Here is a 57,671-nt window from a genome sequence, read left to right as displayed (position 1 = left end):
CCAAGTTGGACCGTTCTTGGATTATTAAATATGAAAAACCCTTCATTCCCCTGAACATATAGTAATACAGGAAATAATAGCAGAACTAAATTATATGTGGCTCTACTCATCAATACATTTGAAAAGCCTAACAAAGCAACCAATAAATACATCCATAACTCTATCGGTAAAGTCCAGAGTGAACCATTTACAGACATTGGATATGGATTAGACATAAACACTGATGGCAAATCAAACTGTATCCCATCTAGCAATATAATATTATGTTTCAAATATGCCCATGTTGATGGGGATGAAAAATAATCTGATAGTGAAGTTGTTGTTGATATTGGTCCAACAACAAAAACACATAAGATAACTGCAATTATCAAAGCCGGAAAAATCCTAAGTAATCTTGACTCAACAAATACTTGTAGATTATTTCTCTGACAATAGCTGGCGGTAACTAAGAAACCACTGGTCACAAAAAATAGATCAACAGCGAGACTAGGTAAGCTCTCACCCCAATAGGTAATCAATATGGAACTAATTGGATCTTCTAAACCGTTTATACCTATTGATAACGCATACGAGTGTCCATAAAGGACACTGAATGCAGCTAATAACCTTAAAAGAGTAAAGTTATTATTTTTTGTAAAACAATCATTAATAGTCATACAATTTCCATCAAAACCGTTTAAAATAAATTCACAATAAAATAAACTATGGCTTAGCTATATCATGCCTGATAAATAACCAAAAAATTTGTCATTAAGATAATCAGTATTAAGAACTTTCTCATTTTCAAAAATGAATTATACTTAAGAACAGGGAATAGTGGCACTAAGAATGTAAATATCAGCAATGTCGGTATAAAATACCGCCCCTGCACCCCCAACACTGAACTGTATCCTGGAGGGGTATACGTCATATAGAGTGGCAGTATGGTTATGATAATAGACACAATTAATATAATTAAAATAAACACCTTCGATAGAGGCTTTAAAATTAAAGCTTCAATAAAAAGCAGCCCCCCCCATGATATTAACATCACAATAAAAATTGTGACCAAAATATAACTTTGAGATTGAACTAGATGTATTGGCGTAAATATTTGATACAGGATATTAGTATTTGTTATTGTGCCGAAAATAATTTTCATGAATGCAATGGGGTTATGCAGTATAAAATCTACTTGAGCTAGCGGCTGAGCACCATTTCCAAGATAAACCATGCTCCTGTCTGTAAAGATCAGACTAAGTATAGACACACCTGCAGCAGTCAAACCAGGAATGGTTGATTTTAAAAACTCTTTATAATTATTTTTATTTATCCTGAGACCAAATTTATTTATAAAAACAACCATATATGAGAAGCATAATAAACAATAAATGATCTTGGTTGAGCCAATCAAGGCAGATACCAACAACAATAAATAAAATATATTATTATTCGTTTTATCTGAATTAATTGCTTGGGTCAACAGCGCAAAAAAAGCAAAACTCAGTGCTATCGTCACGCCATCAGCGGAGATTGCAGATAGTATGAGCATAAGCATAGGGCTAAACAAAATGCCATACATCGAGTATTTTGCAAGAGATACATAGCAGATGGATACGTATATTAATAGAATGCAAAAAAAACCATTAAAAAATCTAGCAAAAATAACATTTTCTTCGATTGTCAGTCCATATGTATCTCCAACCACAATTGCAGTTGCTAAAAATAAATATGCTGTTGGAGGATATGTGCCCGCAGAGTTTATAGAATTAACATGGCATGCCTCCCCTCCTTTTTCAGCAAGGTCCTGATAGTAAGCAATAGGAGCATATTTTTTTGCGATTGTTATATAATCTGTACAGTTTATCGGCGTACCAATATTGTCTTTCGTATTAAAAAGATGGCCATGTGCAACTTCATATGCTCGTAAGTAATGAGCCCCCTCATCTGGGTTTCCAAACACTCGAACTTTGGTCGAATATAATAATATAAGCGTGATACCGATAATGAATAGCAATTCATTTATATAGGAACGACGCGATATAATCGTATTTTTATCTCTTAGCATAGTGCACCATACTTTTAGCTACAGGTTTTTTTGGCCGTGTCATTATATCATATGCTAAAAATGACAATAATAATTGAATACCAATTATTATTGGAAGAGCTGCCAGCATTACTGTGCCACTGCTAGCTGTTTGTGCACTATGTATAGAATCACTCCAGTTAATAATGCCAAACACTAGGCCATACATAAAAAGAATCAAACCGATAGGTAACTCTATAGACGCCACAGAAAAGTCACGCAAATAATATTTGTAAAGTATTCTCTTACATGTGTTTTTTAAATGAGAATAAGCAAACTTCAATACTATATCTGAAATTTTTAAATTTGAAACCTCATCGCCATATATTGCTTTCATCGGAATATCAGTAACGACAGCATTTATTGTTCCTAATCTAAACAAAATGTCTGATTCAAAGAAGTATCTTTTGGCAATTTTATCTAAGGGCAGTAGATCCAATAGGTGTAAATTTATGGCCGTGTAGCCATTGGTAGGATCAAATAGATCCCAATAACCAGAGGAAATCTTTTGCATAAATGATAACGATATATTCCCTATGGTCCTGATTAACGGCATTGCCTTAACATCTTCAGGATTAAAAAACCTATTACCTTTGGTATAATCTGCTGTCCCATCAAGAATTGGAGCGACGAAGGCTGGGATAAGGACTGGATCCATTTGCCCATCACCATCCACCTTCACCGCGCAATAATTACCATCATTTTTTGCAGCTATGTATCCAGTCAACACAGCGCCACCAACTCCAAGATTCTCATCATGAAATATGACGTTGACGCGCGGATCAATATTGTTATCAAGGACAAAATTACCAGTATTTTGCGGGCACTTATCATCAACAACATAAATGGAATTAACTTCTTCACCAATCGAAGAAATCACACCTAATATATGTTCTTTAACTTTATAGCATGGAATTACCACAGCAATTTTATTGTTCATTTCATCTCCGGAAAACAACTTTTTGGGATAAAAAATAACTAATTACAAAAAGAAACCCTTCAGTCAGTAACTTAATCAAAATCAAAAAAAGAACACTCATTTCAATATAAGAACAAAATACTTCAGACAAATATGTTATTAAGTTTGAACTAATAAATGTCATCATCAACCAAAATGGAACAAATTTGACATAAGTAAATGCAAGTGTTGATTTATTATTGTCTTTGAATGTTATTGAATGATTCAGATAACATCCTGCGATGGCAGCAATTGCTCTGGAGATGATATTAGCATAGCCTATAAAAAAACCTAACTTGGCAAGAAAGAACATGATGACAGTATCAATTATAAGTTGCACCATTCCTACATTGAAAAAAAGTACTAGTTTGCTATTGTATAACTGAATAAAAAATACTTTAAGTGCACATAATTGCATGTCAACTCTCTTACAAGATATCATGTAGCGGTTTATGTGATAGATATCGTTTTATTTTTCGCTGAATATGAAAAGGTACCATATTTGCCAACCGGCGTCCAACCCAGCTATTTCGCAGCGCCCAAATTTTAATTAAAACCTCTTCTTTTATAGTTTTAACAGATGTGTATTGCGGCTTTAATATCGCCTCTAAAACAAAATCTAAATCGTTAATTTCTGTTTTTGGCATCATGCTAACATTAATTGATTCAACATATTCTGAAGTATAGAAATCATAGGAATTAGAAAATTCACTATTTACAGACATATTTTTAATTATGTTTTCAGATATAATAGATATCGAATCCATCTGTTTAGTCGATAACGCGATAAAATATGCAACAAACTCATTTACTTTATAATTCCATGGCACTAAAAAACTAAATTTTCTACCAACAATTCTTTCAGGAAACGCTCCAATATTTGGGCATATCACTGGCATATTATGTCTCAATGCAATAGATAGTGTATAGCTATAAGTCTCAGGCCAAAGCGCAGGGAACCAGACAATATCCGGGCTGATATGCTCAATCAATATATCTAGGTTATCTTGGTTATATGCACCATGGCAGATCACTGCATCCAAAGGTCGATACGCGTAGCCAAGCAGATGGAACTCTATCTCAGGACATTCCTTAGCCACTCTTTCCAGTAGATTTGCTCCCTTTTCTCTGCTGAGTGCACCAAGGACCAATACGCGCAAAGCTCTGTTGTCAGGAATACCTAAAGTAACAGGGGTTGCCATGATATGTTCTCTGATACTTAATGCATCAGGGTGATAACTGATGATAGTTTTATCTTTTATATAGTCGAATGTTGCGGTAAATCTATTGGCACAGTCACTTGAAGGAAAGATAACTCGCTTAGCACCACTTAGTAATGGTTTAACCCCCTCTCTCCATATTTCTGCTGTTACTGGGATAGGGTAGTGTTCGGCACAAAGACTATCTCTAGTTGATAAATTTTCGCCTACAAATATACCTCTGCCGTCAGTTAGAGTTGGATTGCCATTAATCATATAGTAATCATGAATGGTAATATCGTACTCTACACCAAGTTTTTTCGGTATAGACCAAATGAATGGGTGAATGCCCATTGTATGATGGAAATGAAAATGATTGATGCCTAGTGCAGACAACACACTCACTAACTCATCACTTTGAGTGGCCACATTAAATATTAATTTATCTGTTTTTTCTTTACCGAGTAAATCGAGAGTGATGGCTATGCTCTCACCATCTTTTTCAGGTTCTAGTTTTATAAACCAAGCTCTTTTTTTGAAAAAATCACATAGCTCGTCAATATGCTGGCTTACACCACCACCAAGTCTATGCGTAACAAGTACTATTTTGGGGACACAGAGGTTAGATATTGCCTCTATCTTTGCCAAAACCCTAGCTTTTTTAGCAGGATCATTCGCTATAAATTTGTGGACATCAGTAATATAGTTAGGGTGCAACGCAGTGAGTAATTCAAGTGCTTTTTCTTTTCGCGGATCACCTTCAGCTTGAAAACTAACACCACCTTTATGATATGCAAAAACATTTAACTGATGATAATTAATCCAACCATTTTTTATTGCCCTTTGACACCAGTCATTTTCCTCTCCATAGCCTTTTCCAAATGTATCTTCGTCAAAATAACCAATAGCTTCAAGACAGTCACGACGAATATACATGCAAAACCCAACACCTGTAGGCACTTCAACTAACTCGTTTTCAAGAGGTAGCGTAGAGAAAAGGTGATCTAATGCATTCACATCCAGACCACAATATAGCTCATTATCCTGACAAAAATGAGGAAAGCTACAGATTGTAGCATTATTAGAAAATGGAGTTAAACTAGCAACCCGTTCATGGCTATATGCAGCTTTTCGCATCCTATTAAGCCAGTCCAAATTAGAAACTTCTACATCGCTATTAAGTAGCAGTACATCCCTGTCTTTATTCAGGCTCATGCCAAAGTTTACTGTACCGACAAAGCCTTTATTAGATTCATTTTCATATAACTCGAAGCCCAATTGCCCAGCCTCTTGTCTGAGCCAATTCGTCAACTCTGGCTCTGGTGAGCTATCGTTAATAACTATAAGCTGAGCCCACTGTGGCATGTTTGAAAGCAATGAGTATATACACTCTTTAGTTTCATCCAGACCACGATATACCGGTATAATAACATCAAGATTTCTTATTAACATAAACTCACTCATAATTTTAAAATAAAACGGTCAATATAAAACCTTAAAATTCCATTACTACATATCTTGTTTATAATCTCATTACACTCTTCGACTTCTTTTTCACGTAAACGTAACTCATCAAGAGTGTCTGAATGTTGCTTTGTAAGATTATTTAATTGCTCTGTTATCTGCTCAACGACCTGAAGAACGTGCCCATGTGCCTCACGTTCTTCAACCAGCCGTCTATTTACGTCACTAAGTTCTTGTGAAAGCATGCTTACATGATCAGTGAGGGCTTGCAGTCTTTTGTTATGCTCTGTTCGGAATTGGTTACTTGCCCATACCTGAGCAAGCAGCTTAGTTTGAAGATCTTCGGAGTCGCTCTCTGTTGGTAAAGTCATATCATCATCTCGCATATAACAATCCAAATGATATTCAATGATCGCTTTCTCATCAGGCTCACCCAAACGAAAACGCAGATAATTGGGGGCTAATTGACATGAGTGGGGAACTAAATAAGCAAAAAGATAAAATGCTAAGCGTCTGATTAAAGATGCAGAATGAGCTGACTCTGTTGCTAAATGACATAATGAACTGTCACCAAAGATAGTCACCGGAACCCCAAGGAATAGAGCCTCGAGTGCAACACTAGAATTTATGGTCATTAACTTTTTACAGCGAGAAACAAACTCTAGACTGGTTGCCGATTTATCTATCGGCATACTACCTTCACGTAAAGTGAACAAACTACCAGGATGAGGACGAATCAACAAATTTGATGTAGCCACTTGGCTACGAGCCGCCAGTATAATGGACTGGTTATCCATTCCATTACCAAATGCAACTAAATTAGAATCATCCTCAACCTGAAGTACTATTCCAATCTCTGACGTTTTTCCTGGCAAACTATGAATAAAACTAGGATCTTTCAAAAAAAACATAAGAAGATCAGCTAACTTTAGTCCATTTAGAGACCAACCTCTAAATTCACGTTCACGATACTCAGCTTCAGAATTACCATTAACTCCCTGAAAATCAACGTATGCCGTGTCTCTGTATATATGGCCACGCAGAGGCCCTAACTCTTGATGAATTACAGGAATGCCAAGTCGTTGACACACAGCGGAAAGTGATGGGACATTTAAAAATGTAATCACCGCCTCTATTTTATTTGGCGCTGAGCATAATATCGTATGAAGTTCTTCTTCATAGGCATCATCACGTTCACATAAAAAATGACGAAAAACAGCTAAAGGGTTATGGTTATGAATACGTAACCAGTCGTCAAAGTATCCTTCATCTAGCCAAGCATAATGATGCTGTGAAGGCTGTGTATTTTTTGGTAATAAATAATCGAGCCTAGTTGCAGCATCATCGGTGCACTCCCAACGATCTTCCCATTGCTCAATAGGGCGTACATAGTCACGCCCTGTAATGAACATACAAGATTCCGTTGCCCATTCACCCAGTAAGCGATAATAACACCACAAATAAGGTGCAGGGACAGCTCTAAAAGGGTAAGGAGGTAAAAAGGCAGCAAGCATTTATAATCCCGATGGGTTCAGGCTAGAACAGTAATTGGAGCGTGCACAACGCCGCCCAACTCTCTGGGAGACCAAAACTTGATCGCACGCATTGGTCGGCGCTGATCAAGTTCTTCACGCATTCCTCCCTTGAAGGAAGCCAAGCCACAGTGCAATAAATAATCGCCACTATTGATTGGTAAAGCCACTTGATAAGTCACTATTTGGCGTCCGGGTTTCAAAGTGAGAGGATGACCGGCGGCGATATTGTTATCACCCCATATATCACTACCTTGAACACGACTCAATGACAGTCCGAGTACTGCCTCTTCAATAATCTCACTCGCCAAGAGCTCAAAGCGCAGCATCAAGGTCTCCCCTGATTTAACAAGAGGTTCTTCATGAAAAGATGTACCGTCACCTTTCAAAATTGTCACGCTAGCTATAATAGCGCGGGCAGAGCCAAATCGTTTCTCACCTAACGCTATATTGGCTTCATTTTTTTGCCTCTCAAGTAGAAGAGATTGCGATGGACATTCTCCATCATTCTCACTCTCTAGCAATGCAGATACCTCCGCTTGCTCTTCCGACAATATCATCCCTTTCTCATACGCCATCACTGCAGCTAACACATCAGTGGTATCACCAATAAGGCGCCCCCTTTCCATAACCAGACACCGATCGGCATACTCCAGGATACTACCTGTTGAGTGGGTCACCATCAAAATGGTTACCCCCTTCGCTTTCAGGGCCTCCATACGCTTGAAACACTTGTATTGAAAACCTATATCGCCAACTGCCAGCGCCTCATCGACGATCAAAATTTCAGGGTCGATACACGCCTGTACCGCAAATGCAAGACGAACGTACATGCCACTGGAATAGGTCTTGACAGGTTGCTCCATAAAATCGCCAATGTCGGCAAAACGAGCAATCTCATCAAATTTTGCGTCAATGTTCTCTTTGCTCAATCCCAAGACACTTGCATTGAGATAAACATTATCACGACCACTAAACTCAGGATTAAATCCAGCGCCTAGCTCAAGCAATGCTGCAATACGGCCATTGACCTTTACGTCACCATGAGAAGGATTGAGGGTGCCACAAATCAGCTGGAGCAGCGTGGATTTACCAGCCCCGTTATGGCCGATAATCCCAACGGTCTCACCCTTTTTTATCGTAAAATCAATTTCTCGAAGCGCCCAAAACTCGCGAAAATATTGTCTGGCTGCACAACTAAACAAGCGAGATAAGCGAGGAATGACAAACTGCTTGAGTCGATCGACCGGTTGCTCATAAACCTGATAACACTTGCTCAAACCACGCACTTCAATCGCGACTTTGTCAGAGCACATCGGCAAACCCCTTACGCGTTTTCTGAAACAAGGCAAATCCTGCATACATGATTGCCATTCCGATAATCAATGTTGTGCTGTATAACTCCCAAGAAGGCAATTTTCCCCAATAAAGAACATCACGCACCTGCGCAATTACAGGAGTAAGAGGATTGACGTTAAGCCAATAACGGTACTCTTCCGGCAACGCTTCGACAGGATAAAATATCGGTGAGAGGAACATTAATATTGTACTGATAACACCGACCAGTTGTGACAGGTCGCGTAAGTAGACCCCCATCGCAGCAAGCGCCCACGAAACGCCCATGACTAACAAGGCGAGTGGTAAAATTACAACAGGGAAGAGCAATGCTGTAACAGGCGGAATGCCAAAGGCAATAACATAAAAAGCGATCCACACCATAAAACTGATCACTAAATTTATCATGGCACTACCCAACGCAACCCAAGGCAGAATATCAAGTGGGAATACAACTTTTTTGACATAGTTGACATTCTCAAGAATCAAACGCGGCGCTCGATTAAAACACTCTGAAAATAGATTGAATACCATTAAACCAGCAAATAATACCAAAGCAAATTCACTGCGAGAATCACCACCTCCACTCCAGCGAGCCTTAAACACCACACTAAAAATGAAAGTATAAACAGCCAACATAAAAAGTGGAGTAAACAGAGCCCATAAATTTCCAAACAGTGAACCACGGTATCTAGCAGCGACTTCTCGACGAACTAGAGTAATAATTAAATGTCGATTGGTATAAAAAGACAACATACGAATTGGGGATATAGTGCTATCTCGATTCATAAACACCCTTGGGAAAATAACAACACACTATAAAACACTCTGTTAAAATACCTTGCGAGTATATAGAACATTATAATTAGTCTGTCAGCCATATAACAAAAAAGTCAAAGAAAATATTCTACATCTGAGAAAAAAGCAGCCAGCTCATCTTTTTTTGATAAGACCGTCTTTTTTGATGGCCAATGAATACTTAATTTTTCGTCACTCCACAATATGCTACGGTCACTTTGTGGATGATAATAATTAGTTGTTTTATATAAAAACTCAGCGGTCTCACTCAAGGTCACAAAGCCATGAGCAAACCCTTCCGGGATCCATAACTGTCGCTTATTTTCACCTGACAAGTGAACCCCAACCCATTGCCCGAAGGTCGGTGAGCTTTTGCGGATATCTACCGCAACATCAAACACTTCACCTGCCACACAGCGCACCAGCTTGCCCTGGGCATGGGGAGGCAATTGATAGTGCAAGCCACGCAGTACCCCTTTCGACGATTTGGAGTGATTATCCTGCACAAACGTCACCGGATATCCTACCGCCTCTTCAAACAACTTGTGGTTGAAACTCTCAAAGAAAAAGCCACGCTCATCATCAAAGACTTTTGGCTCAAAAATAAGGACGTCAGGAATTGCTGTCTTGATTACATTCATCTGTCTATCCACATTAAATTCAATCTTTATGGGGGAGCATATTACCGCCCCCCATATCACATCAGGCTTTGGCAACCATTCTTAGTAAATATTGGCCATAGGCATTCTTCGCCAATGGTGCTGCAAGTTCACGGAACTGGTCAGCATTGATAAACTTCTGGCGATAGGCAATCTCTTCCGGACATGCCACTTTCAAACCCTGGCGCGTCTCGATGGTCTGGATAAAGTTGCTCGCTTCTATCAGGCTTTCATGGGTACCGGTATCCAGCCAAGCATAGCCACGCCCCATCATCGCCACCGACAGATTGCCTTGCTCCAAGTAGATACGGTTCACATCGGTGATCTCCAGCTCACCACGGGGCGACGGCTTCAGGCTCTTGGCGATCTCTACCACGCTGTTGTCGTAGAAATAGAGGCCGGTCACCGCATAGTTGCTCTTGGGCTCCAGTGGCTTCTCCTCCAGAGAGATAGCGGTACCCTCTTTATCAAATTCAACCACCCCATAACGCTCGGGGTCATGCACATGATAGGCAAAGACGGTAGCGCCACTCTCTTTGGCCGCTGCCGCCGCCAACTGTTTCTGCAGGTCGTGGCCGTAGAAGATGTTGTCCCCTAGCACCAGCGCACAGGGGTCTGAGCCGATAAACTCTTCACCCAGAATAAAAGCCTGGGCCAAACCGTCCGGGCTTGGTTGGACCTTGTATTGCAAGTTCAGACCCCACTGGCTGCCATCACCCAGCAATTGCTCAAAACGAGGGGTATCTTGCGGCGTGCTGATGATCAAAATATCGCGAATACCGGCCAACATCAGGGTGCTGAGCGGGTAGTAGATCATCGGCTTGTCATAGATGGGCAGCAGCTGCTTGCTCACCGCCATGGTCACCGGATAGAGGCGGGTGCCTGAGCCACCGGCCAGAATAATGCCTTTACGTTTGGTCATGATGCTTGTTTCTTATTTTTAAATTGCAAAAGAAAAGGGTGGCTTGCGACCACACCTTTCTGTTTTATCCCTGCCAGTCAGAGAGGCGTTCGACACATCCCTGGCCAGTGATTTACTTACCGAGGATCTCGGTCAACATCCGCTCTACACCGACGGTCCACTCCGGCAGCACCAGATCAAAGGTGCGCTGGAATTTGCCGGTATCAAGGCGGGAGTTATGGGGGCGTTTGGCCGGAGTCGGGAAGGCGCTGGTCGGCACTGCATTGAGCTGTGTCACCGCCAGTTCAACACCAGCCTCTCTGGCTTTGGCAAACACCAGCTGGGCGTAGTCAAACCAGGTGGTGGTACCGGAGGCAATCAGATGGTACAGCCCGGCGACCTCGGGTTTGCGCTGCGCCACGCGGAGAGCATGGGCAGTGCAATCGGCCAGCAACTCGGCCCCGGTCGGTGCACCGAACTGGTCATTGATGACTGACATCTCGCTACGCTCTTTGCCAAAGCGCAGCATTGTCTTGGCAAAGTTGGCGCCACGGGCAGCGTAGACCCAGCTGGTGCGGAAGATCAGGTGACGGGAGCAAAACGCGGCGCCTTGTTCCCCTGCCAGCTTGGTCTCGCCGTAGACGTTGAGCGGCGCGGTCGCATCGGTTTCCACCCAGGGGCGCTCACCACTGCCATCGAACACATAGTCGGTAGAGTAATGCACCAACCAGGCACCCAATGCTTCCGCTTCTTTGGCAATTGCTGCCACGCTGGTTGCGTTAAGCAGCTCGGCAAACTCCCGCTCGCTTTCGGCTTTGTCGACTGCAGTATGGGCCGCTGCGTTAACAATCACATCCGGCTTGACCAGACGTACCGTGTCGGCCACCCCTGCCGGGTTGCTGAAATCGCCACAATAATCGGTGGAGTCAAAATCAACGGCAGTGATGCGGCCCAGCGGCGCCAGTGCGCGTTGCAGCTCCCAACCGACCTGACCGTTTTTGCCAAACAGCAGAATATGCATCAGGTACGCTCCCCGTAATTCTGCTCAATCCAAGACTGGTAGGCACCGCTCTTGACGTTGCTGACCCACTGCTGGTTATCCAGATACCACTGTACAGTTTTGCGAATGCCAGACTCGAACGTTTCTTGCGGTTGCCAAGCAAGCTCGGCACTCATCTTGGTCGCATCGATGGCATAGCGGCGATCGTGGCCGGGGCGATCCGCCACATAGGTGATTTGCTCACGATAAGAGCCCACCTTTGGCACCATCTCGTCCAGCAGATCGCAGATGGTGTGTACCACCTCCAGATTCTGCTTCTCGTTATGACCGCCGATGTTGTAGGTCTCCCCCACCAAGCCCGTGGTCACGACCTTGTAGAGCGCGCGCGCGTGATCTTCCACGTAGAGCCAGTCACGGATCTGGTCACCCTTGCCATAGACCGGCAGCGGTTTGCCATCCAGCGCATTGAGGATGACCAGCGGGATCAGCTTCTCGGGGAAGTGATATGGCCCGTAGTTGTTGGAGCAGTTGGTGACGATGGTCGGCAAGCCGTAAGTACGGCGCCAGGCACGCACCAGATGGTCGCTGGAAGCCTTGGAGGCAGAATAGGGACTGCTGGGGGCGTAGGGGGTTGTTTCGGTAAAGAGCGGCAGCGTCTCACCGGTGGCAACTTCATCCGGATGGGGCAGATCACCATATACCTCGTCGGTGGAGATATGGTGGAAGCGGAAGGCCGCCTTGCGCACATCATCCAGACCATTCCAGTAGGCGCGGGCCGCTTCCAGCAACATATAGGTGCCGACGATATTGGTCTCGATAAAGTCAGCCGGCCCTGTGATGGAGCGATCAACATGGCTCTCGGCGGCCAGATGCATCACGGCATCCGGCTGGTGCAGGGCAAACACCCGATCCAGCTCGGCGCGGTTGCAGATATCCACCTGCTCAAACGCATAACGATCACTTGTCGATACATCGGCCAAGGATTCCAGATTGCCGGCATAGGTGAGTTTATCAAGATTGATAACGGTATCCTGAGTATCACGGATGATATGGCGCACCACGGCAGAGCCGATAAAGCCTGCGCCACCGGTCACTAAAATTTTCATAGAAAGGATGCTCTTATAACAAAGTGGGGTTCATTTGAGATCAAGATTGTTGCTCGGGGGAAATACGGCGCAGGAACTCAAAGAAGTGCATGGATATTTGCAATCTAATACATATCACCGGATGGGCAGGCGCTCATTACTTGAGCTTAAATCGACAAAGGACATGGCTACCGCACTGAGTTGCAGCCCCCAGTTCGCTGATTTTAACCACATTGCTCAAGCTGTTGGTCATCATGTCCTCCAGCATTTAATTGTATTTTTGGCGGTATGCATTTCACAGATCTCTCGTGAGATTGCACACCAGACAGACCCGATTTGATGCCGTATTCTATCTCGTATTCCCCCCATATGAACAGCAAAAACTACCTCATTGGGGGTCAATTTGAAGCTGAATACGAGGCTGATCACAGCCTGCTCGTACGTTCTGCTACTTATTTCAACAATCGCTAAAACGAACCTCTCGGCAAGCTCAGAAAAACAGGGCAACCCATAGGGTTGCCCTGTTTAGTGGTCAGCTAGAACCAACTAAGCTGGCTGTTTATTGCTTGCAGCTCAGATCTACCTCGCCTGCCTGCCATCAGTCATGTTTTGACTCATCGGTATGGGTCAGGCGCTCTTCTTTGCTGCTCTGTTTGGTGAAGTAGCGCATCACCAACACGAAGAAGAGCGGTACAAAGAAGATGGCCAGCACGGTGGCACTGATCATCCCCCCCATCACGCCGGTACCAATGGCGTTGCGGCTGCTGGCGCCAGCGCCGGAGCTGACCACCAGCGGCAGCACCCCGAGGATAAAGGCGAGCGAGGTCATCAGGATCGGGCGCAGCCGCAGACGCGCCGCCTCCACCACGGCTTCACCCAACCCCATCCCCTTGTCATAGAGCTCTTTGGCAAATTCCACGATCAAAATCGCGTTCTTCGCCGACAGGCCTATGGTCGTGAGCAGGCCTACCTGGAAGTAGACGTCGTTCTCCAGACCGCGCAGGGTAGCAGCCAGAATAGCCCCCAGTACCCCGAGCGGCACCACCAGCATCACCGAGAACGGAATGCTCCAGCTCTCGTAGAGGGCCGCCAGACAGAGGAACACCACCAGCAAAGAGATGGCGTAGAGCGCGGGTGCCTGTGAACCAGCCTGACGCTCCTGGAAGGAGAGCCCGGTCCACTCGATGCCCACCCCTTCCGGCAGCTGTTTCACCATCTGTTCGATGGCGGCCATGGCATCACCGGTACTCTTGCCGGGCGCCGCTTCCCCGACGATCTCCATCGCCGGTACGCCGTTGTAACGCTCCAGACGTGGCGAGCCGAAGCTCCACTCGCTGCTGGCAAAGGCGGAGAAGGGCACCATCTGGCCAGCGGCGTTGCGCACATACCAGAGCTTGAGATCTTCCGGGTTCATCCGGAAGGGAGCATCCGCCTGCAGGTAGACCTTCTTGATCCGGCCCCGGTCGACGAAATCATTGACGTAGGACGAACCCCAGGCTGCGGCCAGGGTGTTGTTGATGTCCGCGATGGAGAGCCCCTGCGCCAGCGCCTTCTCGTAGTCGATCTTGATATCGAGCTGCGGCGTATCTTCCATCCCGTTCGGGCGCACCCGCACCAGATTGGGATCCTGCGCCGCCATGCCGAGCAGTTGGTTGCGCGCCGCCATCAGCTTGTCGTGACCGATGCCGCCGCGATCCTGCAGGAAGAAGTCAAAGCCGGTCGCCGTACCCAGCTCCGGGATCGGAGGCAGGTTGAAGGCGAACACTTGCGCCTCCTTGATACTGAACAGATAGCCCATGGCGCGGCCGATGATGGCATTGGCGCTGCGATCCGGGCTCTTGCGCTCGCTCCAGTCCTTGAGCTTGATAAAGGCCATGCCCGCATTCTGGCCACTACCGGCGAAGCTGAAGCCGGATACGGTCAGTACGGAGTCAACGTTATCCTTCTCGTTTTTCAGGAAGTAGTCGCGCATGTCCGCCAGCACTACCTCGGTGCGCTGCTTGGTCGCCCCCACCGGCAGTTGCACCATGGACATGATGACCCCCTGATCCTCTTCCGGCAGGAAGGAGGTGGGCATCCGCATAAACAGCACCGCCAGTACCGCCAGCATGGCGCCGTAGATCAGGCTGTAACGCACGCCCTGCTTGATCACCTTGCGCACGCCGCGCTGATAGCGGTTGGTACCGGCATCAAAGGCGCGGTTGAACCAGCCAAAGAAACCACGCTTGGCACCGAACTCGCCATGTTTCATCGGCTTGAGCAGGGTGGCACAGAGCGCCGGCGTCAGGATCAACGCCACCAGCACCGACAACACCATGGCCGAGACGATGGTCAGCGAGAACTGGCGATAGATGGCACCGGTCGAGCCGCCGAAGAAGGCCATCGGCACGAACACGGCGGAGAGCACCAGGGCGATCCCCACCAGCGCGCCGGTGATCTGGGTCATCGACTTGCGGGTCGCTTCCAGCGGGGAGAGATCCTCCTCGCTCATCAGGCGCTCCACGTTCTCCACCACCACGATGGCGTCATCTACCAACAGGCCGATGGCCAGCACCATACCAAACATGGTGAGGGTGTTGATGGAGAAGCCAAACGCCGCCATCACCCCGAAGGTACCGAGCAGCACCACCGGCACCGCAATGGTCGGGATCAGGGTGGCGCGGAAGTTCTGCAGGAACAGATACATGACGCAGAACACCAGGAAGATCGCCTCGATAAGGGTCTGCACCACCTCCTCGATGGAGATCTTCACAAACGGCGTGGTGTCGTAGGGGTAGACGATCTCCATATTGGCCGGGAAGTAATCCGACAGCTCATTGAGCTTGGCACGCACCTTCTCGGCGGTATCCAGCGCATTGGCGCCGGTCGCCAGTTTGATGGCAACCGCGGCGGTAGACTGGCCGTTGTAGAGCGCATCGGCGTCATAGCTTTCGCCCGCCAGCTCGACCCGGGCCACATCTTTCAGGCGTACCTTGGAGCCATCCTGATTCACCCGCAGCAGGATATCGTTGAACTGCTCCACGGTAGAGAGACGGGTCTGCCCCATGATGGTGGCGGTGAACTGCTGATCTTCCACCGACGGGGTGCCACCCAGCTTGCCAAACGCCACCTGGGCGTTCTGCGCCTTGATGGCTGCCTGCACATCACCCGGGGTCATCTGCACCCGGTTGAGCTTGTTGGGATCGAGCCACACCCGCATGGAGTACTGGCTGCCGAACAAGGTGATATCCCCTACCCCGTCCAGACGGCTCAGGGGCTCCTTGATGTTGGAGACCACATAATCCGCCAGATCGTCGTTGTTCATGCTGCCATCACTGGAGATGAAGGCCGCGACCATCAGGAAGCTGCTGGAGGTCTTCTGTACCCGGATCCCCTGCTGTTGCACCTCTTGCGGCAGCAGCGACATCGCTTGCTGCAGCTTGTTCTGCACCTGCACCTGGGCGATATCGGGATCGGTCCCCGGCTGGAAGGTGAGGGTCACCGACACCCGCCCCGCGGAGTCAGACTGGGAGGACATGTAGAGCAGGTGATCCAGCCCGGTCATGTTCTGTTCGATGATCTGGGTTACCGAGTCTTCCACCGTTTTGGCGGATGCGCCCGGATAGCTGGCGGAAATCCCGACAGCGGGCGGCGCAATGCTCGGATACTGGGCGACCGGCAATTTGATGATGGCCAGGCTGCCCGCCAGCATGATCACCAGCGCGATCACCCAGGCAAAAATGGGTCTGTCTATAAAAAATCGAGCCATGAAGCGACTACTCCATCCTACTTGTTGGCCGGGGTGTTGGACGCGGCTTGAGCAGACGGTGCATCAGCACCCTGCTCGGCGGGATTGACCACGGCGCCCGGTCGTACTTTCTGCAAGCCAGCCACGATCACCCGCTCGCCGGAGGTGAGGCCGGACTCCACCACCCAGTTGCTGCCGACGACCCGGCTCAGCTGCACGTTGCGCAGCTCCACCTTGTTGTCAGCCGTCACCACCATCACGGTCGCGCCACCATTGGGGGTGCGAGTCACGGCAGTTTGCGGCACCAGCAGCCCTTGCGCCCGCTCACCCTCTTGCAGGGTGGCGCGCATGAACATGCCGGGCAGCAGCAACTGATGAGGGTTGGGCACAATCACCCGCAGGGTCACCATGCCGGAGGTCTCGTCCACGGTCACATCGGAGAACTGCAACGAGCCCTCTTCGCCATAAGTGGAGCCATCTTCCAGCTGGAAGGTCACCTTGGCCCCCTTCTGCTCGTCCTGGGTCAGCTTGCCCTCGGCGACCAGTCGCTTGAGGCGCAGCAGATCGGCGGTGGACTGACGCACATCCACATACATGGGATCGAGCTGCTGGATGGCGGTCAGGCTGTCTGCCTGCTGGGCGGTCACCAGCGCCCCCTCGGTCACCGCGGATTTACCGATGCGGCCGCTGATGGGGGCGGTGATGCGGGTGTAACCGAGATTGATCTCGGCAGTGCGCAGGGCCGCCTTGCTCGCCATGATCTCCGCCTTGGCCTGCTTCCAGCTGGCGTCGGCGTCGTCATAGTCCTGACGGCTGATGGATTTGACCTTGAGCAGCTCCTGATAGCGCTGCGCCTTGAGGCGGGCACTCTGCTCGTTGGCCTCGGCCTTGGCCACATTGGCTTTGGCGCTGGCAACCGCCGCCTGATAGACAGCTGGGTCGATCTGATAGAGCAGATCGCCCGCCTTCACATCGCTCCCCTCGGTAAAGAGGCGCTTGAGGATGATGCCGCTCACCTGCGGACGCACTTCGGCCACTCGCAGCGGGGCGCTGCGGCCGGTCAATTCAGTGGTCAACATCAGCGGGCTGCTCTGCAGGGTCACCACGTTGACCGCCGCGGGGGGCATGCCGCCCTGTCCCTGGGGCGCACCGCCCTTGTCACCACAACCTGCCAGCAAGCCTGTTGCCAGCAAGGCAAGACCAACTGAACGAGCAAGAATATGTTTATGCATGAAACACCTGAGCCTTTGCCAGTCAATGAACAATCAGGGCCACATGGGCCCTGTTGGTAAATATTCGCAAGATGAGGCAATATACATACATTCATAAATGTATGTAAGTGACTTTTTGCTTGCATGAGGCACAAATTTCGATGGCCAGACGAACCAAAGAAGAGGCGCAGCAAACCCGCTGCCACATCATGAGCACGGCGCTGGATCTGTTCTGCTCTCAGGGCCTGGCCAAGACCAGCCTGACCGACATCGCCAGGGCGGCAGACCTGACCCGCGGGGCCATCTATTGGCACTTCAAGAACAAGGATGAACTCTTCATTTCGCTCTGGAAAGAGCTCTGCAGCCCCCTTGCCCACCAGCTCGATGCCTGCCTCAATCCAGATGAGCCGGATCCGCTGGGGCAACTGCGCCTCTTCTTCGAAGGGGTGCTCCACAGCTTCATTCACAATCCGGCCCAGCGGCAGATGTTTACCATACTGTTCAATCTCGAATCGCTGGAGGGGGAAGCCATCTCACTGCGCGAGCATATCCGCAGCCAGTCCGCCAACTTCTTTCGGGACCTTGAGACCACCCTGGCCAATGCGGTACGGCGGGGCCAATTGCCAGCCAACCTCAACCTGCAGCGCGCCGCCACCCTGCTCCACTGCACCCTGGATGGCTACATCATCAACTGGCTCCACTTTCCGGGGCGGATAGACCTGCAGGGCGAATCCGCCTTTATGATAGAGAGCATGTTCACCATGCTGGCCCAGCCCCACGGGCCTGCCTGTGGCCGCTAGCCGGCTCCGGCAACTCCCCCCCATCCAAATCGGGGCCTGACCGCGCGCTTTGGCAGTCAGGCACCGATTTGTTACCCTGTGCGCCCCCTGCTTGAGGTAACCCCTGTGCCACACTCTGACGCCATCCCCGCTTCCCGGCCCTTGAACGACCAGCACGCCCACGTTCGAGCGGCCTTTGTGGCGCGCCTTAAACCCGGCGCTCACCTGCTCAATGGTCAATGCGGTATGGGGGAGGATCTGTGCTGGCTGCGTGCAGAAGGGTATGTGGTCACCGCCTGTGAAGCTGTGCTGGCTGACGCCAAAGTCGCCTCACAGCAATCCGGACAAGCAGTGCGGGTCTGCCCACTGGCGAAGATGCACTCGGTGCTCCCTTACGATGGCATCTGGCTGAGCCGCCCGCTTGATAGCGACGCGGCCCCCCTTGTCCCCCAGTTGCAACAGCTGGCGACCCTGCTCAAAGCGGGCGCTCCGATCTGCTTCCCCCTGCAACCAAGCGGCAAGATAAGTCACCATCAGCTACAGCAACTGGTCACCACATCCGGGATAGCACTGCAACTGGCGCCGATGGAAGCCGTATCAGCCAGTACGTCAGATTCCTCAAGTCAACACGCCACCCAGTACGTCATGTTGCTGCGTAGCGATCATCAGGCCACCTAACGGGCTAATTCATCACGGATTTTCCCGTTCAACGCCAAGCCGACAGCTAGTCGGCGATCTTGGCTTTCGACAATATTTAACTCGGTGTTAACGCAGAAAAGGCAGACATAACACGGCTTACGTGTTAAAAAGTGTGATTAATATCAAATTTTAATAACAAAACAGACAATACAACCAACTCCGGATTTCCTTATGAAACTTGTCCTGAAACTCATTGCTGGCATCCTTGCCGGTCTCTTGCTCGGTCTCTACGCCCCTGAGTGGGTGGCGCGCGTGCTGTTTACGGCCAAGACAGTGATAGGTCAGCTGATCACCTTCACCATTCCGCTCATCATTCTGTTCTTTATCATGAGCGGCATCGCCAGCCTGCCGAAAAACTCCGGCAAGCTGCTGGGCAAAACCGTGGCCCTCTCTTACTGCTCCACCATTCTGGCGGGGCTGTTCGCCTTTACCGTGGCGAGCCACCTGATCCCGCAGTTCACCACCGCCGCCGAGCCCACCACGGCCACGGCTATCAAGCTCGCCTCCTACGTCAATCTGGAGATCCCTCCGCTGTTTGGCGTGATGTCGGCTCTGGCCGCCGCCTTCGTGTTCGGCATTGGCATCAGCGCCACCCAGGCCACCGATCTGCGCCGGGTCGCCGATCAGGGTCGTGACATCATCGACCGCCTTCTGGCCAAGGTGATCATCCCGCTGCTGCCGTTCTATATCGCGGGCGTCTTTGTCGAGATGACGGTAGAAGGCACCGTATTCGCTACCCTGAAGACCTTCGGCGTGGTGCTGGTGATGGCGATCCTGATGCACTGGATCTGGCTCTCCGTACTGTTCGTGGGTACCGGTCTGGCCCTTGGCCGCTCACCGGCCCAGCTCATCAAGAACATGCTGCCGGCCTACTTTACCGCGCTGGGGACCATGTCGAGCGCCGCCACCATTCCGGTCGCTCTGCAATCGAGCAAGAACAACGGCGTGAGCGACGGTATCGCCAACTTCACCGTGCCCCTGTGTGCCACCATTCACCTCTGTGGCTCCACCATTACCCTGGTCACCTGTGCCACCGCGGTGATGTTCCTCTCCGAGCATCTGGCCATTCCGGGCATCGAGACCATGCTCCCCTTCATCATGATGCTGGGGGTGATCATGATTGCAGCTCCAGGCGCGCCGGGTGGTGGCGTGATGTCGGCGCTGGGTCTGCTCACCTCCATGCTCGGCTTTGGTGAAGCCTCCATCGCCCTGATGATCGCCCTCTATCTGGCGCAGGACAGCTTCGGCACCGCCTGCAACGTCACCGGTGACGGCGTGATTGCCCTGTGGGCGGATCGCTTCGCCAACGGTAGCGAGAGCGCAGCTCCAGTGGCCGAGGCCGAACAGGCGTAAGCTCGCCGGGATAGCCCGACCATCCTCTGCAAAACCGCAGGCCCGAACCATGTTCGGGCCTGCGTCGTTTCTGTCCCCTTCACTGCTTTTGTTAGTATTCCTCCTCCCCCTCTTTACCCCTCTCTACCGTGAACAGCACTGGCTCTACCCTCTGCATCAGACAAAATTATTGGCATATGCCACATATGAGCGTATAAATGGCTTATGCCAATTAGGAGCCACCATGCCAAGACCCAAGATTGCCCGCCAGATCTGTGGCCGCCCCGCCAACAGCTGCTTCAAACCCAACGGCCGTCCCATGCATCAGCTGGAACAGGTCACGCTGGCCCCTGACGAGTTCGAGGCACTGCGCCTCGTCGACCTTCAAGGAATGCAGCAGCAAGAGGCCGCCCTGGTGATGGGGGTCTCCCGCCAGACCCTGGCCAATATCCTGAAAAAAGGGCGCTACAAGGTGGTGGAGTGTCTGAGTCTGGGCAAGGCATTGATGATGCAACCCGCCGAGCCCGACCACCCAACCAGTGGAGAAGAGCCGACATGAATGCTGTCACAACCATGACCACCAACCCCAGCAACAGCGCCCTGATGCTGAGTCAGGGGTTGCTGGCTGGCCACTTTACCCGTGCCGAGCAGCTGCAAATTCTTAACCCCGAAGGGAACGTTATCGCCACTCTGACCAATCCGGCCGCAGCCGAAGGCTGCCACGGCAAACAAGCGCTGCTCGACGCCCTCGCCCATCATCAGGTGGGTCAGGTGGTGGTGCGCAATATCGGCGAGCGGATGCTGAGTCGCCTGCTGGCGATCAATATCCGGGTGCTGCAGTGCCGCTCTGCCCGCTTACCGCTGCCCGCGCTGCTGGCCCCCGCCAATCTGCAACCTCTTACCGAGGCAAGTCAGGGCCGTCCGTCTCGCCGTCATCAGAGCAAATCTGCGATCCGTGCCATCCAGCCCGTCGGCGCAGGCCAGAGTCATAGCCATTGTCATGGTGGTTGCAACAGCAGCTCAGGTCACTGTTGCGCCAGTGGTGGCCATCAGGCAGAGAGCTCACGACAAGGCCATACTTGTTGCCACGGCAGTGAAGGAGCCAACCAGCAGGGCGGTTGCTGCCATCATCACTGATGCCATCACCGTGCATGTCATCACCATCAAGGAGAAGAGATCATGTCCATCTGGTTGTTGAGCCTGCTCGCCTCGTTCGTGTTGATCCTGGCCATGGGCACCATCATCTGGTGGCGCCAATACCAGCTTGCCCAGAAGCGGGAAGATAAAGAGGTGCGTCCCTGTGGCTGCTCCAGCGCCTGCGCGGATCACCTCTACCAGATCAGCGAGCCGACGCCCAAAAAGTAACCTGACCGCAAACGCCATAGCCGCAGATAGAAGGTCGGCAAAATAAGGGCGCGTGGAATCGAGAGACGCATAAAAGAGAGGGGGCACCTGCTGGTGCCCCCTCTCTATTTACTCCTCGCCATGCTTGAACCGCCTCTTTCCCCCCTTACGCTCATCACACGCGCTCAACCCGGCTCGGCGCCGCTGGCCGCCACGTTCGCAGAGCAGGCTGGATCCTGATACTGCTGATAGATGGCATAAAACTCGGCCTTGTTGTGCAGGGCCGCGGCGACACAGACAGGATCAAACTGGCTGCCGGCATGCTCCTCCAGATAGGCAAACGCCGTCTCAAACGGCCAGGCCTTCTTGTAGGGGCGCTCGCTGGTCAGGGCATCAAACACATCGGCCACCGTCACGATGCGCGCCGCCAAAGGGATCGCCTCCCCCGCCAGCCCCAGCGGATAGCCGGTGCCGTCGAAGCGCTCGTGATGGCTGGCGATGATGTTGGTCAGCATATCGGTGTGATGAATGCCATCGAGACCAAACTCGTTGATCATCAGGCTGATCATCTCCCGCCCCTTGCCGGGGTGGATCTTCATGATCTCGAACTCTTCCGGCGTCAGCTTGCCCGGCTTGAGCAAAATGGCATCCGGCACCGCGATCTTGCCGATGTCGTGCAGCTCGGAGAAGAGGTAGATAAACTCCACCTCCTCATCGCTCAGCCCGCAAGTCGGGGCCATCGTCTTGGCGATCAGCCGGGAGTAGGCCGACATCCGGTGCAGATGGTTGGCGGTCTCCTCATCCCGATAGCGGCTGAACTCCCGCGCCGTGGTCAACGCGCCGCCAAGGGTCTGGATGGAGAAAAACTCAACCGCAATGATGGCCGAGAGCGCCTGGGCATAGGCCGACAGCTCGCTGCGGATCGGCTCCTCGAAATATCCCGGCTCCATGGCATCGCAAAACAGAAAACCAAACAGCTTGCTGTTGAACAGCAGCGGCTCGGTATAGCTGGAGGCATAACCTGCCTCCAGCACCTTGCGGCTGTGCTCCGACGCCGAGCCACGCAGGGTATCCAGATTGCCGAGCACCCGGGGCTGCTTGTGCTCCGCCAGATAACTCAGGGAGGGAACATCGCTCAGCTTCACCTCATACTGCACCAGTGGCGAGGGCCCCTCTGTGCTGTGGGCAAATGTCTTGAGCTGATCGGTATGGGGATCGTAAATCGCGATGGCCACCCGACTCAGCTTGTCAAAACGCTGCCTGAGCGTGGCATGTACGCTCTGCATTTTTTCGCCAAATGAACTTTCCATCGCCTTCTCCAACGGGACCCCGTGATGGAAGTATAGTGACTCCCTTTGACGCTCTCCCCGCCACAGCGTCAAAATTGACAGAAAAATCAACAAAGCAGCTTCCCCACAACAAGCCTGCATGGCAGAGGCAATAGCCCTACCAAGGGCGCGCCATCATCGACTGCTGGTGCGGCCCAATCTTGCCTGGTCGGAGATATTGTTCGGTTCTGCCATGCTGGCTGTATAGTTTTTGGTTAACCATTCCGGTAAAATCCGCGCCCTTAAAGAAGAGCCACCTAAGAGTGATTGAGCGATGTCCAACACAAAACAGGCCCCCAAAGTAGGATTCGTCTCCTTGGGTTGCCCCAAAAACCTGGTCGATTCCGAGCGCATCCTGACCCAGCTGCGTACCGAAGGGTACGATGTGGTGCCCAGCTATGACGATGCCGAGCTGGTCGTCGTCAACACCTGCGGCTTTATCGACAGCGCGGTGCAAGAGTCGCTGGAAGCGATCGGCGAAGCGCTGGCCGAGAACGGCAAGGTGATCGTCACCGGTTGCCTCGGCGCCAAAGAGAATCAGATCCGCGAGATCCACCCCAAGGTGCTCGAGATCACCGGCCCCCACGCCTATGAAGAGGTGCTGGGTCACGTCCACAAATATGTGGAGAAGCCGCAGCACAACCCCTTCACCAGTCTGGTTCCGGCCCACGGCGTCAAGCTGACCCCGCGCCACTACGCCTATCTGAAGATTTCCGAGGGCTGCAACCACCGCTGCACCTTCTGCATCATCCCCTCCATGCGCGGGGATCTGGTGAGCCGCCCCATCGGCGACGTGCTGGCAGAAGCCAAACGCCTGAAAGAGGCGGGCGTGAAGGAGCTGCTGGTGATCTCCCAGGACACCTCCGCCTACGGCGTCGATGTGAAGCACCGCACCGGTTTCTACGACGGCATGCCGGTCAAGACCAGCATGGTTGCCCTGTGCGAAGAGCTGGCCAAGCTCGACATCTGGGTGCGACTGCACTACGTCTACCCCTACCCGCACGTGGATGACGTCATCCCGCTGATGCGCGATGGCAAGGTACTGCCCTACCTCGATATTCCGCTGCAGCACGCCAGCCCGCGCATTCTCAAACTGATGAAGCGCCCGGGTACCGTCGAGCGCACCCTGGAGCGGATCCAGAAGTGGCGCGAGATCTGCCCGCAGATCACCCTGCGCTCCACCTTTATCGTCGGCTTCCCGGGCGAGACCGAGGAAGATTTCCAGATGCTGCTGGACTTTATCGACAAGGCGGAGCTGGATCGCGTCGGCTGCTTCAAATACAGCCCGGTCGAAGGGGCGCTGGCCAACGAGCTGCCGGATCCGGTACCGGAAGAGATTCAGGAAGAGCGATTCCAGCGCTTTATGGAGCTGCAACAGCAGGTCTCCATCCGCAAGCTGGCCCGCAAAGTGGGTCAGGAGATGACCGTTATTATCGACGAAGTGGACGAAGAGGGTGCCACTGGCCGCTCCTTCGCCGATGCACCGGAGATCGACGGTCTGGTCTACCTCAACGGCGAAACCGGCCTCAAGCCGGGGGACATGGTCAAGGTGCGGATCGACGAATCCGACGAATATGACCTGTGGGCCAGCCTGATCAGCTAATTGAGGCTCTAACAGCCAAATGAAAAAAGCGCCTGCGGGCGCTTTTTTATTGGCTCAATATCGCAGGCAAAACCGCTGACCTAGCTCAAATCATGGAGCGCCTTGCCAAGGGGCGGTGTGAGGCGCAAGTCAGAGAAGTGCACCGCCAGCCCCTGCCGCTCCGGCGTGCAGCACATCACCCCGATAAAGCCGCGTTCGCTTGGCGGGAACGGGGCGAGGCGCAGCAGCGGCCACACCTTGCCATCGGTGGAGTATTGCAAACGCAGGCAATCTGCCAGCCGGGTCAGCCGCAGCCAGAAGCGGCGCGGATTACCGCTGAAAATACCGGTGGCCCAGTCAGAGCGCGGATTGGTCAGCACGCTGCCGATCATTGGCTGGGCATCGTTGTACTCGATCCCCGCTTTCAGCCAATGCGCCTCGTCTTGCAGCAGCATCAGCCCCGCCTGATCGTAGAGGGTGGTGAACTCCCCCTCGACGCAGACCTGAAAGGTAAACTCTCCCGCCACCTCGCAGCCATAAACATGCCCGCTATGGCGCTCGAAGCCATACCAGGTGCTGCGCCAAAAATCGGTCTGCTGGTCTGTCACCACCTGCAAGCCGTCGCTGGTCTTGTGCCACTCGGCCGGTTCATTGAGCCAACGCCATTGCGTCCCTTCCATCATCTCGTTCAACTCCTGTTGTCTCGCCAACTTTGCCTCCAGCGGCCCGCTTACTTGCCCTGCTTGAAGAGGATGGCGGTAAAGTGGCTCTCTTTGGTGCGCGGGAAGTAGCGATCCTTGTAGCACTGCTTCTCACAGCTCTCGCAATGTACCCCGTTGCTCAGGGTGTAGCTGCCAGGGTCGGCCCCCTGCAGGTTCTTCTGCAAACGGCTGGCCGCCTGCTCCCCGAGATGGGCGCGGGTCAGGCCGATGGAGATCCCCTGCGGGTCGGCGCAATAACCGCCCTTCTTGTCGCACACCACCTTGGCAGCGGGCGAGAACACGGCCGGAGCCGCGTGAACGCCTCCAATTATCAGCAGCGCCACCAGCGCAGCCGAGCGTTTGAACATGGTGTTACCTTGATAAACCTTGCAAATCAGGGCGTTAATTTATCACTCCGCTTCCGTGATGGCCAATTGCCAGCCGCCCCATAGCCGGTTGTAGTGCAAAGCCCACATGGAGGATTGGTGCCAACCGGGCCGCCACCACAGCGGGGCTGGCTTATCGGGGGGCGAACATGTGTAATAGCCGCCTGTACACGTCAGTCAAAGAGTCCGCCATGCAACTCAAACCCCTTCTCAAGGGGCGCTTTCAGCCCCACTGGCAGGCCAGCCATGATCTCATTGAACAGGTGGTCATCTCCTGCATCACGGAGCGGCGCCTGATCCCCGAGGGGGAACCCCTGATGCGTCAGGGGGAGCTATTGCGGGATCTGGTGCTGGTGCCCAGTGGCCGCATCGCCATGGGCCACACCGCCATGAATGGCCGCCGCTTTCAGCTCGGCACCCTTGAGTGCGACAACCAGCTCTTTGGCGAGATGGAGTTCTTCACCGGCTACCGCTGCCAGCTCGACATCATCGCCGAGGAGCCGCTGGAAGTGGCCCGCATCGATGGCGAGCAGCTGGAGCAGGCGCTGGTCGCCCACCCCAAGGTGGCGCTTTTCTTTGCCACCGCCATTGCCATCGACTATCAGGACACGGTGGATATCTTCACCTGCCGTATGCTCTACCCCATCAGCTACAACATCGCCCTCGACCTCTATCACAGCCACTGCCACGACAACCCGGTGAGCGGCTTTCGCAAGGGGTATCAGGAGGCGGAACGCTTCGGCACCACGGACAGGGTCTACCGGCGGGCGGTGAAAGATCTGATGGACAAGGGACTGGTGGAGCGCGGCGAGGAGGGGTTGCAGATCCGCGATCTGGCGGGGCTCAAGGCCTTTCTGGAGCAGCCATAAATCGCGGGTATCAGTCGCCGGCTGAACAGCAACAAAAAAGAGGGGCGGTCGATACCGCCCCTCTTGCTGTTTACTCTCCCGCTCAGGCCAGACAAGGCTGGGGCCGGGCCATGCGCAGCGATGCTACCAACATGGCGAGGATCACGCCATAGATAAGCGGGATGGCGTACATCACCGCCTGCAAGCCGATCACCTGCTCGAATATGGCGCTGATGGCCGGGCTGAACATGGCCCCCGCGCTGCCGCTGATGAGGATATAGGAGACGTTCTTGCTCGACGCCTGACGCACAAACGACACCCCGTAGGCGATAAAGGCGTTGTAGAGCGCCGCGCAAACAAAGCCGTAACCGTAAGTGAGGTAAGGCAGCTGGCTCAGGTTGTCAGTGGTGACGATAAGCGCCGTCATCCCCATCGCCAGCGTGATGATCACCAAGAGGAAGGTGCGGATCGCAACGCGGGTCACGATAGCGGTCGAGACCAGCGCGCCGAGCAGGGCCGCCGTCCAGTACTGGGTGATGATATTGCCCGCCTCCTCGAAGGGGATGCCGAACTTGTTCTTCACGAACATGGGCGCCCAGGTGAGGAAGGTGTAGAGCGCCAGCATGCCCAGAAAGAGCCCAAGCCCGCCGCTGATGATGCCGAGGTTCCACTCCGAGAGCTCGTTACCAGCGCTCTCGCCGCCCGCCTCGCAGCTGCGGAAGTTGGTCAGCACCGCCACCAGCATGGTCGCCAGCGCCACCACACCCACCGCCAGATAGCTCCAGCTCCACGCCATGGCGTGAGTCAGGGTGTAGGTAGTGATAAGCGGGAAGACCACCCCGGCCACGTTGAAGGTGGCATCCTGCACCACCAGCATGGTGCTCTGCATCCGCGCCTGCCAGACGCTCACCACCAGCGTCCCCGCAATGCAGAGCCCCACCCCGCCGCACAGGCCGATCACCGTCATGGCCGTCATCACCACATAGAGCGAGCCGGTCAGATGGAGCGAAGCCGCCGCCAGCGCGATCAGGCCATAGCAGAGCAGCGTCATCCGCTTGAGGCCCACCTTCTCGATGAGGAAGAAGGCGGCAATGGTGCCCGCCAGCGCCCCGCCGTTGAGCAGGGAGAAGATGGAGGCCACCTGATTGACGTCGGCGCCGAACTTGGCGGCGATGGGGTCAATCAGCATGCCGAACTGGGTCGCAAAACCGGCCATCACGAAGTTGGCTAGGAAGCTGATGGCAGTGAGGGAGAGCTTATTGTTCATATTGGATCTCTCATAAGGTCAGGGTGCGTGCAGGGTTGGGCGGGCTGCGGCGCTTACAGCGCGGTGTGCAGCGCCAGCTCGATCATCTGGTTGAAGGAGAGTTGCCGCTCCTCGGCAGTAGTCTCTTCACCGGTCAGACAGTGGTCGGAGACGGTCAGGATGGCGAGCGCCTCGATCCCCTGCTGATGGGCCAGCCCGTAGAGACCGGCCACCTCCATGTCGATGCCGAGCACGCCGAACTTCTCCAGCGCCGGAATGAGGTTTTCGTCCGGATCGTAATAGAGGTCGCCGGTGAAGATATTGCCCACCTTGACCGGAATCGCCTTCTCCTGCGCCTTGGTAAAGGCCTTGTGCAGCAGAGCGAAGTCGGCCGACGTGGCCATCTGGTAACCGGCGCTGCGCTTGGCGTTGGTCGGGGAGTCGGTGCCCGCCGCCTGCGCCAGAATCACGTCACGCATCTGCACGTGGCGCTGGGTCGCACCCAGACTGCCGATACGGATGATGCGCTTGACCCCGAAGTCGTTCACCAGCTCGTGTGCATAAAGCACCATGGAGGGGATCCCCATGCCGTGGCCCATCACCGAGATGCGCTGGCCGTTGTAGTAGCCGGTGTAGCCCAGCATGTTGCGTACATTGGTCACCTCGCGCGCATCGGTCAGAAAGGTCTCGGCGATATAGCGGGCCCGCAGCGGATCTCCCGGCATGATGACGGTCTCGGCGAAATCGCCCGGGTTGGCATTGATATGAGCGGTCATTATTGTTGTGCTCCAGTTTGACTCGTGTGGATGAGGGCATCCTAGCCCCCGCCCCCTCGCCCCTTGCAGGACAAAAGTCCTGTTGCCCCGATCGAGATCCCAGTTCCGGCAACTTCTCCGGGGCCACCCCGCTTGCCCGCCTTCGCAGCCGTTTGTCCGCCCCGCACAATCCAACCCCTGCCCTTGCTGCAAGCTCGCATCACCCGCTTAGCGATAACGCCCCTGCGCCCCAAAAAGCGCGGGGGGCCTGATGGCCCCCCCACAAACACACCGGATGAGAAAATGCCTTACTTGGCGGCACTATCCTTCACGCACTTCTGGACAAAGCTGTTCTTGGCCGCGCCAGCCAGCTTCTTGTCGGCCGCCGCTTTCTCGCACTTGGCCGCCGGATCCATCGCCGCGCCCGTCTTCACGCACTTCTGGATAAAGCTGTTCTTTGCCGCTCCGGCCAGCTTCTTGTCGGCTGCCGCCTTCTCGCACTCGCCGGTCGCGGCGCCAGCGGCATCTTTCACGCACTTGCCGACAAAGCTGGTCTTGGCGGCGCCGTTAAGCTTTTTGGCCGCGGCCTGCGCCTCGCACTGCAACTGGGCTGCGTCGTTGGCAAAGACCGGATTGGCCAGCAGCAGCACGCTGCCGCAGAGCAGGCCGAACAGGATGGTACGCTTCATGGGAGATATCCTCTCTATCTGGTGATGTGTTTGCATGGTCATATTTGCATGACGATGTGTTGCAAATGGCTGTGATTGCAACAGCTGATTGTTGCCGCAGATCCCCCGCCTCGCCAGCTTGGGACACGGAGCAGAGGGCAACCATCGCCCGCACTATAGCGCCGATTGGCAGAGCGGGATGCCCCCCGCCAGCCCCTCCTCAGCGGCAAGCCAGCCCTATTCCTTCCTGCCACGCCCGCCAACCCCAATAGCATCAAGGGCCATGGGAATCCTTTCCCTGCCTCTGCGATTTCTTGAGCCAGCGCAAAATTTCTTACATTACTGATAGTTGCGTCATTTTTTGACTGGCACGACCAGATTCGATTGGCTTATCATAGCCATCCGGTGCCTATTGCTGCGATGGGCCTCAGCCCTCGTTGATCAATGGAGCATTTTGGAAGCTGTAATCCACGGGCGGTAGCGTGGATTTCCGTGGAATTACGCCTTGATTAAAAAGGTATGTGTTCCAGATATTGGTGTTCATATTTTAATTTCAGCACCAACATACAAGATAATCTTATAGAAAAAATTGTCGACAAGCGCTGATATTATTTATTGGCTGGTAGACTATCATCTTTATTCTTAGTTAAAGCTAAAAATAAACATAACATATATAATCCATTAAAAAAGGGTACTCTATGAATGTTGAGCCAATGATAAAGGTTCGTCTTAATAGATTCATTGAACAATACAATCTGTTTTCACTTAAGGATAGTGAGTCATTCGAAAAATATGTAAACTTTTCAATTTTATCAAACCATCAACCTGATGCTTTTGGCGCCGACTCTGATTTTCTTAATAAAGTATGCGTAGGTGGTGGTAATGACTTAGGCATAGATGGAATTGGTATTAAGTTGAATGGATTTCTGGTTAGCAATATTGATGAAGCTAAAGATATAGTTAATAAATTTCAAAAACTCGTCATAGAATTTATATTTATCCAATCAAAATTTAGTAATAATTTCGATTCGGGGGAGTTTATAAAATTCACCTCTGGCATTAGAGATTTTCTTTCAGAAACACAACGTCAACCGTGTAACAAAAGCATTAAAAATTTTATTGATATAAAAAATTATGTCATGAGTGATGATGTTATCATTCATTGGGAAAGAAACCCAACGGTTAGAGCATACTATGTCACCTTAGGGAAATGGCAAGAAACCCCTCACTTCAACGCACATTCAGAACAGTTCAAATCAGATCTTAGTGCAGGCTCTGCCTATTCTGAATGTAATATTCATTTCATTGATGCGTATGCTTTTAAAAAAATATGTGACAATAATGAAAACACCTTCAATACCACGATTGAAGTGATTGATACAATGCCATTAACCGAAGTTGATGGTGTTAACAACTCATGCGTCGTTTTGTGCTATGCATCAGAGTTTATGAAATTACTTTCTACAGATGAAGGAGTAATCAGAAAGTCGCTCTTTGATGATAATGTACGAGATTATCAAGGAAATAATAGTGTTAATGAGGAGATACTAAGAACAATTGATGAGGAACCTGAGAAATTTGCATTATTAAACAATGGCATCACGATCGTTTGTGATGAGTATATCCAGAGCAATCGAAGAATTACACTAAAAAATCCACAAATCGTAAATGGTTGCCAAACCAGTCATGTACTTTTCTTTGCTCAACGAGATGGAAAAGACATAAATAAGTCACCTCTTCACATAAAAGTTATTTCAACAAGTAATTTCGAGATCACCAATCAAATTGTTCGTGGAACAAACAGACAAAACATTGTTTATGATGAAGCTTTTGAAGCAACGAAGATTTTCCATAAAGAATTAGAGGAGTTCTTTATCGCTATTGGTGTGGATTATGGGAAAATATATTATGAGCGACGTTCGAAACAGTTTAGTCATAATCCAAAAATAAAACAAACTGAAAAGATAAATATAAAGATACTAACTCAATATTGCCTAGCAATATTACTAAACAAACCGCACATGGCTCATAGACATGAAGCAAAGTTAATTGAGGAGTACTCAAGCAAAATATTTTTAAAGCATCACTCGAAACTCCCATATTATATGGCATCACTTCTTTTCTCTAATGCTGAGAAGTTATTTAGACAGGAGAAATATAAAGAAAAAGAGCTTCATACATATAAGCCACATATCTTAATGGTGTTCAGGGAACTTTGCAACGGAGCAATACCTAGCCTGCATAAAGAGAAGCAAGTCGATATGTACTGCAAGAAAATTCTTGACATCGTATCATCGGCAGAACAATTTGAAATAATGTTAGATAAATCTATTGGTGTTTTTGAACTGGCAACAAAGCACTGGATAAATGATCTTAAAAAGAGTTCTGATGGTAGAAAAGATATCGAAGAGTTTACTAAAATATTAATCTTGTTTTGCTCTGAAGAAAAAAATCAACGTAATTGTGATGACATCCAAAATATAGTTGAAGACCCCGACTTGTCATACGGTGAAGTAGTGAAAAGAATCAGGGATCGTAACGGTTTTAATTGCGGCTTTATATCTACACATGATGGTCGCGTTTTCTTTCATGCCAATGACAATCCACATTTAGATTTCTCAAATATTGTTGGAAAAAGTGTGTCATATAAAAAAGAAGCGAATGAAAAGAGTGGTAGAATTTATGGGATGAACGTGACACTAATATAGTGTTTTATTTGCTTGTACAGTTCTAGTTATCACATGACACCGGTCTCAAGCCGGTGTCCTTTCAATGTGTACCAGAGAGATAATCCCTTCGCGATAAATTTCAACTTCTTTTTGAAGACACACAGGAAACCTCTGTCTATCTACCATAATTGGCTTCTGATATTATATAGTCTATAACGTATATAAAACGCCCCCGGTAGGCTATTTATTCCATAACGAATGTTGAATAATAAAAGTTCAAAAATAGGGGGGATGGCACATAGCAATAACTGGTGACAGTTCAACTTCCACTGTATCACGCAAACAACATTCAATAGTCCCTATTGAAATCTGCCCCCAACCTTTCTGAGCCAGCAATTGCTCGGATGATTCATGATCGAATCCCATGCCAATTCAATCAGTACTCACGCATAATTCTCCTTCCTGCAAAAACTTTGGCTAGTGAGAAAATTACACTAGGTAGTCGTCCAACACCCGAACAAACAGCCGCTCATGCTTGAGTCAACGTTCCCAATGCAGAAATAAAAATCCCCCATTACCGGGGGATTTTTATTTCTATCGATTATCTCAACTTAGCGGCTTAACCCACCAAAAATGCCCTTAACCGGGCAAACTCCGCTGGCAAATTAACAGAGAGAAGCGGCAGCTCGGCATGCTTGGCGAGCGGGCCGGGCAGCGGCACATCGAGATGCAAGATATCGTCCACCGACTCCTTGAACTTGGCGGGATGGGCGGTGCAGAGGAACACACCCACTTCATCCTCGGCCAGCTGTTCCCCCAGCAGATCCCAGGCAATGGCGCCGTGGGGTTCGCAGAGGTAATCCAGCTGGTACAGCCGTTTAAGGGCATCGCGAGTCTGGGCGTCGTCACGCATGCCTGACCCCAGGGTCTCCAGCGCCCAGCCTTTGCGACGGCACAGCTCTTCCACCCGCGGCCAGTTGTTGGGGCGGCTGACATCCATGGCGTTCGACAGGGTGGTCACTGTCTGGTGCGGCTCCCACTGACCGGTTTTCAGGTAGCGCGGCACGGTGTCGTTGGCGTTGGTGGCGGCGATAAAGCGCTTCACCGGCAACCCCAGCGCCTTGGCAATCAGCCCCGCAGTGAGGTTGCCGAAGTTGCCGGACGGCACGCTGATCACCGCCTTGGTACGATCGGCTTTCGGCAGCTGGGCTACCGCTTCGAAGTAGTAGCAAACCTGCGCCAGCAGACGGCTGATATTGATGGAGTTGGCGGAGTTGAGCCCAATGGCTTTTTTCAGCGCCTCGTCGTCAAAGGCCTGTTTTACCAGTGCCTGACAGGCATCGAAGTCGCCGTCGATGGCGATGGTGCGGATATTGCCGCCGAGGGTGCAGAAGAGCTTCTCCTGCAAGGGGCTGATCTTGCCCTTGGGATAGAGGATCACCACCTCGATCCCCTCCAGCCCGTAGAAGGCGTGGGCCACGGCGGCGCCGGTGTCGCCGGAGGTGGCGGTGAGGATAGTGATCTTGTCGTTGGTTCTGAACGCTGCGAGGCACTGGGCCATAAAGCGGCCGCCGAAATCCTTGAATGCCAGGGTCGGGCCGTGGAACAGCTCAAGGGCATAGGTTCCGTCTTTGAGTTTCACCAGCGGTGCCGGGAAGGTGAAGGCGGCGTTGACAAGCTCGCTGACCTTGGCGGCAGGCACTTCGTCCCCCAGCAGGTGGCTCAGGATGCGGGCAGAGCGTTCGGCCAGCGGCAGATCCAGCAGGGCATCCACATCGGCGAGCGGTTCGAGTTGTTCGGGGAAGAAGAGCCCCTGTTCGCGACCCAAGCCCTGACGCACCGCCTGCGCGAAGCTCACCTGTTCGCTGTTGTCCTTGATGTTGTAGAGATTCATAGCTCGCTTCCTGTTACCCGTGCCCCGGCCATGTCCAGTTTGCAGACCCGGGCAAATCCATCTTCGTTCTGCACGAAATGTGCTTCCATCCAATCCTTCATGCGCTCGGCCTGCGCCAGATCCTTCATTACCACAAACACGGTGGGGCCGGAGCCGGAGATACCGGTGGCCAGCGCCCCGTTTTGGGCCGCCTGCACCCGCACCTCGGTAAAGCCTTCGATCAGCGCCGCGCGGTAGGGTTCGGCAATCACGTCTTTCAATACGCTGGCAGCCAATCCCTCCTGCCCTGTGTAGCTGGCGTGGACAAAGGCAGCCAGGCGGCGGCCATAGGTGAGGCAATCCTGACGGCGATATTGGGCCGGCAGAATGGCGCGGGCAGCAGCGGTAGAGACCACTGTGCCCGGATAGCAGACCACCCAGTACCACTGATCGAACACCGGAATGCCCTGACTGATAACGCCGTGCTCTTCCAGCACCAGCTGCATGCCGCCGAGATAACAGGGCGCCACGTTGTCGTAGTGAACGGAGCCGGAGATGCGCCCCTCCATCTCCCCCATCAGCAGCAGCATGTCGTGCTCGTCGAGCGGCTCACCGTGAAAAGCGTTGAGCCCCTCCAGCGCCGCCACCACGCTGCAGGCGCTGGAACCCAGACCCGAGCCCACCGGCAGGTTCTTCTCCAGCACCATTTCGAGCGGCTTGAGTTTAAGGCCCCGCTTCTCCAGCGCCTCGCCATAGGCGACCCAGCAGTCGAACAGGATATTCTTTTTCGGATCGTCCGGCAGCTTGTGGGCGTAGCGGCCCACGGATGAGAGGGCGAACGGCACGTCAGCGGCTTTTACCTGCACCCGATCGCCGAGCAGGGAACCATCAACGGGGGCGAGCGCCGCCCCCAGTACATCGAATCCCACGCTCAGGTTGGCGCTGGAAGCGGGTGCGTAGGCAACGACACTGCCGCCTTCCGTCATATAAGAGGGGTACATGTCTGAACTCATGCTTATAGCTCCTGCTTCCAGTTCTGGGTGCGCAGCACGTCGGCAAAGACGCCCGCCGCAGTCACTTCGGTACCGGCGCCATAGCCACGCAGCACCAGCGGGATCGGCTGGTAGTAGGTAGAGAAGAAGGCGAGCGCGTTCTCCCCGTCTTTGACCTTGAACAGCGGCTCGTCGGCACCGACCGCCTTGATGGCAACCTTGCACTTGCCACCCTCGATGGAGCCTACATAGCGCAGCACCTTGCCTTCACGCTGGGCTGCGGCGAACTGGTCGCGGAACCAGCCGTCGGCTTCGGGCAGGCGGGCCATAAAAGACTCCACATCTTCGCTGGCATCACCCTCTTTTACAAAAGATGGCGGCAGCGCCTGCTCCACCTCCACATCGGAGAGCTCCAGCGCCATGCCAGCCTCACGAGCCAGAATGAGCAGCTTGCGCGCCACATCCATGCCGTTGAGGTCATCGCGGGGATCCGGCTCGGTAAAGCCGTTGCTGCGGGCGATTTTGGTCGCCTCGGAGAAGGCCATCCCCTCGTCCAGTTTGCCGAAGATAAAGGAGAGGGAACCGGACAGGATGCCATCGAAGGCACGCAGCTTGTCACCGGCCTTGATGAGGTTCTGCAGGTTCTCGATAACCGGCAGACCGGCGCCGACGTTGGTCTCGTACAGGAACTTGCGGCGAGTCTGACGGGCGGTGCGGCGCAGCGCCTTGTAGTAATCGAGCGAGCCGGTGTTGGCCTTCTTGTTCGGGGTGACCACATGGAAACCGGCGGCGAGGAAGTCGGCATACTGGACAGCCACCGCCTCGGAGGAGGTGCAGTCGACGATCACCGGGTTGATGATGTGGCTATCTTCCACCAGCTTTTTCACCCCTTCCAGCGAGAAACTGTCGCGGGCTTCCGCCAGCTGTTCGCGCCAGTTGGCGAGGTTCAGGCCATCCTTGTTAACCGCCATCTGGCGGCTGTTGGCGATGCCGACCACGCGAAGGCCAGTGCCCTGCTCGGCCAGTACCGGTTGCTGGCGGGCAATCTGATCCACCAGCGCAGCACCGACGCCGCCGACACCGACCACAAAGAGATCGATAAACTGCTGGCTGCCAAAGAAGTTCTGGTGGCACGCCTTGATGGCTTCCGCCACCTTGCGATCCCGCACCACCGCCGAGATGGAGCGCTCGCTCGACCCCTGCGCAATGGCGACGATATTGATGGAGGCTTGCGCCAGCGAGGTGAAGAAGCGGGCCGCCATCCCTTTGCTGGTGCGCATGCCGTCACCGATCAGGGAGATGATCGCCAGATCGCTGATGATATCCAACGGCTCCAGCAGCTGGTTCTTGAACTCCAGCTCGAACTCGCGCTCCAGCACCTTGCGGGTCTTGTCGCTGTCGTAGCTGTGGATACAGAAGCTGACACTGTACTCGGAAGATGACTGGGTGATCAGCACGATGCTGACCCCGGCACGGGAGACGGCGGAGAAGATGCGACCGGCCATGCCGACCATCCCCTTCATGCCGGGGCCGGAGACGTTGAACATGCACATGCCGGAGAGATCCGAGATGGCCTTCACTTTCAGGTCATCATCGCCGCTCTCGGGGCCAATCAGGGTGCCCGGCCCCTGCGGGTTGAAGCTGTTCTTGATAAGGCAGGGAATGTGGAACTGGGCCACCGGCGCGATGGTTTTCGGGTGCAGCACCTTGGCGCCGAAGTAGGAGAGTTCCATCGCCTCCTTGTAGGAGAGGGTTTTCAGCAGGTAGGCATCCGGCACCAGACGCGGGTCGCAGCTGTAGCAGCCCTCGACATCGGTCCAGATCTCGCAGCACTCGGCATCGACACAGGCTGCCAGCACGGCGGCGGAGTAGTCGGAGCCGTTGCGACCCAGCAGCACGGTCTCGCCCTTGTCGCTGCCGCCGGTAAAGCCCGGCATCAGGTAGAGGCAATCGCTACGCAGCCCCTTGGCGGCAAAGCGCAGGCGGGAGGCTTCGATGTCGACGTGAGCTTCCAGATAACCGCCGTCGGTGACCAGTAGCTCTTCCGGTACGATCAGCTCCAGATCCAGACCGCGCACCCGCAGCAACTCGTGCATAAAGGCGATGGAGAGGTTTTCGCCACGGCTCAGAATGCGCGCCTGCACGTTGTCCGGGCAGAGGCCCAGCAGACGGATGCCCTGCATCAGACGCTCCACCTGATCCAGCTCGGCGGTGAGACGGGCCAGCAGCGCCTTGTCATCGAGCGCCGGATAGGCCGCCTTCAACCCGGCCAGCAGGCGGGAGAAGATGCCGTTGACTTCAAACAGGGTGGAACTGGCATCCATGCCGCGACTGGTCTGCTCCACCAGCGCCACCAGATGATTGGTCACCTTGGCAGGTGCAGAGAGCACCAGGGCTACCTGAGATTGGCCGTGGGTGTTGACCGCGATATCGGCCACCCGTAAAAAACGTTCTGCATCGGCCAGTGAAGACCCGCCAAATTTCAACACTCTCATCGCTTTCTCTCCCTGTAAATCTATGAAATTCAATCTAAAAACCAATCCAACAAAAAGGCCCGTACTGGGTGGGTACGGGCCTTTTTTGATTTCTGTGCTTGTTCGTCAGCGCATCAACCGGCCCCAGTGCCACCTGTGGTGGTACCGGTAATAATGGTGGTGGTGATGACGTTGGTGAATAACTGCATGACGAACACTCGTTGACGAAGCTGGCTTTTAGCAATACCGCGGCGGGCGATGGGCTGTCAACTTAAACCTCTTCGCTACTCGCGCCCAAAGCGGCGCGCAAGGTCTTTGCAGAGCAGGTGGAGCATGTTCAAATCCCGCTGCGGCAGCATGGGTACCCGGTCCATCACCCACTGATGTAGTTTTTCATCCTGCGAAACTCCGAGTTCACCAAGTAATTCTGCTGTTTTGCTTTTCAGCACCCGAACCTGCCCAGCGTTATCAAAATTTTCTGCTACTGCAGCGGCACCGTCGGCGTTCAGCTCATCCATCAGCTGACTCATCTCGTAGGCGTAGAGCATGATCGCCTGCCCCAGATTGAGGGAGGGGTAGCTTACCTTGAGGGGCAGATAGCTGATGAGATCGACCTCGGCCAGCTGCTCGTTGGAGAGCCCCGACTCTTCGCAGCCAAAGACGATGGCCACCTTGTTGAGTGACGGCTTGCTGCGGATCTGCTCGCGGATCTCCCCCGGCGTGAGGTAATGCTGGTAGCGACCGCGTTCACGGGCGGTGGTGGCGATCACCAGATCCATGTCGGCCAGCGCCTCGGGCAGGGTATCGAACGCTTCGGCCTGAGTCAGGATCTCCTGGGCGCCGTGGGCCACCCAGCTCGCCTCCTCCTCTTCGTGTACCCGGCTAGCCACCAGTCGCATGGCATCGAATCCCATGGTTTTCATGGCGCGGGCAGCCGCCCCCACGTTCGCAGGTCGGGCAGGTGCCACCAGGACAAAATAGAGCTTCATCGGGTTTCCTCACAGGCCGGACGGCCTCTCAAACAGACAGCAAACAGTCGCTAAACCATCACCAAAACAGGGGCGCAATCTACCGTTTATCCCCGAAAATTGCCACTTGAACAGACGTTTGAATGTTGCGATAGTGGCCTGACGTGTGAACAAATTACACCCAATCCTTCGCGCTATCGGCCCGACAGATCACAAGGAAGAGAGAGATGCAGCAGCCATTGGAACAGGCCGTCGCCGAGACTATCTTGCAACGCTTCGAGTCGTTTTACAGCCGGTTTCTCGAGATAACCCAGGGCAGCAAGAGCCGCTTCGAGAACAGTGACTGGCTGGGGGTGCAGCTCGCTGGACGGGAGCGTATTCGCCTCTATGACCACCATGTGGGGGCCACCGCCAGCTCCATCCGCCAGATGATGGGGGAGCACCACGCCACTCAGGAGCTGCTCAAACGGGTCAAAAGCGCTTTCAGCGATCTGCTGCCCCGTTGTGACAACTTCGAGGTGGCGGAGTCCTTCTTCAACTCCGTCTATCGCCGGATCTTTCGCCATCGCAATATCCGCGACGAAAACCTCTATATCCACCCCTTTGTCAGCCGTGGCGAAAAACCCGATCTCAGCACATTGCTGCGCATCTATCGCACCGATCTGGCCCACTTGCCGCAGACGTTGAGCCAGCTTTTGGGGGATTACAGCTTCACCCTCCCCTACGAGGACAAGCAGCGGGATATTGTCGACATCCACCGCCATCTTGCGGAGAACGGCCCGCAAATCCTCCATGATGAGCCCTTTGCCATCGAGCTGCTCAAAGAGGTGTTCTACCGCAACAAGGGGGCCTATCTGGTGGGACTGATCCGGGCCCGGGATCAGGTCTTCCCCTTCATCCTGCCCCTGCTCAGCACCGGCCACAGCATCTATGTGGATACCGTTATCTTCGAGCCGGATCTCGCCTCCATCGTGTTTGGTTTCGCCCGCGCCTACTTTATGGTCTATGCCCGCGAACCGGCGCTGTTTGTCGCCTTCCTGCGCCAAATCATGCCCCACAAGCCCGATTACGAGATCTACAACGCCATCGGCTGCCAGAAGCACGGCAAGACCGAGCTCTATCGCCACTACCGCCACCATCTGGCCCAGAGTCGGGATCAGTTCATCATCGCGCCAGGCATCAAGGGGATGGTGATGAGCGTGTTTACCCTCCCCTCCTACGATGTGGTGTTCAAGGTGATAAAAGACGAGTTCACTCCCCCGAAGGATGTGAGCCACGAGCAGGTGAAGGCAAAGTACCGGCTGGTTAAACAGCACGACCGGGTTGGCCGCATGGCCGATACCCAGGAGTTCACCAACTTCGAGTTTCCGCTGGACCGCATCTCGCCCGAACTCCTTGCCGAACTCAAGACGGTTGCACCCTCGGCCCTCACCATCACGGACGACAAGCTGGTGATCAAGCACCTCTATACCGAGCGCAAGATGATCCCCCTCAACCTCTATCTGGACAAGGCGGACGAGCAGCAGACCCGCCTAGCGCTGGAGGAGTACGGCAACGCCATCAAGCAGCTGGCGGCGGCCAACATCTTCCCGGGGGACATGCTGTTCAAGAACTTCGGCGTCACCCGCCACGGCCGGGTGGTTTTCTACGACTACGACGAGATCTGCTACATGACGGAGTGCAACTTCCGCCAGATCCCGCCGCCGCGCTACCCCGAGGATGAGTGGAGCGCCGAACCCTGGTACTCGGTGGCCCCCAACGACATCTTCCCCGAGGAGTTCGCCACCTTCCTGCTGCAAAAGCCGCAGGTGCGGGAGATCATGCTGCAGCTGCACAAGGAGATGTTCGACGCCAACTACTGGAAGATGCTGCAGAGCAACATCAAGGTGGGGGTGTTCGAGGATGTTTATCCCTACCGGCGCAAGAAGCGCTTCAAGTACCAGCGCGGCGGCTGATCCCGCAGAGTCCGCCCACATCGCAGCAACGAAAACGGGGTGGCCAAAGCCACCCCGTTTTGCTATCCGCTTTGAGGCCTTAACTGCCGCGACGGCGGATCACCCCCTCCTGCATGGTGCTCGCCACCAGCACCCCGTCGCGGGTAAAGAACTGACCCCGCACCAGACCGCGACCGCTGCTGGCGCTCGGGCTGTCTACCACGTAGAGCAGCCAGTCGTCGAAGCGGAAATCCCGGTGGAACCACATGGAGTGATCGATGGTCGCCACCTGCATATCCGGCTCCCAATACGACACCCCGTGGGGCTGCAGCGAGGTGAGCAGGAAGTTGAAGTCGGAGGCGTAGGCCAGCAGGTATTTGTGCACCCGCAGATCATCCGGCATCTGACCGTTGGCCTTGAACCAGACGTGACGCACCGGATCCTGCACCGTCGGCCGAATAGGGTCGACCAGGGTCACTGGGCGCATCTCGATGGGCTGCTCGCAGAGGATTTTATCGCGCAGGGAGGCCGGGATCAGGTTCTCGTAGGGGCGCACCAGCTCGAGCTCGCTCTTGAGCTCCTCCGGCGGAGTGATGCCGGTGGGCATCTGCGCCTGATGCTCGAAACCATCGGCCGGCACCTGAAACGAGGCGTTGAGATAGAAGATGGGCTTGCCGCCCTGAATCGCCTTGACCCGGCGGGTGGAGACGGTCTGGCCGTCGCGGATATTCTCCACGTCATAGACGATGGGACGGGTCACATCCCCCGGACGCAGGAAGTAGGAGTGAAAACTGTGAACCTGACGGCCGGTCTCGACCGTCTGCTTGGCAGCTGACAAGGCCTGCCCCATTACCTGTCCGCCAAACACGGCCCGCAGACCGAGATCCTGGCTCTGGCCCCGAAACAGGCCCTCCTCGATTTTTTCCAGCGCCAGCAACGCCAGCAGCTCATCAAGTACCTTGCTCATTGTTCACTCCTCTATCAGAGCCGCACAGGCTAACAAGCTCACCGGAGCAGAGCAACCGCCACAGCCCCTTCCGCCCGCCAAAGGGAACTTCAAGGGCCATACACCGCGACCAGTAGCATTTATCGAGTCTGTTTTTTCCCTGCCGAAACCGCTACGCTGTCAGCAATCGATAGAGGTGAGGTCACCCGCCATGCACATCCGTTATCCGGTCACGCCCTCTGCCACTTATCGACTCCGCTCGTCCCTTCGCCTTCGTGCCACCCTGTTTGCTCTTTCGCTGCTCCCGGCCGCCACTGTGCAGAGCGCGGTAATTATCACCGGCGAATTGCCCCCCTACTCTTCAGCGACGCTGGCCAATGGCGGCGAGCTGGCAAGCAAGGTGCTCACCACTCTCAAAGCGGCAGGCCACCCGGATCTGAGGGTCTCCTACCAGCCCTGGCCGAGAGGACTTAAAAACATCGAGCTGGGCAACGCTATCGCCGCCTTCCCCTTTACCTGGACCAACGAGCGCAGCAACACCCTGTTGTTCAGTACCCCCATCGCCTTCGATATCCAGTCCTGGTACACCACGCCCGACAAGAAGGGGCTGGAATCCCCACCCTGGCAGCAGAAAACCGCCTGCGTGCCCAAGGGGTGGTTCTCCGATGCTATCGAGCGGGTGACCATCGAGCAGAAGCTGGTCGTCAGAACCACCAACCGCCTCAACCAGTGTGTCGAACTGCTGAAAAAGGGCAAAGTCGATCTGGTGCCCATCAACGACACCTCGAAAAAGAACCTCTCGGAGGAGGACAACGCCGCCCTCTACCGCCTCTCGTTGTTTCGCCAGAACGTCACCTTCTATCTGGTCACCGCCCGCAACGAAGAGGGAAAGATGTTTATACGTGACTTCAACAAAGAGTGGATGACACCGGCCAACTGAGGAGTGTGAGAGCAATCATTGCCATATGACCGGAGCCAGCCGGCAGCTGGAGGTCACCCGCTAGAGATGAAAAAGGCCCGCACCAGTTGGTGCGGGCCTTTGCTTGGCCGACTGCGCACTTGAACAGCGTGCAGTACGCAACGGGTTGTCGGCTTACTTGCTGCCGGTACCGGAGTTGCGGGTAGAGGCTTGCGGCTTGCGACGGGCGGTGGTGGCGCGAGCGCGGGGCTCTTTGCCCTGCATCTCTTTGTGACGCTGCACGGCGCGACGGATCTGGGCGGCCTGCTTGTGACGGCTGGTTTTGCCATCCTGCTGCAGGTCGACCTTGGATTCGGTCTCCGGCGGCAGGTTGACCAGACCACGCAGGTAGTTCACTTCCGGCAGTTTCAGCTCTTGCCAGCCGCCGCGCGGGATACCGCGGTCCAGCTTGACGTCACCGTAGCGGATCCGCATCAGGCGGCTCACCTGCACTTCCTGGGATTCCCACAGGCGGCGCACTTCACGGTTGCGACCTTCGGTCAGGGTGACGTTGAACCACTGGTTCAGACCCTCACCGCCAGCCGGTTTGATCTTGTTGAACTTGGCGGTGCCATCTTCCAGCTGCACGCCCTTGCGCAGACGCTGCAGCATGGCTTCGGTGATTTCGCCAAAGACACGTACCGCGTATTCCCGCTCCACTTCGTGGCTCGGGTGCATCAGACGGTTGGCCAGCTCACCATCGGTGGTGAACAGCAGCAGACCGGAGGTGTTGACGTCGAGGCGGCCGACCGCGATCCAGCGGGCACCTTCCATCTTGGGCAGACGATCAAACACGGTGGGACGACCTTCCGGATCGTGACGGGTACACATCTCCCCTTCCGGCTTGTGGTAAGCCAGTACGCGGCAGATCACTTCCTCTGCGGCACGGGTCTTGACCTGGTGACCATCCACCCGGATCACGGCGTTCACTTCGACGCGATCCCCCAGTGTGGCGACCTTGCCATCCACACTGACCCGACCTGCGGTGATCAGGGCCTCCATCTCACGACGGGAGCCGTGACCCGCGCGGGCCAACACTTTTTGCAGTTTTTCACTCATCGGGGTTACCTGATTGTTGATCGCTGCCCACTGGTAAAAGGGCAACGGGGTTAACTGTAACAAACGCCGGTTGGAGCGCTCGCCACAGTTGAAAAATGTATATCTCGGTGACATCGGCACGCTTGGGCGCCATTCACCGGGCATCGCTCTCCCCGTCCACCGCAGAGGGCAACAGGGGTTGCAGCTCAGGATCCAGCTCGGGAAGCTGCTCCAGACTCTGCAGATTAAAGTAATCCAGAAACTCTCTGGTGGTGGCGAGCAGCTCGGGGCGACCCGCCACCTCTTTGTGGCCGATGCTGCGCACCCAGCCACGCTCTTTCAGGGTATTCACTATCTGGCTCGACACCGCCACCCCGCGGATCGCTTCGATCTCGGCCCGGGTGATGGGCTGGCGATAGGCGATCAGGGTCAGCGTCTCCATCACGGCGCGCGAATAACGGGGCGCCCGCTCGCTCCAGAGCCGCGAGAGCTCCTCGGCATACTCCTGACGCGCCTGAAAGCGCCAGCCGGAGGCGACCTCTTTGAGCTCGACGCCCCGCGTACTGTAATCTTGCCTGATCTCGGCCAACAGCAGCTGAACATAGCGACTGGTCACCGGATAATCCGCCAGCACGCTGCTTTTCAGTTCGCTGACATTGAGCGGGCGACCGGCCACAAACAGCGCCGCTTCGATCAGGGTCTTGAGTCGTTCAGTGGGCAGCGCCACGGTTGCCCTCCTCGCTCTGCTCGGCCAATGCAAAATGGATTGGGCCAAGGGGTTCTGCCTGCAGGATCCAGATCAGTTGCTCCTTGCACAGCTCCAGCAGGGCCAGAAACGTCACCAGCACCCCCATGCGCCCCTCTTCCGCGCGCAGCACCTGCTCAAGGCGCAGGGTCTGCCCCAGCGTGAGCATGGCAAGGATCTCCGCCATGCGTACCCGGGTCGGGATCTGTTCGCGGCGGATCTGGTGATGTTCGAAATGAGTCGCGCGTTTTACCACACTTTGCATGTAAAGGGCGAGCTCAACCAGCGAAACATCGGGCGCCAGTGGCTTGAGGGCGCCAAAATCGGGGGGCAAGGCAGCTGCAATATAAATCTCCCGCTCCACCCGTGGCAGCTCATTGACCCTCTCTGCACCTACCTTGTAGCGCTCGTACTCCTGCAGGCGGCGAATAAGCGTCACCCGCGGGTCTTCTCCCTCCTCTTCATCCTCCAGCTCCGGCGCCTTGGGCAACAGCAGGCGGGATTTGATCTCCGCCAGCCAGGCCGCCATCAGCAGATATTCGGCCGCCAGCTCAAGGTTGAGCCCCTGCATCAGCTCCACGTACTCCATGTACTGGGCGGTGATCTGCAGGATCGGCAGGTTGAGGATATCGAGCTGCTGGCGCCTGATGAGATAGAGCAGCAGATCGAGCGGCCCCTCGAAGGTATCGAGGAACACCTCCAGTGCATCGGGCGGGATGAACAGGTCCTGGGGCAGCTCGTGATAGGGCTGCCCCAGGACTTTCGCGATGGGTAGGGCGGAGCCAGCCCCCGTCTCGGCGGAAGGGACTGTCACCGGTTCAGCGACATCACTCAAACGGGGTCGGGTCCCCGGCGCCGCGACGACGCAATACCGGCTCGTCGTCAGAGAAATCGACCACTGTGGTGGGCTGCTCGCCCAGATAACCGCCGTTGACCACCAGATCGATCTGCTTGCCCAGCTTGTCGAAGATCTCTTCCGGGTCGAACTCGGCCATCTCGGAGTCCGGCAGGATCAATGTGGTGGAGAGCAGCGGCTCGCCGAGTGCTTCCAACAGCGCCTGAGCAATCTTGTTGTCCGGCACCCGGATGCCGATGCTCTTCTTCTTCTCGTTCATCAGGCGGCGCGGCACCTCTTTGGTCGCCTTGAAGATGAAGGTGTAAGCGCCCGGGGTGTTGTTCTTGATCAGGCGAAACGCGCTGTTGTCGACCTTGGCGTAGGTGGAGATCTCGGAAAGATCGCGGCACACCAGGGTGAAATCGTGGTTGGCGTCGAGGCGACGGATGCGGCAGATGCGCTCCAGCGCGCCCTTGTCACCCATCTGGCAACCCAGCGCATAACCGGAGTCGGTCGGATAGACGATGACGCCGCCGTTCTGGATGATCTGTACCGCCTGACCGATCAGACGGGCCTGGGGGTTTTCCGGATGTACGTAAAAATGCTGACTCATAGCTTGTTCTCGCAATGGGGGCAGCAATACCTGCCCGCTCGTATGGTCACGGGTCAATCACCCATGACACTACCTTAACCTGTTTGTGGCCGCTTCGCTGATGCCGTTAGCGACTCGCCAGCAGCTCGGTATGTTGCTCGGTGGTGAGCCCAAAGTGACTTGGATAGGCCAACCAGACGGGCATCCCCTCTTTGGGCAGCCAAAGGTGGCGGCCCAGCTCGGTCCAGTTGGAGGGGAAGTGAAAATCCGATCCCACCGAGATATAGAGGTCGTGATCCTTGGCCCACTGGCCCAGATTGGCCCGCTCCTGCGGGCTCTGCTGGGGCAGCGAGACCTCCATGGCATCGCCACCGGCCGCCTTGAAGGCCACCAGCAGCCGCTTGATCCATTTGGCGGTGAGATCGTAACGGCTGGGGTGGGCCAGCACCGCCAGCCCGCCAGCGGCGTGAATGGCAGCGATGGCTTCGCTCATCTCGGGCCACTCGGCCGGGGCATAGCCTTTATTGCCACGGCTCAGGTACTTTTTGAATACCTTTTGCATGTTGTCGGCCACCCCGCGTGCCACCAGCACCCGGGCAAAGTGGGCGCGGGTCACGGCGGCGTCACCGGCGAGCGCCTTGGCCTCTTCATAGGTGCCGGGGATGAGGCACTTCTCCAGACGACGCCCGATTTCCAGCGCGCGCGCCTCACGGCGTGCCAGCTGACCGGCCAGAAAATCCAACAGCTGCGGATTTTTTTCATCCACCCCCAGCGCCACGATATGGATCTCATGGTGCTCCCAGCCGGTGGAGATCTCGACCCCGCTCACCAGTCGCAGCGGCAGTCGCTCGGCGTCAATGGTGCGGCGCACCTCATCAAGCCCTGCAAGGGTATCGTGGTCAGTAACTGCTAACACCTCGACCTGTTTTTCGGCAGCGCGGCGCACCAGTTCGGCGGGGCTCAGCACTCCGTCGGAGGCAGTGGTATGGCAGTGAAGATCGAATCTCATCAGGTTGTTCCGCTCTCGTGGTCAGGTCACCATTCATGGCAAATCGGTGAAAGAAGGCTAAAAGCGACTTGACTTGGCCGCGGCTTTATCGTTTTCTGTAGGCACTTCATTGCAAACATCTTTTTACAGGACTTTATCATGCAAACGACTTCCATCCTGACCATCTGGTGGTGGCACACTCCCTGACATGCGGGCGTGTGGTCGTTGCTGTACCTGTAATCTGACAGCAAATTAAGAACCCAAAGAAAAAGCCCGCTGACCCCAGCGGGCTTTTTTATTATCCGGCAAATGGACCTGTGATGAAACCGAGAATTCAGACAAGCAAGCTGACCTGGCGATGGCGCCCCTGAACCAGCCACCCCAGACCAATTAAATTTTCAAGGAATTCAACGTCATGAACATCGGTAACACGCATCACACGCAAGGGAACGCACTATGACAGCCACACATCGCCTTCCTCTGGGTGAATTCGATACCCTCAAACTCAACGCCCCCTATGTGGCCGACCCGCTGGCGCTCTATACCCGTCTCTGTCAGGGTCGCCCCAACAACCTGCTGCTGGAATCGGTGGAGATCGACTCCAAGGCAGGCAAACAGAGCCTGCTGCTGGTCGATGCCTGCCTGCGCATCGAGTGCCGTGGCCGCACCGTGCGGGTTCGCAGCCTGAACGACAACGGCGCCCAGTTGCAAAGCCTGCTGGCCGAACGGCTGCCCGTGGTAGTGGCCCGCTCGCTAGTCGATGGCGAATTGCAACTCGACTTCCCGGCCTCCGATCGGGAGCTGGACGAAGATTCACGCCTCAAGGGGAGCAGCGTGCTGGACGTGCTGCGCACCCTGCAGCGGGAGCTTGATTGCCAGCTCGGCAAAGAGGCACTGTTTATGGCGGGCAGCTTTGCCTACGACCTCATCGCCTCATTTGAAGATCTGCCCGAAGTGCCACAGGGGAGCAACAACTGCCCCGACTACTGCTTCTACGTGGCCGAAACCCTGATCACCATCGATCATATCGAGCGCACCACTCAACTGCTGGCCTGCATCTTTGGCGGCGACAGCGACGAAAGCCAGGTGGAAGACAGATACACCCGCCTGACCGAACGGCTCACCGACTTCAAACAGATTTGCCAGCAACCTCTAAGCGCCGAGCTGACCACCCAGCCCCTGACCGGTGGCATGAGCGTGGACAAGAGCGACAAACAGTTCTGCGCCGAGGTGGAGAAGCTCAAGGGCTTTATCCGCCGTGGCGATATCTTCCAGGTGGTGCCGTCCCGCTGCTTCTCCCTGCCCTGCCCGAGCCCCCTGGCCGCCTATCGCCGCCTCAAACAGACCAATCCCAGCCCCTACATGTTCTACGTGCAGGATGAGGGCTTCACCCTCTTTGGCGCCTCGCCGGAGAGCGCGGTGAAATTCTGCGCCGCCAGCCGCGATGTGGAGATGTACCCCATCGCCGGTACCCGCCGCCGTGGCTTCAACCCCGATGGCAGCATCAACCGGGATCTCGACGGCCGCATCGAGCTGGAGTTGCGTCAGGACGAGAAAGAGGTGGCCGAGCACCTGATGCTGGTGGATCTGGGCCGCAACGACATAGCCCGCATCTCGGAGCCCGGCACCCGCTACGTCAAGGAGCTGCTGAAAGTGGATCGCTACAGCCACGTGATGCACCTGGTCTCCAAGGTGGTCGGCACACTGCGCTCCGATCTTGACGCCCTGCACGCCTATCAGGCCTGCATGAACATGGGCACCCTCACCGGCGCACCGAAGATCCGCGCCAGCGAGCTTATTCGCATGGTGGAAGGCAAGCGCCGCGGCAGCTACGGCGGCGCCGTCGGCTACATCAACGGCGCTGGCGAGATGGATACCTGCATCGTCATTCGCTCGGCTTTCGTGAAAGATGGCGTGGCCCATGTGCAGGCCGGTGCCGGGGTGGTCTATGACTCCAAGCCGCAAGCAGAAGCGGACGAAACCCGCGCCAAGGCGGCCGCCGTGCTGGCCGCCATCGCTGCCAGCCATGGCACCTCCCTGCAAGCTCTGAGTGCCCAGCAGGAGCAACATAAGGACGTGAGCCATGACTAATATCTTCCTGCTCGATAACTTCGATTCATTTACCTACAACCTCGTTGACCAGTTCCGATCCCTCGGCTATCCGGTGCGGATCTACCGCAACAGCCTGCCGGCCAGCCGCATCATGAGCGAAATCGCCGCCTGTGAAGGGGACGCCGTACTGGTGCTCTCGCCGGGCCCGGGCGCCCCCCACGAAGCGGGTTGCCTCATAGACCTCATCAAGCTGGCCCGTGGTCAGGTACCCATCCTCGGTATCTGCCTCGGTCATCAGGCCCTGTGCGAAGCCTACGGCGGCACCGTCGGCGCGGCAGGCGAAATCGTCCACGGCAAGCGTTCGCTGATTGAGCACAACGGCCACGGCGCCTTCGCCGGTCTGCCGAGCCCGCTGCCGGTAGCCCGTTACCACTCGCTGGTCGCCACCTATGTACCGGAAGAGCTGACGGTGATTGCCCACTATCAGGGGATGCCCATGGCCATCGAGCAGCAGGATGAGCGGGTACTGGGTTTCCAGTTCCACCCGGAATCCATCATGACCTCGGAAGGGGCCCGTCTGCTGACTCAGGCGCTCGCCCATATCACCCGTCCAGAAAGCAGTGTGCGGTAAGGAGACCAACATGCATCAACATCTCAACACCCTCTATCAGGGTCAGTCTCTGAGCCGTGAAAGTACCCGCGACGCCTTCGGTCAGGTGGTACGTGGCGAAGTGGACCCCATCGTGCTCGCAAGCCTGCTGACTGCCCTCAAGATCAAAGGGGAGACCCCGGAGGAGATCGCCGGCGCCGCCGAGGCTCTCTTGGCTGAAGCGCGCGACTTCCCGCGTCCGGATTACGAGTTTTGCGACATCGTCGGCACCGGTGGCGATGGCCTCAACACCATCAACGTCTCCACCACCTCGGCACTGGTCGCCGCCGCCTGCGGCCTGAAAGTGGCCAAGCACGGCAACCGCTCGGTCTCGAGCAAGTCGGGTTCGAGCGATCTGCTCGACAAAATGGGCATCAAGCTCGACATGAGCCCGGCGCAGGCACGCCGCTGCCTCGATGAGCTCGGCATCTGCTTTTTGTTCGCCCCCCAGTACCACGCCGGGGTGCGCCATGCCATGCCGGTGCGCCAAGCCCTCAAGACCCGCACCCTGTTCAACGTGCTGGGGCCGCTTATCAACCCCGCTCGCCCCACCTATCAGCTGATGGGGGTCTATGCCCCCGAGCTGGTGCGTCCCATCGCAGAAACCCTGCTGGCACTGGGGCTGAAAACCGGTATGGTGGTTCACGGCGCCGGGCTCGACGAGATTGCCATTCACGGCCCGACCCAGGTGGCCCAGATCCGTGACGGCGAGATCCGCGAGTTTCTGCTCACCCCGGCTGACTTTGGCCTTGAGACCTATCCGGTCAGCGCCATTCAGGGTGGGGAGCCTGAAGAGAACCGCGCCATCACCGCCGCCATTCTGGAAGGGCGTGGCACCCCGGCTCACAACGCCGCCATTGCCGCCAATGTGGCGCCGCTGCTGCTGATGGCGGGCAAGGCGACCGATCTCAAGAGCGCGGCGGCCGAGGTGCTGGCGGTGCTGGCGAGCGGCAAGGCAGCGGATCTGGCTGCTCGGCTCGCCACTTTGAGCCATCAGGAAGCGGGCAATCAGGAGGCATGATGTCAGCCACCATGTCGCACAGCATTCATTCAGAACGCCCACAGGGCAAGAGCCAGTTTCGCAAGGATAACGAGATGTCAGACCTTATTGCCCCCCATGCTTTTCTGAACATGGCCTCCATCAACCAGACCATCCTCGGCAAAATCGTGGCGGCCAAACAGGAGTGGGTTGCCGCCCGCAAACTGGCCCAACCGCTGGCGAGCTTCCAGAGTGCGCTGACCCCCAGCGATCGGGATTTCGTCGGTGCGCTCAAGGCGGGCTCCACCCGCTTTATTCTGGAGTGCAAGAAGGCCTCCCCCTCCAAGGGCTTGATCCGCGACGATTTCAGCCCAGAGGCCATCGCCGACATCTATGGCAAATACGCCACCGCCATCTCGGTGCTGACCGACGAGAAGTTCTTTCAGGGGGATTTCGCCTTTTTGCCGCGGGTGCGAGGTCGCATATCGCAGCCGGTGCTCTGCAAGGATTTCATGATTGACCCCTATCAGGTCTATCTGGCTCGCCACTATCAGGCGGACGCCATCCTCTTGATGCTCTCGGTGCTCACCGACGAGGGCTATCGCGCCCTGTTCGCGGTCGCCAAGGAGCTGGGTCTGGGCGTGCTCACCGAGGTGAGCAACGAGGAGGAGCTGACCCGCGCCATCGCGCTGGGGGCGCCGGTCATTGGCATCAACAACCGGGATCTGCGCGATTTGAGCGTGGATCTCAACCGCACCAAACAGCTGGCCAAAGATATTCCAAGCGATCGGGTGGTGATCAGCGAGTCCGGCATCAATCACCGCGCTCAGGTGGCGGATCTGCGCCACCACGCCAAGGGCTTTCTGGTGGGCTCATCCCTGATGGCCGAGCCGGACCTGGAAGCCGCAGTGCGCAAGCTGGTACTGGGCCAGAATAAGGTATGCGGCCTGACCCGCGCCGAGGATGCCGCCGCCGCCCATCAGGCGGGTGCGGTGTTCGGCGGTCTTATCTTTGTGGCAAAGAGTCCGCGCTATGTGGACATTCCTGCCGCCCGCGCCGTGATGGCGGGCGCGCCGCTCTCTTACGTCGGGGTATTTCGCAACGCCCAGCCAGCCACCATCGCCAAGACGGTGGATGCGCTGGGGCTCGCCGCGGTGCAGCTGCACGGGGATGAGGATGCCGCCTATATCGAGATCCTGCGCCCACTGCTGCCAGCGGGCTGCCAGATCTGGAAAGCGGTGGGCGTCTCTCTCGGCAAAGAAAGTGGCGAACCGCTGCCTGCCCTCGACTACCCGGCTGATCGCCTGCTGCTGGATACAAAAGTCGGCAGCCAGAGCGGCGGCACCGGTCAGGCATTTGACTGGGCCATGCTGGCCACGCTCGACAAGAGCAAACTGATGCTGGCGGGGGGCCTTAATCCCGACAACGCCCTGCAAGCGGCACAAGTGGGCTGCCTCGGCCTTGATTTCAACTCCGGGGTAGAGAGTGCCCCGGGCCAGAAGGATGCGCACAAGATAGCAGCCGCCTTCGACGCACTGCGCAACCTGTAACGCAACCCTTTTTGATGTTTCGATTTAGCTAATACAAGGAAGAAGCCATGACCCTGCTCAACCCGTTTTTTGGTGAATTTGGCGGTATGTATGTACCCCAAATCCTTATCCCGGCCCTGCTCCAGCTGGAGAAAGCCTTCGTCGATGCCAAGGATGATCCGGCCTTTATCGCCGAGTTTCAGTCCCTGCTGACCGAGTATGCCGGTCGCCCGACCCCGCTCACCCTGACCCGCAATCTGACCAAGGGCACCAAGACCCGCCTCTATCTGAAGCGTGAAGATCTGCTGCACGGCGGCGCCCACAAAACCAACCAGGTGCTGGGTCAGGCGCTGCTGGCCAAGCGGATGGGCAAGAACGAGATCATCGCCGAAACCGGCGCCGGTCAGCATGGCGTTGCGACTGCGCTGGCCTGCGCTCTGCTCGGCCTCAAATGCCGGGTCTACATGGGCGCCAAGGATTGCGAGCGCCAGAAGCCCAACGTATTTCGCATGAAGCTGATGGGCGCCACCGTCATTCCGGTGCACTCCGGCTCCAGCACCCTGAAAGATGCCTGTAACGAGGCGCTGCGCGACTGGGCTGCCAACTACGAGTCGGCCCACTACCTGCTCGGCACCGCCGCCGGCCCGCACCCCTTCCCCACTATCGTGCGGGAGTTCCAGAAGATGATCGGCGAAGAGGCCAAGGCCCAGTGCTTCGAGAAGGAGGAGCGACTGCCCGATGCAGTGATCGCCTGCGTCGGCGGCGGCTCGAATGCCATCGGCATGTTTGCCGACTTTATCGATGAGCCATCGGTGCGCCTTATCGGCGTCGAACCGGGTGGTCACGGCATCGAGAGCGGCGAGCACGGTGCGCCGCTGGGCCACGGCAGCAAGGGGGTCTTCTTTGGCATGCACTCCTACCTGATGCAGGACAATCAGGGGCAAATTCAGGAGTCCTACTCCGTCTCGGCAGGGCTGGATTTCCCCTCCGTCGGCCCGCAGCACGCCCATCTGGCCGCCATCGGCCGCGCCGAGTACCCCTCGGTGACCGACAAGGAGGCGCTGGACGCCTTCCAGGAGCTGGCCAAATCCGAAGGCATTATCCCGGCGCTGGAGTCCTCTCACGCGCTGGCCCACGCCCTCAAGATGGCCCGCAGTGAACCGGAAAAAGAGCAGGTGCTCATCGTCAACCTCTCCGGCCGTGGCGACAAAGATATCTTCACCGTCGCTGACATTTTCGAGAAAGAAGGAACCTTGTCATGAACCGTTACGCACAACTCTTCTCCCGTCTGGACGAGGCCAATCAGGGCGCCTTTGTGCCGTTCGTGATGCTGGGTGACCCCACTCCTGAACTCTCCTTGGCCATCGTCGATGCGCTGGTCGCAGGGGGCGCCGATGCCCTCGAGCTCGGCATTCCCTTCTCCGATCCGGTAGCGGACGGCCCCACCATTCAGGGCGCCGCCCTGCGTGCGTTTGCCAGCCACACCACCCCGGACGACTGTTTCGAGCTGCTTGGCCGCATCCGCGCCAAGTACCCGCAGCTGCCCATTGGCCTGCTGGTCTACGCCAACCTGGTCTATGTGCGCAAAATTGACGGCTTCTACGAGAAGTGCCAGCAGGCGGGCGTGGACTCGGTGCTGGTCGCCGACGTGCCGGTGCAGATGTGCGCCCCCTACAAGGCGGCTGCCGACAAGTTCGGTATCGACAGCATCTTTATCGCCCCGCCCAATGGCGACGCCGAAACCTTGAAACAGGTGGCGGAGCTGGGCAGTGGTTACACCTATCTGGTGAGCCGCGCCGGCGTCACCGGTGCCGAGACCAAGGCCGGTATGCCGGTGGAGGGGCTGATCAATACTCTGCGCGAGTTCAACGCCCCCCCCGCCCTGCTCGGCTTTGGCATCAGCGAACCGGCTCAGGTGCGTGAAGCCATCGCCGCTGGCGCCGCCGGTGCCATCTCCGGCTCCGCCGTGGTGAAGATCATCGAGACCCACCACCAGAACCCGGAACATATGCTGACCCGCCTGAAAGAGTTTGTGGAAGGGATGAAGGCCGCGACCAATCGATAAGGGGCGGTATGGGTCAAATGTCATTAGCCGTGAGTGATCCGGCTGCGTATCCGCCTCACCCATAGATGTATCACTGCATCACCGCATCAAAGGGAGCCTGACCGGCTCCCTTTCTTTTTATCGCTTCTCCCCGCTTGCAGCTCCCGGCTGTTTGCCCCCTCTCCCTCCGGGAGAGGGCTGGGGTGAGGGCGGCTTTGCACTCCCTGCCAAATGAGTTGTTCACACAGCCACGCCTCAATGACTAATTTATTGATCTAACACAGATTCCCGCTAAAGCCCCCTTCTCAACTACCAGCATCGCCCTTAAGATAGCCAAACGACAATCCCTCTCTCTGGAGAACGCAATAAAAGCGATTGTTGATATCTCGCAGGTGAAAAGCGGCGGGCTGGGGGCTGTAACCCAGGTGCGGTAGCCTTGCCGACGCTTACCATCACCGACCGCATCACTGTGTTTTTATACAGTAGTAATCAAAGCGTTAAACAAGGAGGTCAAGCGAATACATTCAAGCATCAGAGACAGACTATTAATGCTTTGATTTAATTTTATTTTTTCATGGCTACTATCAGTGGCAGAGCGAAATTATATGGAGGGCTCTGCTACCGGATTAGTGCCGCTTTCCATCTAATAACTGTTAGAACTAAAAACTAGAATGGTGCTGCATTCATGAGATCAAAGGCGTTTCACGATTTTGAATCAAAGGTTGGCTATTTCGATGATGACATTGACTTGGTCGAGGTGGTCAGACTAGGAATTATAAATGGAGATCTCACTGATAATTCATCAAGCTATGTATTGAAAAATATTGACCCCGTAATACATAAGCACATAAAAAGACGAAAGAATTCAAATGGCAGTCGTGAACTTCTTGCAAACCATCTTAGACAAACAGTCTATTCCTCTTACGTGAAGGATATCTATGAAGAGGTTACTTTGTACTTGAAAACAATTTTAGAAAATGCCGCTGAGAATGGATTTGATTCAGGAAGAATAATCGGTGAGCACTCAACAAAAATTGATGCTAAAACAATTCTTGCCGCGGGCAGTTGGAGAGAAGTTGCCCACGTAATAACTGACTCAGTATTTCAATCATTGGAGTCAGAGAAAAGCACTCTCAAGCTACTCGAGAAGATTTCAAACAAATTGGCGTTGGGTGTGAACGATAACCTAATAAATGATGCGCTCCCATATCTTGAAGTAAGGCATTTTTTAGTACATACGGATGGGAAAATACCTGAAAAATTCAAACGAGATAATCCACATATATCTATAAAGGCAGGTCACGTTAAGCTGGATTACGAGTTTGTAAGTGATATGAGAGATAAAGTAAAACGTTTAATTAAGGAATACGATGAAAAAGTTGTATCTGCTAACCTGTTAAAGCAAGAGCATTTGCGAAATTAGTTCTAACAAGTCATTCAAGCCAACGGCACTACGCGCCACGGCTTAACTGCAGTGTTAGTCGTTATCGAGGATAATATGAAAGTTCATTTATTGAAATGATAATGCTGATTTGAGGTCAATTGCTTAAGAATTATTGACACTTCGTCTTTATTTTAATCTGGACTCTTTGTCAAAACACAAATCTGGGACACCCACCTTTCTGAGTAAGGCGTAGCATACGCCAACATTCAAAATGATGGGAGTCCCAGCTCTGCTGCATCTCAGCCCCAAAAATCAACGTGGATAAACTTGAAAAGTTGCATGACAGAAATCAGCCGAAAAACAAAACAACTTGCCACCCTCTGCCTTTCCCTCTTTCTGATCAGACTCGGATTTCGCGCCTTTGGTTATGACCAGCTTTATCACAATCCGAATGACCCCTACGGTATATCTGATTTGATTGAAGTGGCGTGAGCCATCATTTACCTGACGATCTTGAGTCTCTGCATAAGACATGCATTGCGTGTATTGCTCCGACACCGGGATCAGGGTGCCTTGGGGGCATCAGCCCTGCTCGCTCTCTGTGCCATACAGTGGCACAGCTATGACTATCTTCATCACTTGGCCGCCAGTCTCAGCATCCCCTAGGGCCCCCTGCTCCACACCCGCCATCCCATCAACACCAGCATCACTACAACCCCCGGCAGCCAGACCCAGTAGAGCTCGGAGAGGATCACCGCTTCACCTCGGGCAGTGAGATAAGCCTCCAGCTTGAAGGGGGCAACCCGGATCACCTGCCAGGGGGCGAAGAAGCGCTCATCCCGCCACGGCCAGAGCCAGCCAACCCCCTTGCCGCCGGTGGTGAGGGAATCGAGCAGGCTGTGAGAGAGCAGCGACACCAGCAGAAACGACCAGACGGTGGCGACGCTGGCCCGAAATTGGCGGTGAAACAGCATGGCCAGAATGGGCAGGGCAAAGGCGAATAGCAAGGAGTGGGTAAAGCCGCGGTGGCCAAAGACATGGCCGTAGGCGACCCCTAGTTTGAAGGCGAGCACATCGGCATCGGGCAGCATGGCGATGGCGACCCCAGCCAGCAGCAGGCGGGGCGGGATAATCCGGCTGCCAAGCCCGAGTCCAAGGCAGAGAGGGACGGCGGCGTGAGTGACGATGGTGGGCATAGAATAAAGCTCCAACTGAAAACATGAGCCTACCCTACCCCCGCTCGGTGAAGTGAAGGTGAAGTGCACTTTCTTTTGTTGCTGGATATCCCCCTCGAATCCTTATCCATCAGCCATAAGAGGCGTCACACAGGAAAGCTGTTGCACGCGCTCCGAAGCAGGGGCCGAAATCCTGTGGTTTGTCCCTCTGTATTGGCTCGTTCGTTGTGTGTCGAACACAGGCCCAATCAGCGTTGGCACGTTAACTTGAAATGTTCATTTAACTGCGGCTGACATGCAGAACAGGATCGTGATAAGTAGTCTCTTCGGTTCACATCACAGGGACAGTGGCAGCGATGAATGTACCAAAAAGCGTCGTGCTGATTGCGAGCGTTATCAGCCTTTGGTTAATGACAGGATGCATGACAGAGGCCGCCTCTGCGCAGCCGCAGCAAGAGCCGTACGCGCTGATTTATAACGGGCCGGTTTCTGATGGGGATAGCACGAAGGCGATTGCGGATGTGGTCAGGCAGGTGGGCTTGCCGGTCAGGTATCTCTCCAATATCGGGGAGCTGCCTGCAGAGCTCGATAATGCCAGGGTGTTTATCGTTGGCGGCACTGAGGACGATGTTGAGCCGCTCCTCAACGCCTTCACCGCGGACGCGCGTTCGGCATTAAAAACCTATTTGCAGAATGGTGGCCGCTACCTCGGGATCTGTGGCAGGGCGGGAGCACACTTTGTTGATATTTTAACCAAAGAATAACTGAGCCCGATAGTCGTCATTCCAGCCGGCTCTTTTTAGCTTGTTTCTCTGACTTCGAGCACCACAATTGCTCTGTTTTACGATATTCAATACGAACCGCCGGAATAGCGCCATATTCTCGACCGCATCCTCCATCGCTATCCTGGAAGCATCCTCGTTGAACACCACATCAAGAATGTAATGCTGGCTGTTCTCTATCCGCCAGTGCTGCCGTATATAGTGCCCTAGCAGCTTGTGCTTGGGGGATAACGAGCTGACATAGTAAGAGGTATCTACCGTTCCTTTTCCGTTGGCGCTGCGGTGACGCTCAACGGCAATGATGCTGCGGATTGTCGGCCATTTCTCCGTCAACTCTGGCGGTAATTTGGCTTTTAATTGAAATACATAACGCTCTTCCTGGCGGCCATGTCCACTCTCTTTGTGCTCGACGACAATCTTCTCTTTCTGGGCGTCAAACAGTGACTGGAATTGCGATTGAACC

50 protein-coding genes and 2 pseudogenes (1 of these 52 running past the window's edge) are annotated in these 57,671 nt (G+C 54.7%); 20 read left to right on the top strand and 32 right to left on the bottom strand.

The genetic code is table 11. The features are described 5' to 3' along the window. The 14 genes from AB5Y97_RS01540 to AB5Y97_RS01475 all read right to left on the bottom strand — a co-directional run. On the bottom strand, positions 1-656 hold the 5' portion of the coding sequence (locus tag AB5Y97_RS01540; RefSeq protein ID WP_368157186.1) for an acyltransferase family protein. It extends 430 nt beyond the left edge of the window; the window shows 656 of its 1,086 coding nt (coding positions 1-656); the start codon lies at positions 654-656; its stop codon lies off the left edge, out of view. 62 nt (positions 657-718) lie between these two features. After that, positions 719-2,047, bottom strand: coding sequence for a DUF2142 domain-containing protein (locus AB5Y97_RS01535; RefSeq protein ID WP_368157185.1), 1,329 nt, complete (start codon positions 2,045-2,047; stop codon positions 719-721). Further along, positions 2,034-3,005, bottom strand: a complete 972-nt coding sequence (locus AB5Y97_RS01530) for a glycosyltransferase family 2 protein (protein ID WP_368157184.1) — start codon at positions 3,003-3,005, stop codon at positions 2,034-2,036. Before AB5Y97_RS01530 ends, AB5Y97_RS01535 begins: the two co-directional genes overlap by 14 nt. A gap of 1 nt (position 3,006) precedes the next feature. Further along, a complete protein-coding gene (locus tag AB5Y97_RS01525; protein ID WP_368157183.1) occupies positions 3,007-3,441 on the bottom strand; it encodes a GtrA family protein in 435 nt (144 codons plus the stop codon). Between the two features lie 10 nt (positions 3,442-3,451). Next, a complete protein-coding gene (locus AB5Y97_RS01520; RefSeq protein ID WP_368157181.1) occupies positions 3,452-5,674 on the bottom strand; it encodes a glycosyltransferase in 2,223 nt (740 codons plus the stop codon). Between the two features lie 8 nt (positions 5,675-5,682). Then, positions 5,683-7,098 carry a hypothetical protein gene (locus AB5Y97_RS01515; protein WP_368157179.1) on the bottom strand — a complete coding sequence of 472 codons (1,416 nt, stop codon included), beginning with the start codon at positions 7,096-7,098 and terminating at the stop codon, positions 5,683-5,685. Positions 7,099-7,217: 119 nt separating this feature from the next. Continuing rightward, positions 7,218-8,534, bottom strand: coding sequence for an ABC transporter ATP-binding protein (locus AB5Y97_RS01510; RefSeq protein WP_368157177.1), 1,317 nt, complete (start codon positions 8,532-8,534; stop codon positions 7,218-7,220). After that, positions 8,524-9,342, bottom strand: a complete 819-nt coding sequence (locus AB5Y97_RS01505; protein ID WP_368157175.1) for an ABC transporter permease — start codon at positions 9,340-9,342, stop codon at positions 8,524-8,526. Before AB5Y97_RS01505 ends, AB5Y97_RS01510 begins: the two co-directional genes overlap by 11 nt. A 104-nt stretch (positions 9,343-9,446) precedes the next feature. After that, positions 9,447-9,992 carry a dTDP-4-dehydrorhamnose 3,5-epimerase gene (gene rfbC, locus AB5Y97_RS01500; RefSeq protein ID WP_368157173.1) on the bottom strand — a complete coding sequence of 182 codons (546 nt, stop codon included), beginning with the start codon at positions 9,990-9,992 and terminating at the stop codon, positions 9,447-9,449. 61 nt (positions 9,993-10,053) lie between these two features. Beyond that, a complete protein-coding gene (gene rfbA, locus AB5Y97_RS01495; protein ID WP_368157171.1) occupies positions 10,054-10,932 on the bottom strand; it encodes a glucose-1-phosphate thymidylyltransferase RfbA in 879 nt (292 codons plus the stop codon). Positions 10,933-11,044: 112 nt separating this feature from the next. Continuing rightward, positions 11,045-11,932, bottom strand: coding sequence for a dTDP-4-dehydrorhamnose reductase (gene rfbD / locus AB5Y97_RS01490; RefSeq protein ID WP_256684556.1), 888 nt, complete (start codon positions 11,930-11,932; stop codon positions 11,045-11,047). After that, positions 11,932-13,017, bottom strand: a complete 1,086-nt coding sequence (gene rfbB, locus AB5Y97_RS01485; RefSeq protein WP_368157168.1) for a dTDP-glucose 4,6-dehydratase — start codon at positions 13,015-13,017, stop codon at positions 11,932-11,934. The genes rfbD and rfbB overlap by 1 nt, the downstream gene beginning before the upstream one ends. Positions 13,018-13,594: 577 nt before the next feature. Beyond that, positions 13,595-16,744: an efflux RND transporter permease subunit gene (locus tag AB5Y97_RS01480; RefSeq protein WP_368157166.1), complete on the bottom strand. Its 3,150-nt coding sequence runs from the start codon at positions 16,742-16,744 to the stop codon at positions 13,595-13,597. Positions 16,745-16,761: 17 nt separating this feature from the next. Continuing rightward, positions 16,762-17,955 carry an efflux RND transporter periplasmic adaptor subunit gene (locus tag AB5Y97_RS01475; RefSeq protein ID WP_275057791.1) on the bottom strand — a complete coding sequence of 398 codons (1,194 nt, stop codon included), beginning with the start codon at positions 17,953-17,955 and terminating at the stop codon, positions 16,762-16,764. Positions 17,956-18,095: 140 nt separating this feature from the next. On the opposite strand from AB5Y97_RS01475, the gene AB5Y97_RS01470 reads away from it, so the two are divergent. From AB5Y97_RS01470 to AB5Y97_RS01445, 6 genes are all read left to right on the top strand, one after another. Then, complete coding sequence (locus tag AB5Y97_RS01470) at positions 18,096-18,734, top strand: TetR family transcriptional regulator (protein WP_368157165.1); 639 nt, start codon at positions 18,096-18,098, stop codon at positions 18,732-18,734. 105 nt (positions 18,735-18,839) lie between these two features. Then, entirely contained in the window at positions 18,840-19,391 is a 552-nt protein-coding gene (locus tag AB5Y97_RS01465; protein ID WP_335847945.1) for a hypothetical protein, read from the top strand. 192 nt (positions 19,392-19,583) lie between these two features. After that, on the top strand, positions 19,584-20,765 hold the full coding sequence (locus AB5Y97_RS01460) for a dicarboxylate/amino acid:cation symporter (protein WP_005359180.1): 1,182 nt from the start codon (positions 19,584-19,586) through the stop codon (positions 20,763-20,765). Positions 20,766-20,988: 223 nt separating this feature from the next. After that, on the top strand, positions 20,989-21,303 hold the full coding sequence (locus AB5Y97_RS01455; RefSeq protein WP_005338107.1) for a DUF134 domain-containing protein: 315 nt from the start codon (positions 20,989-20,991) through the stop codon (positions 21,301-21,303). Beyond that, positions 21,300-21,881, top strand: a complete 582-nt coding sequence (locus tag AB5Y97_RS01450; protein ID WP_368157162.1) for a NifB/NifX family molybdenum-iron cluster-binding protein — start codon at positions 21,300-21,302, stop codon at positions 21,879-21,881. Before AB5Y97_RS01455 ends, AB5Y97_RS01450 begins: the two co-directional genes overlap by 4 nt. Before the next feature lie 42 nt (positions 21,882-21,923). After that, positions 21,924-22,109 (top strand): hypothetical protein, encoded by a 186-nt coding sequence (locus AB5Y97_RS01445; protein WP_005338109.1) that lies wholly within the window; start codon positions 21,924-21,926, stop codon positions 22,107-22,109. A gap of 164 nt (positions 22,110-22,273) precedes the next feature. Here AB5Y97_RS01445 and AB5Y97_RS01440 read toward each other — a convergent pair whose 3' ends face one another. Then, entirely contained in the window at positions 22,274-23,398 is a 1,125-nt protein-coding gene (locus AB5Y97_RS01440; protein ID WP_182962927.1) for an HD-GYP domain-containing protein, read from the bottom strand. A 292-nt stretch (positions 23,399-23,690) separates the two neighbouring features. Here AB5Y97_RS01440 and rimO point away from each other — a divergent pair, with 292 nt between their 5' ends. Then, entirely contained in the window at positions 23,691-25,019 is a 1,329-nt protein-coding gene (rimO, locus tag AB5Y97_RS01435; RefSeq protein WP_021231199.1) for a 30S ribosomal protein S12 methylthiotransferase RimO, read from the top strand. Between the two features lie 80 nt (positions 25,020-25,099). Here the strand turns inward: rimO and AB5Y97_RS01430 are convergent, their stop codons facing one another. Together AB5Y97_RS01430 and AB5Y97_RS01425 are read right to left on the bottom strand one after the other, a co-directional pair. After that, on the bottom strand, positions 25,100-25,681 hold the full coding sequence (locus AB5Y97_RS01430; RefSeq protein ID WP_182963871.1) for a DUF1349 domain-containing protein: 582 nt from the start codon (positions 25,679-25,681) through the stop codon (positions 25,100-25,102). A 47-nt stretch (positions 25,682-25,728) separates the two neighbouring features. Beyond that, positions 25,729-26,067, bottom strand: a complete 339-nt coding sequence (locus AB5Y97_RS01425; protein WP_182962928.1) for a YcgJ family protein — start codon at positions 26,065-26,067, stop codon at positions 25,729-25,731. Between the two features lie 209 nt (positions 26,068-26,276). Here AB5Y97_RS01425 and AB5Y97_RS01420 point away from each other — a divergent pair, with 209 nt between their 5' ends. Continuing rightward, positions 26,277-26,954 carry a Crp/Fnr family transcriptional regulator gene (locus AB5Y97_RS01420; protein ID WP_182962929.1) on the top strand — a complete coding sequence of 226 codons (678 nt, stop codon included), beginning with the start codon at positions 26,277-26,279 and terminating at the stop codon, positions 26,952-26,954. Positions 26,955-27,036: 82 nt separating this feature from the next. On the opposite strand, the gene tsgA is transcribed toward AB5Y97_RS01420, so the two are convergent. From tsgA to AB5Y97_RS01405, 3 genes are all read right to left on the bottom strand, one after another. After that, positions 27,037-28,200, bottom strand: a complete 1,164-nt coding sequence (tsgA, locus tag AB5Y97_RS01415; RefSeq protein ID WP_182962930.1) for an MFS transporter TsgA — start codon at positions 28,198-28,200, stop codon at positions 27,037-27,039. Positions 28,201-28,253: 53 nt separating this feature from the next. Then, positions 28,254-28,955, bottom strand: coding sequence for a purine-nucleoside phosphorylase (gene deoD, locus AB5Y97_RS01410; protein WP_005303072.1), 702 nt, complete (start codon positions 28,953-28,955; stop codon positions 28,254-28,256). Positions 28,956-29,242: 287 nt separating this feature from the next. Next, positions 29,243-29,623: a hypothetical protein gene (locus tag AB5Y97_RS01405; RefSeq protein WP_182962931.1), complete on the bottom strand. Its 381-nt coding sequence runs from the start codon at positions 29,621-29,623 to the stop codon at positions 29,243-29,245. Positions 29,624-30,300: 677 nt separating this feature from the next. On the opposite strand from AB5Y97_RS01405, the gene AB5Y97_RS01400 reads away from it, so the two are divergent. Next, positions 30,301-32,310: an AIPR family protein gene (locus AB5Y97_RS01400; protein ID WP_182962932.1), complete on the top strand. Its 2,010-nt coding sequence runs from the start codon at positions 30,301-30,303 to the stop codon at positions 32,308-32,310. A 580-nt stretch (positions 32,311-32,890) separates the two neighbouring features. Here AB5Y97_RS01400 and thrC read toward each other — a convergent pair. The 4 genes from thrC to AB5Y97_RS01380 all read right to left on the bottom strand — a co-directional run bounded on the left by thrC (position 32,891) and on the right by AB5Y97_RS01380 (position 38,599). Beyond that, positions 32,891-34,165: a threonine synthase gene (thrC, locus tag AB5Y97_RS01395; RefSeq protein WP_064341565.1), complete on the bottom strand. Its 1,275-nt coding sequence runs from the start codon at positions 34,163-34,165 to the stop codon at positions 32,891-32,893. After that, the gene (gene thrB, locus AB5Y97_RS01390; protein WP_064341566.1) at positions 34,162-35,157 is read right to left on the bottom strand and encodes a homoserine kinase; all 996 of its coding nucleotides are present in this window, start codon (positions 35,155-35,157) and stop codon (positions 34,162-34,164) included. Before thrB ends, thrC begins: the two co-directional genes overlap by 4 nt. 2 nt (positions 35,158-35,159) lie before the next feature. Beyond that, a complete protein-coding gene (gene thrA / locus AB5Y97_RS01385) occupies positions 35,160-37,631 on the bottom strand; it encodes a bifunctional aspartate kinase/homoserine dehydrogenase I (RefSeq protein WP_064341567.1) in 2,472 nt (823 codons plus the stop codon). Positions 37,632-37,894: 263 nt separating this feature from the next. Beyond that, on the bottom strand, positions 37,895-38,599 hold the full coding sequence (locus tag AB5Y97_RS01380) for a tRNA/rRNA methyltransferase (protein WP_064341568.1): 705 nt from the start codon (positions 38,597-38,599) through the stop codon (positions 37,895-37,897). Positions 38,600-38,805: 206 nt separating this feature from the next. On the opposite strand from AB5Y97_RS01380, the gene aceK reads away from it, so the two are divergent. Next, complete coding sequence (aceK, locus tag AB5Y97_RS01375; protein ID WP_182962933.1) at positions 38,806-40,533, top strand: bifunctional isocitrate dehydrogenase kinase/phosphatase; 1,728 nt, start codon at positions 38,806-38,808, stop codon at positions 40,531-40,533. A gap of 79 nt (positions 40,534-40,612) precedes the next feature. Here the strand turns inward: aceK and tesB are convergent, their stop codons facing one another. After that, entirely contained in the window at positions 40,613-41,479 is an 867-nt protein-coding gene (tesB, locus tag AB5Y97_RS01370; protein WP_005338122.1) for an acyl-CoA thioesterase II, read from the bottom strand. Positions 41,480-41,669: 190 nt separating this feature from the next. Here tesB and AB5Y97_RS01365 point away from each other — a divergent pair, with 190 nt between their 5' ends. Further along, positions 41,670-42,398, top strand: a complete 729-nt coding sequence (locus AB5Y97_RS01365; protein WP_182962934.1) for a transporter substrate-binding domain-containing protein — start codon at positions 41,670-41,672, stop codon at positions 42,396-42,398. Positions 42,399-42,551: 153 nt separating this feature from the next. Here AB5Y97_RS01365 and rluB read toward each other — a convergent pair whose 3' ends face one another. The 5 genes from rluB to AB5Y97_RS01340 all read right to left on the bottom strand — a co-directional run bounded on the left by rluB (position 42,552) and on the right by AB5Y97_RS01340 (position 46,635). Continuing rightward, positions 42,552-43,475: a 23S rRNA pseudouridine(2605) synthase RluB gene (gene rluB, locus AB5Y97_RS01360; protein ID WP_005347347.1), complete on the bottom strand. Its 924-nt coding sequence runs from the start codon at positions 43,473-43,475 to the stop codon at positions 42,552-42,554. 133 nt (positions 43,476-43,608) lie between these two features. Then, complete coding sequence (gene scpB, locus AB5Y97_RS01355; protein ID WP_033137084.1) at positions 43,609-44,181, bottom strand: SMC-Scp complex subunit ScpB; 573 nt, start codon at positions 44,179-44,181, stop codon at positions 43,609-43,611. Further along, positions 44,165-45,034, bottom strand: coding sequence for a ScpA family protein (locus tag AB5Y97_RS01350; RefSeq protein WP_064336954.1), 870 nt, complete (start codon positions 45,032-45,034; stop codon positions 44,165-44,167). Before AB5Y97_RS01350 ends, scpB begins: the two co-directional genes overlap by 17 nt. Next, the gene (locus AB5Y97_RS01345; RefSeq protein WP_005338129.1) at positions 45,027-45,647 is read right to left on the bottom strand and encodes an L-threonylcarbamoyladenylate synthase; all 621 of its coding nucleotides are present in this window, start codon (positions 45,645-45,647) and stop codon (positions 45,027-45,029) included. The genes AB5Y97_RS01350 and AB5Y97_RS01345 overlap by 8 nt, the downstream gene beginning before the upstream one ends. A 106-nt stretch (positions 45,648-45,753) precedes the next feature. Then, positions 45,754-46,635 carry a PHP domain-containing protein gene (locus AB5Y97_RS01340; RefSeq protein ID WP_182962935.1) on the bottom strand — a complete coding sequence of 294 codons (882 nt, stop codon included), beginning with the start codon at positions 46,633-46,635 and terminating at the stop codon, positions 45,754-45,756. Positions 46,636-47,070: 435 nt separating this feature from the next. Between AB5Y97_RS01340 and AB5Y97_RS01335 the strand changes: the two genes are divergently transcribed. The 8 genes from AB5Y97_RS01335 to AB5Y97_RS01300 all read left to right on the top strand — a co-directional run bounded on the left by AB5Y97_RS01335 (position 47,071) and on the right by AB5Y97_RS01300 (position 55,743). Next, on the top strand, positions 47,071-48,705 hold the full coding sequence (locus AB5Y97_RS01335; protein ID WP_064341573.1) for an anthranilate synthase component 1: 1,635 nt from the start codon (positions 47,071-47,073) through the stop codon (positions 48,703-48,705). Beyond that, on the top strand, positions 48,698-49,297 hold the full coding sequence (locus AB5Y97_RS01330) for an aminodeoxychorismate/anthranilate synthase component II (protein WP_005359135.1): 600 nt from the start codon (positions 48,698-48,700) through the stop codon (positions 49,295-49,297). The genes AB5Y97_RS01335 and AB5Y97_RS01330 overlap by 8 nt, the downstream gene beginning before the upstream one ends. Before the next feature lie 10 nt (positions 49,298-49,307). Beyond that, entirely contained in the window at positions 49,308-50,336 is a 1,029-nt protein-coding gene (gene trpD, locus AB5Y97_RS01325; protein ID WP_064341574.1) for an anthranilate phosphoribosyltransferase, read from the top strand. Beyond that, positions 50,336-51,844 carry a bifunctional indole-3-glycerol-phosphate synthase TrpC/phosphoribosylanthranilate isomerase TrpF gene (gene trpCF / locus AB5Y97_RS01320; RefSeq protein ID WP_064341575.1) on the top strand — a complete coding sequence of 503 codons (1,509 nt, stop codon included), beginning with the start codon at positions 50,336-50,338 and terminating at the stop codon, positions 51,842-51,844. The genes trpD and trpCF overlap by 1 nt, the downstream gene beginning before the upstream one ends. A gap of 47 nt (positions 51,845-51,891) precedes the next feature. Then, positions 51,892-53,085: a tryptophan synthase subunit beta gene (trpB, locus tag AB5Y97_RS01315; protein ID WP_005338139.1), complete on the top strand. Its 1,194-nt coding sequence runs from the start codon at positions 51,892-51,894 to the stop codon at positions 53,083-53,085. Continuing rightward, positions 53,082-53,888 (top strand): tryptophan synthase subunit alpha, encoded by an 807-nt coding sequence (trpA, locus tag AB5Y97_RS01310; RefSeq protein WP_064341576.1) that lies wholly within the window; start codon positions 53,082-53,084, stop codon positions 53,886-53,888. The genes trpB and trpA overlap by 4 nt, the downstream gene beginning before the upstream one ends. A 664-nt stretch (positions 53,889-54,552) precedes the next feature. Then, on the top strand, positions 54,553-55,290 hold the full coding sequence (locus tag AB5Y97_RS01305; protein WP_064341577.1) for a hypothetical protein: 738 nt from the start codon (positions 54,553-54,555) through the stop codon (positions 55,288-55,290). Between the two features lie 300 nt (positions 55,291-55,590). Next, entirely contained in the window at positions 55,591-55,743 is a 153-nt protein-coding gene (locus AB5Y97_RS01300) for a hypothetical protein (RefSeq protein ID WP_232098368.1), read from the top strand. Positions 55,744-55,913: 170 nt separating this feature from the next. Here the strand turns inward: AB5Y97_RS01300 and AB5Y97_RS01295 are convergent, their stop codons facing one another. After that, positions 55,914-56,447: a metal-dependent hydrolase gene (locus tag AB5Y97_RS01295; protein ID WP_064341578.1), complete on the bottom strand. Its 534-nt coding sequence runs from the start codon at positions 56,445-56,447 to the stop codon at positions 55,914-55,916. A gap of 335 nt (positions 56,448-56,782) precedes the next feature. Here AB5Y97_RS01295 and AB5Y97_RS01290 point away from each other — a divergent pair. Continuing rightward, a pseudogene (locus AB5Y97_RS01290) lies at positions 56,783-57,148 on the top strand (hypothetical protein); the annotation flags it as partial. A 27-nt stretch (positions 57,149-57,175) separates the two neighbouring features. Here AB5Y97_RS01290 and AB5Y97_RS01285 read toward each other — a convergent pair. Beyond that, positions 57,176-57,671, bottom strand: a pseudogene (locus tag AB5Y97_RS01285) (ISAs1-like element ISAs1 family transposase); the annotation flags it as partial.

The sequence above is a fragment of the Aeromonas sp. R10-2 genome (assembly GCF_040908445.1).
GTDB lineage: Bacteria > Pseudomonadota > Gammaproteobacteria > Enterobacterales > Aeromonadaceae > Aeromonas > Aeromonas veronii.
Note: the sequence above shows the minus strand (reverse complement) of the source record. Positions and strands in the feature narration are given on the sequence as shown.

Excerpts from the sequence above, each read along its gene's own strand:
- AB5Y97_RS01505 (WP_368157175.1), bottom strand. The coding sequence starts at position 9,342 with ATGAATCGAGATAGCACTATATCCCCAATTCGTATGTTGTCTTTTTAT.
- rfbA (WP_368157171.1), bottom strand. The coding sequence starts at position 10,932 with ATGACCAAACGTAAAGGCATTATTCTGGCCGGTGGCTCAGGCACCCGC.
- AB5Y97_RS01345 (WP_005338129.1), bottom strand. The coding sequence starts at position 45,647 with ATGAGTCAGCATTTTTACGTACATCCGGAAAACCCCCAGGCCCGTCTG.
- AB5Y97_RS01330 (WP_005359135.1), top strand. The coding sequence starts at position 48,698 with ATGACTAATATCTTCCTGCTCGATAACTTCGATTCATTTACCTACAAC.
- AB5Y97_RS01335 (WP_064341573.1), top strand. The coding sequence starts at position 47,071 with ATGACAGCCACACATCGCCTTCCTCTGGGTGAATTCGATACCCTCAAA.
- AB5Y97_RS01295 (WP_064341578.1), bottom strand. The coding sequence starts at position 56,447 with ATGCCCACCATCGTCACTCACGCCGCCGTCCCTCTCTGCCTTGGACTC.
- AB5Y97_RS01520 (WP_368157181.1), bottom strand. The coding sequence starts at position 5,674 with ATGTTAATAAGAAATCTTGATGTTATTATACCGGTATATCGTGGTCTG.
- AB5Y97_RS01430 (WP_182963871.1), bottom strand. The coding sequence starts at position 25,681 with ATGATGGAAGGGACGCAATGGCGTTGGCTCAATGAACCGGCCGAGTGG.
- trpA (WP_064341576.1), top strand. The coding sequence starts at position 53,082 with ATGAACCGTTACGCACAACTCTTCTCCCGTCTGGACGAGGCCAATCAG.
- AB5Y97_RS01475 (WP_275057791.1), bottom strand. The coding sequence starts at position 17,955 with ATGCATAAACATATTCTTGCTCGTTCAGTTGGTCTTGCCTTGCTGGCA.
- AB5Y97_RS01525 (WP_368157183.1), bottom strand. The coding sequence starts at position 3,441 with ATGCAATTATGTGCACTTAAAGTATTTTTTATTCAGTTATACAATAGC.
- AB5Y97_RS01455 (WP_005338107.1), top strand. The coding sequence starts at position 20,989 with ATGCCAAGACCCAAGATTGCCCGCCAGATCTGTGGCCGCCCCGCCAAC.
- AB5Y97_RS01440 (WP_182962927.1), bottom strand. The coding sequence starts at position 23,398 with ATGGAAAGTTCATTTGGCGAAAAAATGCAGAGCGTACATGCCACGCTC.
- rfbC (WP_368157173.1), bottom strand. The coding sequence starts at position 9,992 with ATGAATGTAATCAAGACAGCAATTCCTGACGTCCTTATTTTTGAGCCA.
- AB5Y97_RS01405 (WP_182962931.1), bottom strand. The coding sequence starts at position 29,623 with ATGAAGCGTACCATCCTGTTCGGCCTGCTCTGCGGCAGCGTGCTGCTG.
- AB5Y97_RS01420 (WP_182962929.1), top strand. The coding sequence starts at position 26,277 with ATGCAACTCAAACCCCTTCTCAAGGGGCGCTTTCAGCCCCACTGGCAG.
- AB5Y97_RS01300 (WP_232098368.1), top strand. The coding sequence starts at position 55,591 with ATGACAGAAATCAGCCGAAAAACAAAACAACTTGCCACCCTCTGCCTT.
- trpCF (WP_064341575.1), top strand. The coding sequence starts at position 50,336 with ATGTCAGCCACCATGTCGCACAGCATTCATTCAGAACGCCCACAGGGC.
- deoD (WP_005303072.1), bottom strand. The coding sequence starts at position 28,955 with ATGACCGCTCATATCAATGCCAACCCGGGCGATTTCGCCGAGACCGTC.
- rfbD (WP_256684556.1), bottom strand. The coding sequence starts at position 11,932 with ATGCATATTCTGCTGTTTGGCAAAAACGGTCAGGTCGGTTGGGAGCTG.
- tsgA (WP_182962930.1), bottom strand. The coding sequence starts at position 28,200 with ATGAACAATAAGCTCTCCCTCACTGCCATCAGCTTCCTAGCCAACTTC.
- AB5Y97_RS01515 (WP_368157179.1), bottom strand. The coding sequence starts at position 7,098 with ATGTTCATTACAGGGCGTGACTATGTACGCCCTATTGAGCAATGGGAA.
- thrC (WP_064341565.1), bottom strand. The coding sequence starts at position 34,165 with ATGAATCTCTACAACATCAAGGACAACAGCGAACAGGTGAGCTTCGCG.
- tesB (WP_005338122.1), bottom strand. The coding sequence starts at position 41,479 with ATGAGCAAGGTACTTGATGAGCTGCTGGCGTTGCTGGCGCTGGAAAAA.
- AB5Y97_RS01450 (WP_368157162.1), top strand. The coding sequence starts at position 21,300 with ATGAATGCTGTCACAACCATGACCACCAACCCCAGCAACAGCGCCCTG.
- AB5Y97_RS01380 (WP_064341568.1), bottom strand. The coding sequence starts at position 38,599 with ATGAAGCTCTATTTTGTCCTGGTGGCACCTGCCCGACCTGCGAACGTG.
- rfbB (WP_368157168.1), bottom strand. The coding sequence starts at position 13,017 with ATGAAAATTTTAGTGACCGGTGGCGCAGGCTTTATCGGCTCTGCCGTG.
- thrB (WP_064341566.1), bottom strand. The coding sequence starts at position 35,157 with ATGAGTTCAGACATGTACCCCTCTTATATGACGGAAGGCGGCAGTGTC.
- AB5Y97_RS01470 (WP_368157165.1), top strand. The coding sequence starts at position 18,096 with ATGGCCAGACGAACCAAAGAAGAGGCGCAGCAAACCCGCTGCCACATC.
- AB5Y97_RS01340 (WP_182962935.1), bottom strand. The coding sequence starts at position 46,635 with ATGAGATTCGATCTTCACTGCCATACCACTGCCTCCGACGGAGTGCTG.
- AB5Y97_RS01365 (WP_182962934.1), top strand. The coding sequence starts at position 41,670 with ATGCACATCCGTTATCCGGTCACGCCCTCTGCCACTTATCGACTCCGC.
- AB5Y97_RS01460 (WP_005359180.1), top strand. The coding sequence starts at position 19,584 with ATGAAACTTGTCCTGAAACTCATTGCTGGCATCCTTGCCGGTCTCTTG.
- AB5Y97_RS01530 (WP_368157184.1), bottom strand. The coding sequence starts at position 3,005 with ATGAACAATAAAATTGCTGTGGTAATTCCATGCTATAAAGTTAAAGAA.
- thrA (WP_064341567.1), bottom strand. The coding sequence starts at position 37,631 with ATGAGAGTGTTGAAATTTGGCGGGTCTTCACTGGCCGATGCAGAACGT.
- AB5Y97_RS01535 (WP_368157185.1), bottom strand. The coding sequence starts at position 2,047 with ATGCTAAGAGATAAAAATACGATTATATCGCGTCGTTCCTATATAAAT.
- rluB (WP_005347347.1), bottom strand. The coding sequence starts at position 43,475 with ATGAGTGAAAAACTGCAAAAAGTGTTGGCCCGCGCGGGTCACGGCTCC.
- AB5Y97_RS01305 (WP_064341577.1), top strand. The coding sequence starts at position 54,553 with ATGAGATCAAAGGCGTTTCACGATTTTGAATCAAAGGTTGGCTATTTC.
- AB5Y97_RS01445 (WP_005338109.1), top strand. The coding sequence starts at position 21,924 with ATGTCCATCTGGTTGTTGAGCCTGCTCGCCTCGTTCGTGTTGATCCTG.
- rimO (WP_021231199.1), top strand. The coding sequence starts at position 23,691 with ATGTCCAACACAAAACAGGCCCCCAAAGTAGGATTCGTCTCCTTGGGT.
- AB5Y97_RS01510 (WP_368157177.1), bottom strand. The coding sequence starts at position 8,534 with ATGTGCTCTGACAAAGTCGCGATTGAAGTGCGTGGTTTGAGCAAGTGT.
- AB5Y97_RS01480 (WP_368157166.1), bottom strand. The coding sequence starts at position 16,744 with ATGGCTCGATTTTTTATAGACAGACCCATTTTTGCCTGGGTGATCGCG.
- trpB (WP_005338139.1), top strand. The coding sequence starts at position 51,892 with ATGACCCTGCTCAACCCGTTTTTTGGTGAATTTGGCGGTATGTATGTA.
- AB5Y97_RS01400 (WP_182962932.1), top strand. The coding sequence starts at position 30,301 with ATGAATGTTGAGCCAATGATAAAGGTTCGTCTTAATAGATTCATTGAA.
- trpD (WP_064341574.1), top strand. The coding sequence starts at position 49,308 with ATGCATCAACATCTCAACACCCTCTATCAGGGTCAGTCTCTGAGCCGT.
- AB5Y97_RS01425 (WP_182962928.1), bottom strand. The coding sequence starts at position 26,067 with ATGTTCAAACGCTCGGCTGCGCTGGTGGCGCTGCTGATAATTGGAGGC.
- aceK (WP_182962933.1), top strand. The coding sequence starts at position 38,806 with ATGCAGCAGCCATTGGAACAGGCCGTCGCCGAGACTATCTTGCAACGC.